The following is a 43,445-nucleotide window of genomic DNA, read 5'->3' on the forward strand; positions in this document are numbered from 1 at the left end:
AGAGATTGTTTAGGGCACAGCGGCTGTGTTTTTCTGAACTGAGTACCCGCGCGGGTTTAGCCGTTCAGGCCGCCTCGGCCTCGGGCGGCTCGCCGGCCGACATCAACACAAACCCCAGCAGCACCGACGCCGCCACGATGCCCGCGGCGACATAACCCACTCCGCCGATACCGATCGCGTCGATCACCCGGCCGCCGACCATCGCGCCCACCCCGATGCCGAGGTTGGCGCCGGAAATGTTCAGCGACGCGGCGAACGCCGGCGCCTGCGGGGCCGATTTCATCACCCGCACATGGCTGACCGGGAACAGCGCCGCCTGGGTGATGCCCCACAGCGCCAGGGTCAGCGCGAACAGCGGCAACGAATGAATCGACGGCACCACCAGCACCAGGCCCAACGCCATCGGCACGCTGAAGATCAGCGAGGCGGCCAGCGGGTTGCGGTCGACGATGCGGCCGCCGAGGGTGTTGCCGATCAGGCCGACCGCGCCGAACGCCATCAGCGCCCAGCCGACCACCGAGCCGTCGAACCCGGCCAGCCGTTCGAACAAGTCGGCCAGGTAGGTGTAAGCGGTGAACATGCCGGTGAACAGCAGGATCGACAGCAGCACGTGACCGCTCACACGCGGATCGCGCAGCACCTGAAACTGCTCGAGCAGCTTCATCTGCGGCTTGTCGGCGCGGCTGTCGGGCAGAAACACGAACAGCAAGGTGGCCTTGAGCAAGGACGCGATCGCCAGCGCGACGAAGGCCGCGCGCCAGCCGAACGCATCGGCGATCAAGGTACCGGTCGGCACGCCGATCACGGTCGCGCAGATCACGCCGAACGAGATCACCGAGATCGCGCGGCCGGCGCGTTCCTGGCCGACCAGATCGACCGCGGTTTCGCTGGCCAGCGCCCAGAACACCGGCACGCCGAGCGCCGGAATCACCCGCGCGAACGCCAGCACGCCCAGGTTCGGCGCGATCGCCGCGATCAGGTTGGACGCGGCGAACAACAGCAGCACCACAATGAACAAGCGCTTGCGTTCGAAGCGGGAAAAATACGCGGTCAGAAACGGGCCGCTGGCGGCGACCGCGAACGCGAACAAGGTCACCAGCAGACCGGCCTGCGACACGCTCACGTTCAGATCGCGCGCAAGCGAGGGCAGCAGGCCCACGAGGATGAATTCGGTCGTCAGCACGGTGAAACCGGCCGCCGACAGCAAGATGATGGGCAACAGCACGGGACACTCCGCAGATGGGATCGCCGCGGCCAGGCGAATGCCGGGCCGGAGCGGGGTTCGGGGGAAGGAAGAACGCAGAAGGTCGAAGGCGCGCCGCGTGCCGGCGCATGGACCCACTTTAGGAAACGGCGGCACGCCGATAAACCGCGCCGCGTTGTTCGCATTGTTCTGGACGAAGGACGATGCGCGCAAGCCTTGGCGATCGTGGGCTTGGCGAATTCATCGCGAATCGGGACTCTAAATCCCGAATGACGGGCTTATCGCCTGCGTCGTCGAGCCAATACAATCGGGAAAAAAATATCGGCCATGCTCATCGCCGCTATGGCTCGGTGATACATGAGCAGATGCCGATCGCCTGAAACCGCACCCACCCGATCGCCGGCGCGAAGAACGCAGCAAGCATCGCAGCCAGGGCATGCACCGCGGCCACTGCAAGAGGATACCCAAGACAAAGATTATCCGTGCATGCGATGAAAAATTGCGTCATAAGCATGTCGGCGGTCATTCGCAACACACAAGGAAGCATGAGCGTGCCCCAGCCAGACGAACCGCGCCCTCGGGTCAAACAGGAGCGCATCCCCTACTTTTTCCTGGCCGCGGTGTCGATGCTGTTTCTGCAAAGAATCGCGAAACTCTGGAACGGCCCGTTCTTCGGTCCGAATCTCTACGACGAATTGGCGATCGCGGGCGCTGTCCTCGCCGTCGTTTCATTGCTTTTGCGCGAGCGGCTGTGGCTCTTGTCGGCCATTATTCTGACGGCCAATCTCTTCATCTTGTCGCTGAAGTTCTGGTAACGCGGTAACGAGCACCGTTCGGGGCACGATCGCGCCATGGCGCTTGAATCGCGCGGCGTCCGGCGGGCCGTTCCCACGAACGACCGCCTCGCTTCCTCGCCTGTCGTCACATCATTTGCAAGCGCGCCGGCCTAGCCTTGGTGGTTGATCCCCAACCCGAGGCGACGATCATGGCGAAGGTCCTGGTGTTGTATTACTCCGCTTACGGTCACTGCGAAAAGATGGCCGAAGCGGTGGCCGAAGGCGCGCGCGGGGCCGGCGCGCAGGCCGATATCAAGCGCGTTCCCGAACTGGTGCCCGAGGACGTCGCGCGCAAGTCGCATTACAAGCTCGACCAGGCCGCGCCGATCGCGCAGATCGCCGACCTGGAGCAGTACGACGCGATCGTGATCGGCACCGGCACGCGCTTTGGTCGCATGAGTTCGCAGATGGCCAATTTCCTCGATCAGGCCGGCGGCCTGTGGGCCAAGGGCGCGCTGCACGGCAAGGTCGGCGCCGCGTTCACCTCGACCGCGACCCAGCACGGCGGCCAGGAAACCACCTTGTTCTCGATCATCACCAACCTGCTCCACTTCGGCATGGTGATCGTCGGGCTCAACTACGGCTATGCCGGGCAGATGCGTCTGGACGAAGTGACCGGCGGCTCGCCCTACGGCACGACCACGATCACCGGCGGCGACGGCTCGCGTCAACCTACGCAGAACGAGCTCGATGCGGCGCGTTACCAAGGCCGCGAGGTCGCCGAGACGGCGAAGAAACTGCACGGCTGAGCTCGGTCGCGAATCGGACGGGGCGATGTTCGCCCCGTTCCTCGCTCAACAGGCTCGCTAAACAGACTCGATCAGCTGGATTGCGTCGACTGACTCGCTTCAACCGAGTCGGTTCGACTCAATCGATTCAATCCCGCTTGGCTAAAATCAATCCACTCAAGCCGGTTCGACCGCATCGCGATACACGCCATCGAGCGCCAGCACCAGCAGCGCCATCCGCTCGGGCAAACGCGCCGGATCGACCGCGCCCGCCGCATCGACGGCATCGCCGAGCAGGCCGGCGATGCGGCGCAGGCCGGCGTGTTCCAGACCGGTCGCTAATGCGCGCATGCGTTCGCGCGCGGCTGCGTTCTGATGACGCAGTCCCTGCCGCAGCCACGCCGCCAATTGCTGACGGGTCTGCTCGACCTGATGCGCGAGCGCACTGCCGGTGTCATCGAGCACCTGCATCGGCAAGGCTTGCGCCGGCGCCGATTCGGCCTGCAGCACCAGCGCGCGTTGCTCGGTGATCAGCGCCAGCGGCAGCAATTGCAGATGCCCGGCCTGCAGGCGCGCGAGGCCGGCGACCGCGCGCGGCGCGCCCCATTCGCCGCTCAAGACGCGCGCCAGCACATCGACCGCGCCGACCGCGGCGGCCGAATGCGGCAAGGCCAATCGCAGGCAATCGGCCGGATCGATTTCGCTCGCGCCCTCTTCGCCGCCGCTGCGCAGATGCGCGCGAAAGGTCTGATCGGCCGCGTCCCAGCCCCAATCGAACACCGCGTCGACCGGCAGCACGTGCAGGTGTTCGATCGCCTGCGGCGGACGTACAAAATCCGGCAAGGCGCGGCGCAGATGCGCGCTCAAGGCGCGCGCGCCGGGTTGGCGCAACGGCGCGCGCAGTTGCTCCCAGGACTGCGGCGCGAGCGGCAGCACATTGGTCTGGCGCGCGCCGGCGGCGATATCGATCACGCCGTTGGCGCGGCGTTTCGCCCCGCGCGTGACCACCTGTCCGCTGGCGAACTGACGCAACGTCTGCCCGGCGATGCGCCGCGCCATCAGCGCGGTCGGCGCCGCGGCCGCACTCGCGTCGGCGCGCGGCCACTGCCGTTCCAGCACGGTCACGCTCTGGGTATCGGGATCGGCGAACAACACCCGCACGCCTTCCGCCTCCTGGTCTTGCCAGCATTGCGCACCCAGCGACACCAGGCGCAGATGATCCAGCGCGACTTCGCCCTTGACCCCGATCCCGAAAATCTGGCTCGCCGGCAGCGGCGCGATGCCGCCGTCGGCGCGCGCGCGTCCAGCCTGACGCGCGGCGTCGACGCGCGCGGTGCATTCGGCGACCGCGTCGAGCAATTGCAAGGGATCGAAGCGGGTCGAACGCGCGTGCTGCGCGATCAGCAGATCCTGTAGGCGCTGCAGCGACGCCAGCACCCAGCTCCAGCCCAGTTGCGCGCAGCGCTGGCGCAGGCTTTCGAACGGCGCCTCCAGCAGCAGCGGCGATTGGCTCGATCCGTCCATCCACAGGCGCAGGCACAGTCTGCCGAGTTCGTCGCGCAGCGCTTGCGCCTGCGCGTCGAAGCCGACGATGTCGCCGCGTTCGCCGTGCTGACGCGGTTGCAGTTCGATGGTCGCCTCGGCGCCCTCGTCCTGGCTCGTCTGCCATTGCCGGAACGCCCACACCGCCAGCACCACGTGTTCGCAACCGCTGCCCTGGCGGCAATCGCAACGCGCATGCAGCAGACTGCTGCGCGAAAAGAACCGCACCGAGCACATCGGCAGGCGCGCGTTCGGCGCGTCGTCGCCGAGCCCGGCCTGCAACGCGATCACCGGCCGCGCGGCGGCGAGGCGCGTGGCGATGTCCACGGTCGCGGCGGGGAAAGCGGCGGCGATGGCGGCATCGTCGAAGTCGGCCGGGGTCCAACGCTGCGGCGTCGCGGCGGCAGCGGGCGCGCTATCGCCCTGCGGATCGCCAACCGCATCGTTCGCGTCGGACACCGGCGCATCGGCCGCATCCGTACTCACCGCATCGCGCACCCAACGCTGATAAGCCAACACCAGCGTCACTCGATGCCGGCACAGTCCGCTGGCCGGACAACTGCACACCGCCTCGCGCAAGGACCGGCCCGCCGCCAAAGTCGCGTGCTGGCCATCGTCGTAATGCGCGCGCACCGCGCCGTCGTCGAGTTCCTCGACCCGCGGCATCCGGCCCTCGTCGAGTTCCTTCAATGCGCGCTTGACGAAACCGGCGTTGGCCAGCGCGATCAGCGCATCGGTGGACAGTTCGAGCAGATCCGGACGACGCGGGCTCATGCGCGCACCTTCTCGGCCAGCCACGCCGCCAGTTCGCCCGGCGTCATCGCGCCGACATGCGCGCCGGCGGCCACCAGGCGCGCGGCCATATCGCGATCGAACGCGGGCCGCGCCTGCGGATCGAGCGCGGCCAGGCCGAGCACCTTGACTCCGGATTCGACCAGCGCCTTGACCCGCCGCACCAGTTCGTACTTGCTGCCGCCTTCGAAGAAATCGCTGACGAGCACCACGATGGAGCGCGCCGGATTGGAAATCCGCGACTGCGCATACGCCACCGCCTTGGCGATATCGGTGCCGCCGCCGAGCTGCACCTTCATCAGCAGCTCGACCGGATCGGCCACGTCCGCGGTCAGATCGACCACGGCGGTGTCGAACGCGACCAAGCGCGTGCTCATGCCCGGCAGATTCCACAAACAGGCGGCCATCACCGCCGAATGAATCACCGAATCGACCATCGAACCGCTCTGGTCGATCAGCAGCACGATCTCCCAGCGTTCGCTGTGGCGACGACTGCGGCTGACGAACGCCGGTTTGTCCAGGAACAGGCGGCGGCGTTGCGGATCCCAGCGATGCAGGTTCTCGCGCACGGTGCGGCGGAAATCGAAATTGCGCGCGATCCGCTGCGAAGAGCGGCGACGGCGATCGCGGGTGCCGGAAAACGATTGCCGCACCTGGGTCTGCAGTTTCTCCATGATCCGCCGCACCACTTCGGCGACCAGCTTGCGCGCCGCCGCCAACACCTGCGGATTCATCAGATGCTTGGTGTGCAGGACCGCGCGCAGCAGCGATTCGGACGGTTCGATGCGTTCGAGCACATCCAGGCTGGTGACGATTTCGTCGATGCCGTAGCGCTCTACCGCGTCGCGCTCGAGGCGTTCGATCACCTCCTGCGGAAACAGCGAATGCACGGTGTTGATCCAGTCCGGCACGCTCAGCGCCGACGGCCCCAGCCCGCCGCGCTCGCCGCGTTCGCTGCGTTCGGGATCGCGGCCGTACAGCCATTCCAATGCGGCGTCGGCGGCGGCGAGTTCGCCTTGCGGCGCGCCCAGGCTCGGATCGGCGGCTTCGCCGAGCAGCAGGCGCCAACGTTGCAGCGGATCGGGCAAGTCCAGGCTCATTGCGCGGCCTCCTCGTCGGCGATCGCGTCCAGGCCCCACTCGCGCAGACGTTGCAGCACCTGCGCTTCGATCCGCGCGGCCGCGGCGACCTGGGCCGGATCGGCGGCGAGCGTGGCGGTCAGCGCGCGCTGCGACAGGTGATCGGCGCCATGCAGGCGCAGCACGCTGTGCGCCAGTTCGCCGCGTTCGCGCGGCGGCAGCCAGGCGAATGCGCCGCGCATCGCCGGCAGCGCCAAAACGAAGTCGGCGTCGTCGAGCGCACCGATCAGGCGGTCGAGCCCGCTGACGAATTCGCGCTCCTGGGTCAGCCGTTCGCGCGCCAGCGACACCAGCCCGGTCAACGCATCGCCGAGCCGTGCTGGCGCGAGCGCGCCGAGCAGATGCAGCGCCTGCGCGATATCGTCGGGTTCCTGCCCGCCGCGGCCGGCATGCAGATCGAACAAGGCGCCCAGCGCGGCGCCGCGTCCGAGCGGATCGGCCTGCGGGTCCAGCGCCTTGCGCCGCAGCACCGCCAGCGCGCGCGCCGGTTCGATCTGCAGCCGCGGTCCGCGCCGCGGCGTATCGGTATCAGTGTCGTTGTCGACATCGGCATCGGCCAGCGCGTCGCGCACGATGTCGCGCAGCACGGCGATGGTGCGCAGGTGCGGGCCGGCGTCGGCCGCGACGATGCTCGCGGCCGGTTCCAGCAACCACAACGCGCGATCGAAGCCGGCTTCGATCGTCGCCGCCAATACCGGCGCGCCGCTGATATCGAGCAGGTCGCCATGCCGCCACAGCGCATGGATCAACTCCAGGGCCGCGCCGATCGCCTCCAGCCGCGGCTCGGCGCCGATCGCCGCGCGCAGATCGCGCAGCAAGCCGTCGCTGACCTCGGCCAAGCCGGCGAATGCGGCCGCATCCAGTGCCTGCGCCAGCGGTTCGACCCGGCCCTGCGCCGCGCGCAGCCGTTCTTCCAGGCGCGCGCGCGCCGCATCGAGCAAGGTCGCGCCGTACGCGCCGGCTTCGATCAAGGCCGCCTGCTGCTCCAACGGCGCGCGCAACTGCCACAGCTCGCGGCGTTCGCCCGACATTGACAGCCGCGGGCCCTGGCGACGCTCGATTCCCGGAATCTGCAACAGCAAAAGACGGTGCAGCACCCGACTGCGCGCCCGATCGGCGCTGTCGAGCAGATCCAACCGACGTTCGCCGTCGAACGTCAGACCGTGCGCGGTCAGTTCAGCCTGCACCGAAGCCAGCAACGGCGGCTGCGGCGTGCCGGGCGCGAGCAAGCCGACCGCGTCGCCGGCGATCACGTCCATGACCTGCATCAGCACCGGATCGGTGCCGGCACGGATCGGCCCGCGATAACTCCACGGCAAGGGCGCGTCGAGCGCGTCCTTGACCAGCGCGCCGGCGATCGCGTCGAGCCAGTCCGAACGCAGCGGATCGGCATGCCCGCGCAGACGCGCCAGCGCCTGCGCGTGGGTATGCACGGCGACGAAATCCGCGGTCGAGGCCGGCAGGTGCTTGCCGCGCAAGCGCGCCAATACGCGTTGCAGCATGCGCAGGCCGGCCTGGGCCATGCCCGATTCCCACACCCATTGATAGAACGCCGGCGACGACATGCCCGACGCATATCCGGTGAACGCATCCAGGCGCTTGAAACCGTAGGGCACCAGGAACGAGCCGTAGCGCAACGGCGGCGCCTGCGCGGACGCGGATTGATCCTGCGCATCGTCAGCGAGATCGAGTTCGGGCACCGGCGTGGCCGGGCAACGCAACCCATCATCGTCGCGACCGAACGTTTCGACGTCGACCTCGCGCCACATCCGCGCCAGGGCCGGCGCGTGATAGCCGCCGCACACCACCAGCACCGGCCCGTCCTCGCGCGCCATCGCCCAGGCGATCCAGCGCGCCATCATCTCTTCGCGCGCGGCGTTGCCGGGCGAACCCGGATCGTCGTGGCGCAGATGTTCGAAGTACGTGTGCAGCCGCTGCGCCAAGGCTTCGTCGGGACCGTCGAGATCGTGCGGCGCATCCTCGAACAGGTGGTCCCACAACGCGTCGCGGCCGTCGATCGACAGCCGTCGCGACAGTTCGTCCTCATACGCCTCGGCGCGATCGTGCGCCTGCGCATCGGCTTCGTCGGCGTAGCGGTTGGGCAGCTCAGCGAAGGCCTCGTGCCAGGCCGGCAGATCAATGAAACGCGCCTGCGCGCCGACTTCGCGGGCGACGCTGAGCGCCTGCCATTCGGGCGAATGCTCGGCGAACGGCGACCACGAGCCGCGATGCAGCGGGCCATGCGACAGATAGCTGTAAATCGCCAGCGGCAGACGATGCGGCAGATGCAGTTCGTCGATGCGCGGGTTGAAGTCGGCCGGGCCTTCGATCAGCACATGACGCGGACGCAAGGCGCGGATGCACGCGGCCACCAGCCGGGCGCAGGCCGGGCTGTGGTGACGCACGCCGATCACCACCGGCGCGCGCGCGGTCGCCATCGCCGACGCGCTCACGGCAGGCGGTGCCGCGCCTCGTAATAGGCGCGCCAATGGCTGCCGCCTTTCTTGGCCACTTTCTGTTCGAAATAACGGCGCAGCTTGGCGCGATCGTCGGCATCGTCCTTGACCACGGTGCCGGCAATGCAGTCGACCAGATCGGCCGGCGAGCCTTCGCGCTGTTCCAGGAACCACGCGCGCACGCCGACTGCGTGGGCGACGTTGACCGCCTCGGCGGTGGACATCACCGCGTTGAGCCGGTCCATCGCGCCGTCGCTGCGGGCCGCGCCGCTGTCCTTGCCGCGCAGGTCGCGGAAGGTTTCCACCAGCAGTTCCAGCACCTGGGTCGGCACCGATTTCGGAATGCCGCTGCGCGCGAGCAACCGCGCCGAGGCCTGTTCGACCAGGGCGAGCTCGCGTTCGAAATCGAGGATCGGAAACACCGTCTCGAAATCGAAACGGCGCTTGAGCGCGGCGCTCATTTCGTTGACGCCGCGGTCGCGGGTGTTGGCGGTGGCGATGATGTTGAAGCCGTCGCGCGCGTACAGCATGCCGTCCTCGCCGGACAGTTCCGGCACCGCCATGACCCGGTCCGACAGCATGCCCAGCAGGCAGTCCTGCACTTCCTGCGGCGCGCGGGTGATTTCCTCGAAACGCACGATGCGGCCCTCGCGCATGCCCTGGTACAACGGCGCCGGCACCAGCGCGCGCGGGCTGGGGCCTTCGTTGATCAGCAAGGCGTAGTTCCACGAGTACTTGATCTGATCCTCGGTGATCGAGGCGCCGCCCTGGATGGTCAGGGTGGACACGCCGCTGATCGCGGTCGCCAGCAGTTCCGACAGCAGCGATTTCGCCGTGCCCGGCTCGCCGACCAGCATCAGCCCGCGGCCGGTGGCGAGCGTCACCAGCATGCGTTCGATCGACGCGACCGGCGCGACGATCTTGCGCTCGATACTCAGGCCGTCGTCGCCGAGCACGAACGCGCGCGCGGCTTTCAGGCTTAGCGCCCAGCCGGGCGGACGCGGGTCGCGGTCGCTCGCGGCCAAGCGCGCGAGTTCGTCGGCGTGCAGCAGTTCGGCCGGCGGGCGTTGCAGATGCGACGGCGTGGATGCGGGAGTAACGGTCGGAGTCTTGGCCATGTGGGCTAGTCGTGTTCCATGAAAGCGGCGAGGTCGATCAGCGCTGACGGGTTAGTTGAAAGCTCAGGCGCGCAGCGCTTCGAGGTCGCGGATCAACTCGCTGGCCGAGATAGGATCGAGCCCGGACAAGCGCTCGGCGGTCTGCATGTTGCCCCAGCTCGACGGTTTGCCGATCTGCACTTCCTGCAGGGTCTGCTCTGGGTACTCGTCGACCAGGCCGACGATGATGCCCGGGTCGAGGGTCAGCTCGATCACCCAGTCGCGGCCGAGCGGCTTGCTGAAGTACCAGATGCCGCCGCCGTCCTGCGCGGTGCCGCGGCGCCAGCCCTTGTTGACCAGGCCGAGCACGCGCCCGGTCGGCACCACCACGCCCTTCCAGCGCAGCAGCTTGTCCTGCTCGCGTTCGGCCGGATCCAGCGCATGCACGTCGCGGCCCATCTGCGCGAACGGCTGCAGCAGTTCGTAATCGGCGAACAGCTGGCCGAACGCTGCCGCGTCGGCGGCCGGCAATTCCAGCGCGTGCGGCAGGCCGATGCGCACGCTGTCGCCGCACGGCAACTCAAAGCCATCATCGCCGGCGGTGGTGTAACTGGCATCTTCGGCGACGCGGAAACAGGCCTGCAGTCGGCCGCCGTAACCGGCGTCGTCGGCATCGGCCTCGTACACGCCCCAGACCAGGCGCTGGACCAGATGGCGCAGCAACGGATGGCCGGCGAGAAATTGCTCGAACACCTCCACCGTCCAGCGGCGCCGGCTGCACATCGCCACTTCCAGCCGCAGCACCTGCTGGCTGGCGATGGTGCGCACGTCCTTCTTGAGCAGCTTGAAGCGCTCGGTGGCCTGTTTCGACAACTCCGCGTCGTCACTCTTCTTCGGCTTGGGCAGATCGGCCAGGCGCGCGCCGTCGCTGTCGCGCACGTACGGCTTGAGCGCCTCGTCGAAACCGACCCGGAACTGACGCGCGCCGAAATCCAGCAGCATCGTGCCGTGTTCGTCCAGGCCCAGGTCGGGCGCCAGCCGGTCCTCCAGTTCTTCCGCGCTCAGGCCGCGCGCCTGCGCGATCTCTTCGATCTTCTCGCGCGCCTTGTCCTGCAGGCCCTTGAACTTGACCTTCTGGGCGATGCCGTTGAGCAACATCAAGGCCACGTCGCTGCCGATCCCGGCGAGCACGTCGAGGCCGGCGACCGCGCGCGCATGCGCGGCCTCGCCGGGCCAGGCGCGGATATACGGCGTGAGCCGGCGCGCGGTGTCGTCGTTGCCGATCAGCGCCAGCACGTTCATCGCCCAGCTGTCCTTGGACGGCGCGCCGGCATAGAGCCAGGCACCGAACGCGTCCCAGCCGAAATCGGCCAGCGATTGGGCGATGCAGGCTTCGCGCAATTGCTCGATCCCCGGATACACGCCTTCGTTGCTCGGAAACGCGAACATCGTGCCGACGTGATCCAGCGCCTGATCCGGCAACGCCTTACCGTTGCGCAGCAGCGGCCGGCGCCAACCGCGCGGCTGCCAGAACGCCGGCAGCGGCGCGCGTTTGCTCGGATAACGGTCGAGCGGATTCTCGATCAGCATCGCCTCCAGCGCCGCGCTTACGTCTTCGCGCTGATAGCGCGCGGCGACCTCGCGCAGCAGCGCGCCGTGGCCTTGCTCGTCGAGCAGGCGCAAGCCGGCGGCGGCGCAATCGCGTGCTTCGCCGGCCTTGCCGATCGCCGGCGCGATCAGGCCGCATGCCGCGTATTCGGGATTGGCCAGCAGCCAACGACGGCCGATATCGCGCACGCTCTTGAGCTTGGCGAACGCGCGCGCCATCAGCGGCGCGAACTCGACCGTGCCCACGTGCAGCGCCACCTGCAGATGCTCGCTCGGGCGCCGCCGCACCGCCGCGCTCACGCCGGGCAATGCCGACAGGCCGAAGCGCGCGAGCATGTACTCCACGCCGTAGTCGCTGTCGCCTTCGCCAGCCAGCGCATTCCACACCGGCACCGCCAGTTCCTCGGGCAGTTGCCCCACTTCGGTGCCGTCGATCGGCATCCAGCTCCAGCCCGTGGTCTTGCGCACGGCCTTGTAGCGCTGCCACGCATCGACCAGGGTCTGACTGTCGCGCGCGCGGATCGCCTTCGCGGCGTCCTCGAGGATCGACTTGTCCTTGACGTCGCGACCGTTCAAACCGAGCAGCGCGGCCATCGCCAATGCGTCGTTGCCGAGCTTGCCGAAACGCTCGCGCTTCCACTGCCCCACATCCTGCGCGGCCTCGCGTTCGGCCGGCGTCCAATGTTCGACCGCGGTCAGCGGCAGCGGCTCCAGACCGGCCACCGTCAACACCTTCGGCCGCGTGCCGAGCCATGGCGGCGCCGCCAGCACCGGGGGCAATTCGCCGGGTTCGGCGGTTTCGGCCGGGCCGCTGAGTTGGGCCAGCAGTTTGTCGATGGTCTGCGCCGCGGCCGGACTCAGCCACGGCCGCAACGCCGGCACCTGATCGGCGCGCGCGCGCAGCAGCGCGGTCAGGCTCGGGCCGAGCAGCACCGCGTCCTTGCCGCCGTTGGCGATGACCCGCGCCAGCCCGACCATCGCCGCGCTCGGCCAACGATTCACCGCGCGGGTCAGACGCGCCAGCGTGTTCTTGCTCAGACTGGCCGCGGCCGCCAGCGCTTCGATCGCGTCGGGCGTGCCGATCGCGACCAGCGCCTCGCCGGCGGCATCGTAGCCGGCACCTGGGGCGAGCCGGTCCAGCGCCTCCACCCCGTGCTCGATCAGCACCGTGGCGATCATGTCCGTGTGGCCGAAGAACGGCGTATAGCCGTCGGCCTTGACCTTGCGCGCGATCGCGATCGCGGCCGGATCGGTCGCGCTGAGCTGCAGCCAATGCAACTGCGCCGGCGCGTTGGCGCCGCCGTAGCGATGGGCCAGCTCGTTGGACAGTTCCGGCCGGTCGGGCAACAGCAGCGCCATGCTGATCTGGCGCGAGGGATGCAATTGCGGCAGCACTTCGACGATCCGCTGCACGCACTCGTCGTACAGCGCCAGAGGCGCGGCGGCCAGATGCTCGCGGAACGCGAGTTCGCCTTCACTGAGCGGGCCGCGCCAGCTCTCGCCGATCGGTCGCTCGGGATCGGCGGTGAGGAAACGTTGATGCGTCTGCGTCGCGCGGTCCCAATCGGTGCCGACGACCAGCGAGCGCTGCACCTCCAACAAATGTTCAACCGCCTTGAGCAAGCCATGACGCGCGACGAGGAAACCCACGAACGGCACGCCGGCGTCGTGATCGCCGTAGTACATGGCCAGCGCGAGCAACGCGGCGGTGGACGCGTCCGAGCCGTCGGGCCGGCGCGATTGCAGGCGTTCGCCGGCCTCGGCCAACGCCGCCTGCCAGGCCGGATCGGTCTTGCTCAGTTCGATCCGGTTGCCGTTGAGCAGGATCTCGCGCGCGGCCAGCCACAGCTTGAGCGGATCGGTGTCGGCGATCGGCTTGGGATGACGCCGGGTGGGCAGGGCCAGTTTGATCAGGTCCGGGCCGATGTCGAGCGGTACGCCATCGTTGAGCCACGGCGGTGTGTCGGATGCGGCGGCGACGGGCGCGGTGGTCGCTTCGGCAACGAGGTTCGTTGCGATGGCGTTCGGCGCGGCGACAGGTGCGGGCTCGGGTGCTGCGACTTGCGCGGCTGCGTTCGTCGATTCGGGCGATGGCGCGGATGTCGCGACCGTCTCGGCCGCCGGTTCGGGCTTAGGTTTATCGGGCTTGGGTTTTTCGGCGGTCTTGCCGATGCTCGCGCCCGCGGCGGCGACGGACTCCACATACCCCTTGCCGGTCTTCTCGTCGATCAACTTGATCAGCGCCGCGGCGGCCTTGTTCGCATCGGCGAAGGCCTTGGTCTGGCTCTGTCCGGCGGTGCCGATGCGGCCCCAGCGGATATTGAGATCGCTACCGTCCTGCTCGGCTTCCCAAAACTTGCTCGAACTGCCTTCCACATACTCGAAACGACGCATCTCCACTCCTTGTCGGCCACGCCCTTGGCGCCGATCGCCCGCGTGGATCGGACCAGTTTAGCCGTTGCGCATGTCGTTTCGTGACGCTGTACGCGAAACAAGATCGAGTGGCGGGATCCGAACAAGAGGATCGGGCGACGGCATCAGCGGTATCTATCGGCGCCGCGGATCACAGCCACCACAACGCCGCAAGCGCGGCCAACGCCGGAACCGCCTGCACATAGAAAATCCGGCGGCTGACCGTGGCCGCGCCGTATGCGCCGGCGACCACCACGCAGGCCAGGAAGAAGGTCGCCACATCGATTCGCGCGCAGACCAAACCCCACACCAGGCCGGCGACCAGGAAGCCGTTGTACAGGCCTTGGTTGGCCGCGAGCACGCGGGTGATTTCGGCTTTTTCCGGCGTGTTGCGGAACACCTTCATGCCCAGCGGCTTGGTCCACAGGAACATTTCCAGGACCAGGAAGTACAGGTGCAGCAACGCGACCAGTGCGATCAGGACAATGGTGAGCCAATGCATCGGTCGGGTTCCTTGCGCGGGTGGATTCGCGCAAGCATACGGCTTTGTATGGCGGTGGTGGCGTGGGGTTTTGGGGTGCTGCCGGGCGATGTGTGAGGTGAGGCCGATATCGGAGCGATGTCGGCCTCTTGGTGGTGGCGCCGGGTTGTGCGGTGGCGTCGTCGCGGCTCATGCCGCTCCTACAGTGGGATACGCGGCTTTCGATCAGGTTTTGGCTTTCAAACTTTCGTGCCACGCCTTCAAGACTTCGGCTTCGCGCGTTGCGGCGATGCCGGCCTTCGGCTTGGCGCGACGTTCTTCGGGCAGGCCGCGCCACCAGTCCAGGGTGGCGCTCACGGTCTCGCGCAACGGACGTTGTTGCAGGCCCGCGGCGCGCGCCTTGGCCACCGAGGTGCGGCCGAATCCGGCGTATTCGCCGCGCGCGGGAATCCACGCCGGCATGTCCTGCCACGCCGATACTTTCTGCGCTTCGAGGAAATCCGCCGGCACCCAGGTCACGCTCGACTTGGCCTTGGCGGCGCGCTGGCATTCGCTCAACAGCGCGCCCAAGGTCAGCGAACCGGGCGCGCCGTCGGCGTTGTAGATGCCGTAGCGGCCGCCCTCGATCGTCGCCAGCAGGAACGCGGCCAGATCGCGCACGTCGATGAACTGGGTCGGGTCGGCGGCGCTGCCGGGGGCGAGGATCTCGCCGCCGCGATCGGCGCGCGCGGGCCAATAAGTGAAACGATCGCTGTTGTCACCGGGGCCGACAATCAGGCCGGGGCGCACCACGGTCGTACGCCCCGGCAATTCGCGTTCGGCCGCCTGTTCGCACAGCGCCTTGAGGCCACCGTAGGTTTCGCCGGTCACTTCGGTGACGTTCGGATCGGCGAGCACCGCCAGCGGCGAGGTCTCATCGTTCGGCGCATCGTTCTTGGCGTAGACCGAGATCGTCGACACGATCAGATACTGCTTGACCCGCGAGGCCAGCAGCTTGGCCGAACGGGTCACGTCCGCGGGCAGGTACGCCGAGGTGTCCAGCACCGCATCCCACTGTCGATCGCCTTCCAGCGCCTTCATGTCGCTCTTGCGATCGCCATGCAGTTGCTCGATGTCGTTGAACTGCTCGCCGGAGAACTTGTCCGGATTGGTCTTGCCGCGATTGAACAAGGTCAGCGTGTGGCCGTGCTTGCGCGCGATCTCGACGAAGTGCGGGCCGAGAAAACCGGTGCCGCCGAGCACCAGCAGCTTGCGCGGCTTGGGTTGCAGGATCGTGCGCGCGGACGACGGCAGCGCGAGCAGGCCCGCGCCGGCGGCGCCGGCGGCGAGGAAGTCGCGGCGACTGATGCTCATGATTCACCTCGTGCAGGTTGTTGTTCGGAAGAAGGGTCGGAAGACGGAAATTCGGAAGACGGCCGCGCGCCCGGCAGCCGGCGCTGCGCGCGCACGATGCTCCACGCGCCCGCGGTCATACCGAGCGCGGCGAGCAGGCCGGCGGCGAATACCGCCTGGGTGCCGAACAGGGCCACGCCCTTGTGCACCCAGGCGAAGGCAAGATCGGTACCGCGGAACACCGCGGTGTCGATCACCGCCTTGCCCTTGTAGCGCGACGGCCGGTCCATGCGCGTGTACAAGGTTTCGCGCGCGGGCTTGGCCAGGGCGAATTCGCTGCCGCGCTGCAGGACCTGCACGATCGCGACCATCACCGGCACCGGCGAGGCCAGCAGCACGCCGAAGCCGAGCAGCAAGGTCAAACCGGGCATCAGCAAGGCCGGCGCGACGCCGTGACGGTTCAACAGCCAGCGCGTGAGCAGCAACTGGGTCACGATCGCCAGCACGTTGACCGCGCTGTCGATGCGGGCGAAGTACGCGGTCGCCGCCACCGCGCTGGGATAGAACTCGCGCGCGATCGCCGCCTGCTGGTTGTAGAGCAAGGTCGCCGCGCCGACGCTGAAGAACAAGGTCACCGCCATCGCGCGCAACACCGGCCGCTGCCATACCAGCTTGAGCCCGGCCCAGACCGAACCGCCCATCGCGGCTTCGCCGCTGGTCAGCCCCTGCCGACGTTCGCGCGCCATCGCCCACGGCCGCAGTTGCACGATGCACAGCACGCATACCGCCAGGAACGCGATCGAGACCAGCAACAGATTCGCAACGCCCAACGGCTGCACCAGCTTCTGGGTGAGCACCGGCCCGATCACCGCGCCGGCGGTGCCGCCCGCGCCGATATAGCCGTATACCCGCCGCGCCTGCGCGTCGTCGAACACGTCGGCCATGTAACTCCAGAACACCGTCACCGCGAACAGATTGAACAGCGCGATCCAGACGAAAAACACCATGCCGCGTCCCGGCACCGCAGCGTCGAAGGCCCAGTGGAAGCCGAACAGGCAGGCGATGAACACGACGTACACCACCGGCAGGAACACCCGCCGCGGAAACCGCGCGACCAGCGCGCCGTACACCGGTTGCAGCAGCAACATGCTGACGAAGGTGGCGGTGAACAGCACCTGCAGCACGAAGTCCTTGAGCTGCCAGCCGTGCGACTGCGCCCAGTCGATCATCGCGTGCGGAAACACCGTCGCGGCATCGTTGGAAGCGCCCATCGCATCGCGGACCGGGCGCAGCACGTAGTAGCCGCACAGCAAGCAGAAGAAGTACAGCAGCGACCACCACAGCGGCGCGCTGGATGCGGGCGCGGCGTCGATATCGCGCGCTGTCTTCGCGCGGCTCATGCGGCGTCCCGGCCGCGTGCGCGCGAGGTTCGCCGCGCATCGCCCGCGACCTCAGTGTCCACCTCCCCGCCCTGCCCGCGTGGCTCGCGCATCATGCCGCTCCCGTTCCCCCGCCCAAACTAGCGCCGTCGCCCGGCGCCGACCTCTGCGGATGGTCATCCCAACCTTCGGCATGGGTGGTGACGGTTGACACGCTTGAGCGATGAGGGGCTGCCGCGACGTACCGCTACTCCTCGGCGTTGCGCCAACGCTCCTCGTTGCGTTTACTCTCACTGTATTCCTGCATACGCCCGGGCCGTTGCGCGATGGGCTCGGCGGGATCAATCCTGATGTACTGCGCTCCCGTCCGTGCCATCGCCCGCTGCACCTGCGGGTGATGCGCGGCGTCGGCGACCACGTAGACGCGCCTGCGATCGAGCCGGCCCGCGGGCACCGAGGCCGCGATTCGCCTCAGGTGCTGCACCAGCACATCCTGCGACGGACTGGCCAGCAGGATGGTGGAGGAATCGGCGTTCTCGTTCGTCAGATAGCCGGCGAGGCGCTCGAGCGTATCGGGCTGATCCGGATCGCCGGGCAGTCGGATCACCAGAGAGCGCGCATCGTAGGGCTTCGCGTGACTGTCCAGGCGCAGCGCCGCCTCACCCAGGTATCGGTACCAATCCGACACATCGTCTCCGCGCGGAGCCAGCAGCGGCGCGCGCAACCACGCTTCATACGCGGCGGCCTCGGCGCGTCGATCGGCTTCGTAGCGCTCCACCGCCTTGAGCGCGCCGGCCCAGGCCCGCGTGTCGCCCGGCAGAGGCTGGCCGGTGCTCAGATCGAACTGACGCTCGACGTAATCAGGTTCGGCCGACATGCGTTGACCGAAGCGCGGCACTACTACCTGTAGCAGCAGACGTCGGCCATCGGCGGAAATGCGGTGGTCACCGCCCCATCGGATCGAGCTGACGCTGCGTTCGAGCGTGGCGATGTACGGCTTGGGCAGGAAGTCCTTGAGCGCCAACGAGCGCAGCGCCTTTCCGCCGGCATCGTAGATCACCACCACGCGTGGGCCGAAGCCCACGCCGTGCCAATCGTCGATCGTGACCGCCTGCCCCGACGGCGACACCAGCGCATCGACCGGCGCCACCTCGTTGAGCAAAGGCCCGTCCCACACCGTGCGCCACTGACCGGCGTGCAGGCGCTGCATGGTCGCCAGCGCGGTTTTCTGCGTTTCGCCCGCGCGGCCGCCGGCGTTGTCGCGGTCGTCGACCTTGTCCTGGAAATAGTCCAGTTGACTCGCGATCGGCCGCGGCCGCACCTCCAGCCGCCAGTTACGGTCGGCGGAAAAATAACTTTTGACCACCGGCATCTCCCACGAATCAGCGCGCGCGGGCGGCGTCCACAACACGCCGATCAGCGCAGACAGCGCAGCGGCGCGCAACAGATTTTCGATCGTGTGCATGCAATCCCCTACATTCGCGCGCGCGTGGTGACCGCAGTGTTCCGTGACCGCCCTGCCCAGGCAAGGCCCAAAAATTCCGTTTTTTGGCGTAGGCCGACACGTTCCGCGGCCGAAGCGGATCGGCCACGCTTGACCGCGTCGGTTCGCGAGACTGGCTGCTTGCGCAACGCAGTCGTCCACCTCATCGGCTCGAGTCAGCCGGTACTCAGGGTTTCTGTACCGGCCGGCCCGCCGCCTTCAACCTCAACCGCGAAATCTCCGGCGGCACCCCGAACCGCACCGGCAGGATGCTGGTGCCGATGCCGGTGGAGACGAACAGGTGCTTGCCGTGTTCGATCAGATAGCCGCCGGCGTAGCGTTGGTCGGCCGGCAGCACCGGCGTGCCGATCCACGGCAGTTTCACCTGGCCGCCGTGGGTGTGGCCGGCGATCGTCAGCGACGCGCGCGCCGGAATGTCCGGGAACAGGTCCGGGTTGTGGGTCAGCGCGATCACCGGTGCGTCGTCGTTGACGCCGGCGAAGGCCTTGCCGATGTCGTGCGGGCTTTCCCACTTGTCGCCGATGCCGACCATCCACACGCGGCAGTTGCCCAGACGGGTCTGCACGGCCTGGTCTTCGAGCACGATCACCCCGGCCGCTTCCAGCGCCGCGCGCACCTTGTGTCCGTCCTTCCACCAATCGTGATTGCCGAGCACCGCATACACCGGCTTGCGCGCGGTCAGCGGGCGCAGGTGCGGCGCCATCTGGTCGGCGGAGATATAGGTACCGCCCAATACGCTCAAAATCACGTAGTCGCCGGCCATCAGCACCGCCTGGGCATCACTCTTGACCAGTCTGGCGACGATCTCGTCGAGCTTGTCCAGGCCGTTGTGCGGCGAACCGGTATGCAGGTCGGCGACCACGTCCACGCGCAGGCCTTCGCATTCGCGCGACCAATGGGGCAAGGCGAATTCGTAGTCGCGCTCGATCAGTTGCCGCGGTTCCCAGAAGAATCCCCAGGCCAGGCACGCGACCGTACACAGCACCAGGGTGACCAGCACCCGTTGCAGCCATTGCTGGCGCGGCCACGGCCGCCAATCGCGCCTCATGCCCGGGTGGTCTCGCAACGCTCCGCCGCATTGTTGCGCTGGACCCAGCGCGCGACCCGCCAGCCGATCACGCCCGCGCCCGCCGCCGCCGCCGCGCTGATGCCGGCCAGCCCGGCCACGCCGACACCGACGCTGCGCAACGCGACCACGGTGGTCGCCACGGTCACGTCGCCGAACCGCCAGAACGCGGTATCGACCGCGTTCTTGCCCTTGTAGCGCAGGGTGCGCGCGGCGCTGGTGAACAGGCTTTCGCGCGCTGGATTGACCATGCCGTAGGCCAGCCCGCGGCTGATCACCAAGGTGATCGCCACCGCCGGCATCGGCGCGATCGTCGCCGCCATCCCGGCCGGCAGCATCGCGATCAAGGCGCCATAGGCGGGAAACAGTTCGGTCAGCGGCGCATGCGCGTCGGCCACGATCGCGGTCAAGGTCAGGAACGCCACCGTCACCACCGACCACACCCCGATCACCGACGCCGCGCCGCGTCGCGACAACAGCCACGGCGTGATCAGCACCTGCATGGTCAGGGCGACGAGGTTGGTCATCAGGTCCAGGTCGGCGGCGAAGCGCGTGCGCGCCACCGCGTCGGTGAAGGTCGCCTTGGAATAATCCACGACCAGGCCGTAATTGACCGTGCCGATCCAGTCGCCGAGCAACAGCAGCAGCGCCATCGAGGCCATGAATGGATTGGAGAAGATCTGCTTGAGCCCGTCGAGCATGCCACCGCCGATCGCCGCCTCGTGCGAGGCCTCGTGCCGGCGCGTGCCGTGGACGCGCGACCACTGCCCAAGCAAGGTCACGAACACCAGCGCCAGGCCGAGCAGCCCCGCCGACACCATCAGCAGCGGCGCCACTCCGATCCGGTCGACCAGCACCCGGGTCAGCACCGGACCGGCGAGCGAACCGACCGTGCCGCCGACCGCGATCACCGGGAACAACCGCCGCGCCTGGCCCTCGCTCCAGATGTCGGTCATGAAGCTCCAGAACACCGACACCACGAACAGGTTGAACACGCTGATCCAGACGAAGAACACCGTGCCCAATGCGCGCGCGCTCAGCGGCCCGTGTTCGCCGAACAAGGGCATGAACGCGAGCAGGCAGACGATGAAGAAGCCGTACACCAGCGGCACCACCACCCGCCGCGGATAGCGCGAGACCAGGCCGGAGAACACCGGCGTCAGCGCCAGGGTGGCGATGAAGGTGGCCAGGTAGAACCACGGCAACTGGGTCGAACCGACCGCGCCGCTGAGTTGGTCGCGCAACGGCCGGATCACGTAGTACGCGGTCAGCACGCAGAAGAAATACCCCACCGAGAACGCGACCGCGCGCCACTCACCGCTATGCACTCGCCCGGAGGGCAGGCTGGCGCCTTGAACTGCCGACATTCCGTCGCTCCGTGAGTACAGCGCCGGCGGGCCGCCGGCTTTGCGGGGGTCGTGCTGTGCGTGTGGTGCTGGGTGGGGCAGGTCGTGCGGGTCGTGCGGTTTGAACGCGGCGCGGCGCGATGCACGGCATGACCGCATCGAACCGCTCGCCGCCCGCGGCGCCAACGTCGCGGCCATGCGGGTTGCCGGCACGGTAGCCCAAGGCGTCGCATATCGCCACCACGGCATCGGGCGGGATTCCTATCGGCCAGGATGTTGGGAGCATTTGCTCTAGTTTTGGCGCTTACGGTCGCCCCGTCAGCGCGACGACACACGCCGCGCGCCTGCGGGAATCGCCAGTGCCCACCGAGTTCGACTACATCATCATCGGCGCCGGTTCGGCCGGCTGCGTGCTCGCCAACCGCCTGAGCGAAGATCCCGACGCGCGCGTGCTGCTGATCGAAGCCGGCCCGCGCGACCTGCACCCGTTCATCCACATGCCCGCCGGCCTGGCCAAGCTGGTCAACAAGAAAGGCGTGAACTGGGACTACGACACCGCGCCGGAACCGCAGCTCGACAACCGCACCCTGTGGTGGCCGCGCGGCCGCGTGCTCGGCGGTTCGAGTTCGATCAATGCGATGTGCTACATCCGCGGCGTGCCCGGCGACTACGACGACTGGGCCGCGGCCGGCGCCAGCGGCTGGGACTGGAACGGCGTGCTGCCCTATTTCCGCCGCAGCGAGCGCAACAGCCGCGGCGACGACGCGTTGCACGGCAGCATGGGCCCGCTGTATGTGTCCGACCTGCGTTATACCAACCCGCTGTCGGGCGTGTTCATCGAGGCCGGGCAACAAGCCGGTTTCGCTCGCAACACCGACTTCAACGGACCGCAGCAACAAGGCTTCGGTTTCTACCAGGTCACCCAGAAGAACGGCGCGCGCTGCTCCAGCGCGGTCGCTTATCTCGACCCGGCGCGCGAGCGGCATAATCTGCACGTGGTCACCGGCGCGCTGGTCACCCGCATCAGCATCGAGAACGGCCGCGCCACCGGCGTGATCTACAGCAGCGGCGGGCGTTCGTATCACCAGCGCGCGGTGCGCGAGGTGCTGCTCAGCGGCGGCGCGCTCAATTCGCCGCAGTTGCTGATGCTGTCGGGCGTCGGCCCGGCCGATGAATTGCGCAAGCACGACATCGAGGTGCTGCACGACGCGCCGCAGGTCGGCCGCAACCTGCAGGATCATCTCGACGTGTGCACCCTGCAGCACTCGACCCAGCGCGTCACCTACGACCGCACCGGCGACCTGCGCGTCGCCTTCGACTACTACCTGCGCGGCCACAGCGGCCCCGGCAGCAGCAATCTCGCCGAGGCCGGCGGCTTCGTGCGTTCGGCGCTCGCGCCGGACGATCGCGCCGACATCCAACTGCATTTCGTGCCGGCGATGCTCGACGACCATGGCCGCCACCGCCTGGCCGGCGACGGCTACACCGCGCATGCCTGCTTCCTGCGTCCGCGCAGCCGCGGCCACCTCGATCTGGCCAGCGCCAGCGCCGGCGACAAGGTGCGCATCCACGCCAACTATCTCAGCGATCCGGAAGGCTTCGATCTGAAGATGATGCTCGAGTGCGCCAAGCTCTCGCGCACGCTGTTCGCGCAGAAAGCCTTCGACCCGTACCGCGGCGCGCCGATCTTCCCGGCCCGCACCGACCTCAGCGACGCCGAGCTGATCGAATTCGTGCGCGCCAAGGCCGAGTCGGTGTATCACCCGGTCGGCACCTGCCGGATGGGCGACGACGAGGCGGCGGTGGTCGACTCGCAACTGCGCGTGCGCGGCATCCAGGGCCTGCGCGTGATCGACGCCTCTGTGATGCCGAGCCTGATCGGCGGCAACACCAATGCGCCGACCATCATGATCGCCGAGCGGGCTTCGGATCTGATTCGCGGGCGGTGAGGCCGGGAATCGGGAATGGGGAGTCGGGAATCGGAAGGGCAAGAGCCGCGGCGTGCGCGTGGCGCTGCTCTTCCGATTCCCGATTCCCGATTCCCCATTCCCGCCCAAGAGCTGAAATGACGCGCCAACGGTGTGGCTTTTACGACTCCCGACTCCCCATTCCCGATTCCCGCCCCACCCATTAATCCCTGCAAAATCAGAATCCTGAATGCGATTGTTGCACAACTCCCTGAGATCGGCGCTAGAATCGGATCGACCCCGGCTAACCAGGCGCTGCGAGCGATGAAACTCACCTCTTCCCGACGCTCACTCAACCCCTGGCGCCTGGGCACGCTCGCGGCCCTGCTGACCATGACCCTGGGCTCGACCGCGCAGACCTCGCTGCGCTGGCGCACGCCGGAACCCTCGCAGCCGGTCGCGCGCGCGCAAGGCTACGACGGCACCGCGCTGCCGGGCCTGAGCGCCGCGCCGCAGGACCTCAATCCGCGCGTGCAGCCGCTGTCGACCGATTTCGACGTGCGTCAGTTCGAAGCCATGGCGCAAGCGCTGGTCGCCGAGCAACGCATTCCGGGCATGGCGATGGCCATCGTCCACAACGGCCAGGTGCTCAGCGCGCGCGGCTACGGCATCACCGACGTACGTAACGCCGAGCCGATCGACGCCCACACCGTGTTCCGCCTGGCCTCGCTGTCGAAGAGCTTCGCCGGCACCCTGACCGGCCTGCTGGTCAACGACGGCACCCTGCGTTGGGACAGCAAGGTCGTCGACTACATGCCCGGCTTCCAGTTGGTCGACCCCACCGCCGCGCGCAGCCTCACCGTCGCCGACGTGCTCAGCCATCGGGTCGGCCTGACCCACAACACCTACGACCGCGACCTGGAAAACTACGCCGACTATCGCGTGCTGACCCAGAAACTCGCGTACGCGCCGATGGCCTGCCAGCCCGGCACCTGCTACGGCTACCAGAACATCGCCTTCAGCCTTATCGGCGACGTGGTGTTCGCCGCCACCGGCGATTTCTACAGCCAAGAGGTGCAGCGCCGTTTGTTCAAGCCGCTCGGCATGAACGATGCGAGCCTGGGACTTGAAGGCATCACCGCCAGCGCGCGCTGGGCCAAGCCGCACGTGCGCGCGCGCGGCGGCTGGGCCTCGGTGACGCCGAAGCCGACCTATTACCAATTGCCGCCGGCCGCCGGCGTCAATGCCAGCGCCAGCGACATGGCGCAGTGGCTGATCGCCCAGACCGGCCATCGCACCGACGTGCTGCCGCTGCCGCTGCTCGCGACCTTGCATCAACCGCTGGTCGATACGCCGACCGAAATCCGCGGCTCGAGCTGGCGCCGCCAGCGTCTGAGCACGGCCGGTTATGCGCTGGGTTGGCGCGTGTTCGATTACGCCGGCCACCGCGTGGTGTTCCATGCCGGCGCGGTGCAGGGCTATCGCGGCATGGTCGCGATGCTGCCCGATCGCGACCTGGGCATCGCGGTGTTGTGGAACAGCGAAAGCGGCCTGCCGACCGGCATGCTGCCGACCCTGCTCGACCGCGCGATCGGCCTGCCGACCGAGCGCTGGCTCGACGTCGACGGCTTCGACGACCCGGGCCTGTACGCCTCCGAAGGCGTGACGCCGAGCCGCGAGGTCAGTGGCAGTAATGCGCAGAAGGCGACTGCGGCACCGCGGTGAAGCCGGGATTCGAGAGTCGGGATTCGAGATTGGCAAAGCAGAAGCAGGCGTCTCGATTCCTGATCTAACAACAAAGGCCCGCTGATCGCGGGCCTTTGCTTTTTTGCGGTTTCGAATCCCGAATCCCCAATCACGAATCCCCGCTCTCAGCCACCTGCTTGAGCTTCGCCAAGCCCTTGTCGTAATCCTTGCCGACCATGCTGTCGAGCAGCAGGCCGAACCAGCGCGAGACAAGGTTGTTGCCGTGCTCGCTGTCCAGCGCCCAGGTCACGCGGGTACCGTCGCCTTCGCCTTTCAGGGTAAAGGTACCGGTGGCCTGAGTGCCGTCGAAGTCGAGCGCGTTGACGATCTTCTGCTGCGGCACCGATTCGGTGATGCGCTGCGCGCCTTTGCCGACCTTGTCGCCCTCCCAGGCCATCGCCGCGCCGACGCCCGACTCCGGACCGCTGTAGCTGTACTTCGCGCTCGGCTCCAGTTCGTACCACGGCGACCACTCGTTGAAGCGCTTGTAGGAACCGAGCAAGGCATGCACCTCGCCCGGCGGCCGCGCGATCGAGATCGACCGCTCGACATGCGTACTCGCCGGCAACAGGAAGCCGCCGACCACGAACACCACCGCGAGCAGCACGACCAGATAAAGCAGTCCCTTGAACAAACCTTTCATGGTGTTCCCCCGATGGCAGGTGCGAGTTGGATGCGATTGGATGATCGGCTGCGGCCAGCTTTGCGCCGATCCTACCGCCGGCCACCGCGACGCGAGCGTGCACGGCCCGACTTGCCGACGAGAGGCATGCGACCGAAGTCACGCGTCGGTGAGTTTGGGTGAACGAGGCGTCGAGCCCGCTCCCCACAACGAAGCGCCGACTCATCAACCACCACGTCCTCTCCCAACCATCATCCCCGCGAACGCGGGGATCCAGCGACTTCGACAACCCGCAATGAAGCGCCGACAAGCCAACCACGAACCCCTCTACCACTCGTCATCCCCGCGAACGCGGGGATCCGGTGACTTTGGGAAACCCGCGACGAAGCGCCGACAAGCCAACCACGAAACCCTCTCCCACCCGTCATCCCCGCGAACGCGGGGATCCAGTGACTTTGGGAAACCCGCGACGAAGCGCCGACACGTCAGCAACGAAGCCTTTCCCATCCCGTCATCCCCGCGCAGGCGGGGATCCAGAGACTTCAGCGTCATCCAACAAGGACTGGCGGCAACAACGAGGCCGCCAACGCGACAGACCCGGCCACCGGACGGAATCCGGCATTACGAAGGCAGCCGACTACGCGGCATCGCCGACACGTGCGGCAGGACTTTGACACTGCGCGCTCAAGACGTGGACGGACGACCCCGGCCCGGCTGGTCGCCCGGACGCTCATCGCGGCGCGAGCCGCCAGCTCGCGAGCGCTAAGGCCCGCCACAAATAAAAAACTCTCCCCCCGCCTGGGCTGCGGGAGGAGAGCTGGATTACGGCAATCGGGTGTTTCTTATTAGATCAGCGGAGCCGGGGTCGCCGGGAGCGCTGCAGCAGCCTTCGGCTTGCGAGCCTTTTTGGCGGCCTTCTTCGGGGCCTTCTTGGCGGCCTTCTTCGCGGTCTTCTTGGCAGTCTTCTTGGCTGCCTTCTTCACGGTCTTCTTGGCAGCCTTCTTGGCGGTCTTCTTAGTCGCCTTCTTGGCAGCCTTCTTGGCGGTCTTCTTGGTCGCCTTCTTAGCAGCCTTCTTGGCGGTCTTCTTGGTCGCCTTCTTAGCAGTCTTCTTGGCGGTCTTCTTGGTCGCCTTCTTCGCGGCCTTCTTGGCGGTCTTGCGGACGGCCTTCTTGGCAGCCTTCTTCACGGTCTTCTTGGCAGCCTTCTTGGTGGCCTTCTTGGCGACCTTCTTAGCGCCGGCCTTCTTGGCGACCTTCTTGGTCGCTTTCTTGGCGGAGGACTTCTTAGCAGCTTTCTTAACGGCCATGTGATGGCTCCTCGTCAGTGATGATCAGGAATGATCAGTGGTAGTGCGGTAAGCCCAGTTCAAAGGAACTCTGTGTTGGCAGAGCCGCGGGAGTCGGACCCGCGTGCAACCGCCGACGCGCTGGGCGCGCCGGAACGGATCGGGGATCGCGTCCGGCCGCAAGCGCGGCGGGACCGATGGCGCATCCGCCGGAAAGGCGGACGGAGCAGGCCGCCCAAAGGGGCGGCCAAACAAAAACCCGGGGCGCCGAACGCGAACCGGGTTGCAAGAAGCAGGTCGTCAGCGATGTCATCAAGGTTTTGGATGTCATCGGCGGAGAGAGCGTGGCCAACATTTCTGCAGAGGAAGCGAACCCAACGTCCACCGTTTTGACTGTCCAGGCGGAGGTCCGTTTTGTGCTGCGTGTTGTCGCGCTTGGTTTTCTCACTCTCGTCTGCAGGAAACGTCTGCTGGGCGAAACCTAATCACGCTTTTTATGACTGTCAACAACCCGGCCTATTTTTTTTTACGGCCGCTCGCCCGGAACGCCGCGCCGATGCCGCGGCGCGCGCGTTCCAAAAACGCGCGCGCGCATCGACGCGTTCGACACGCGTTTCGTTCGACGTCGCTGAAACCCAAGCGTGGCGCGGCTTTCAGCGCACTCGCGTTTTTTCATTCCGGCTTTTCGAACGCATGCGCGTCGCGCGCGAAGCGTGTCGCGAACGATTCCGACGACCTGTACCGGAAGAAAAAATTCCTGTCCGCGATGGGCGCCGATTTCGCGTCGCACAAGCCCGACTGCGCGAAAGTGCGCGAACTTTTTTCGGCCGCGAGCGGCGTTCGCGACCGCCGCGACGGTGGTCGACGCGGGCGAACGCAACGTTCGCGACGCGACCGAGGCGCGCGAACGCGCCGACCGCGACGCGCCGATGCGCGAGCGCTCGCGGCGTTGCCGACACGACCGTTCGTCGGTCTCGAACGCCGACGCATGCCTCCTGTGCACATCGCGTTCGTACTCGGACGGGCGCGCGCTGGAAACGTTTTTACCTGTCGGCGAAAACTCCGGCGAGGGAGGACAAAGGCGACGCGCGTTCGCCGAGCCGGCCGCCGCGAACCGAGCCGCGCGCTCGCGTGGTCGTGCCGAGTCGTCGCGCCGACAGCGTTCGCGTCGCGGCAAGCGCCACGCGAAAGTGGCGCCGCGATAAATCGCGCGGCGGTGCGTCGGCTCGGCACGCCGCGTCGTCCTTCACCAGACCTGCACGCCTGAAGGCGGCGATCGTGCACTGCCGGATCGATGCTCGTCGCGATCGCGCCGTCGGGATCGGCTGGACTGCGTCGGCCGTTCGCGGCATGCGCGACGAGGTCGCGTGCAATGCGGCAGCGATCGTGCGACGACCGCCACAGGCCAAACCATCGCGATGAAAATCACCGGAGTTTTTCGCGATTCGCGCGAGCGCGCATGCATCGTCGAGTGCATGGGCGATGCGTTGTCGATGGGTTGCGCCGACCGGTGTGCGATGAGAACGCCCGACCGGATCCTCGTCGAGACGATCGCAACCGCGCGCCGTCGGCATATCGCGGACGTCGGTTCGACCGCCGCTCGCCGCGCTCATCGGCGGACCGGCGCGGCGCCCGATCGTTCATCGTCGCCGTCGCGTCGGTCCGCGGCGCGCGGCGATGCCACTTCGGATTCGCACTTCGCAATCACGCCTCGTGTCGACCCGCGCGGCGCGATCGAGACCGCCTCAGCGCCGTCGGCAAGCGCATCACCACAAACGAAACGGGGAGCGAGTCCCGGGCGCCGCGATCGCGGGCCGGTCCTGCGCTCCCCGTGGACCGCGGCCGTTGCCGGCCGCGGCGGGTGGATCAGTGGTCGTCTTCTTCGAGCAGCTCGGCGTAGTCGTCGGGCGCGAGCAGTTCGTTGAGCTGGTCGGGTTCGTCGATCTCGACGGTGTAGATCCAGCCTTCGCCGTAGGCGTCTTCGTTGATCGTTTCCGGCTTGTCCGCCAGCGCGGCGTTGACCGCGGTCACGGTGCCGGAGACCGGCGCGTACACGTCGGAGGCGGCCTTGACCGACTCGACCACGGCGCTGGCGTTGCCCGCTTCGACGCGGTCGCCGACGTTGGGCAGTTCGACGTAGACCAGGTCGCCGAGCAAGCCCTGGGCGTGGTCGGAGATGCCGACGGTGACTTTGCCGTCGCCTTCGACGCGGGCCCACTCGTGGGATTTCATGAACTTCAGATCGCCGGGGATTTCACTCATGGCTGGCCTCGAACGTTGCGGGAGCGGCGGGTAATGGCGCGTAGTTTAACGATGCCGGGCCGCTGTGGGAGGGGTAAACGCAAAAGCGGGGATCACAAAGCGCGAATCGGGTTGCGGGATTTGAGGAACGGCCGCAAGTACGCGGCGCAAGACGGCGTCGCGCCGGAACTTTACCTCACGCCGCAACACGTCCGGGAGCGACCAGCGAAACGTTCAACCGGCATCGGCCGTGAACGGTTCGCGGCCGGTGAGCAGCGCCTCGCGCAGCGCTTCGACCCGGTCCTGACCCCAGAACGGTTCGCCGTCGAGCACATAACCGGGCAGGCCCGGCAGGTCGGCGGCGATCGCGGCGCGGGTGTTGCCGCGATAGATCGCGGCGACCTCCTCGCCTTCGGCGGTGGCGAGCGTCGCATCGGCATCGTGACCGGCATCGCGCAACAGGCCGGCGACGGTGTCGCGGTCGGCGAGGTCGCGGTCGTGCGCCCAGATCGCGCGGAACGCGGCGTCCATATAAGCGGACGGATCGCGGCCCTGCCGATCGAGCGCGATCGCGCAGCGGTCGGCCAGGCTCGGGTCGACCGGAAAGAACTTCGGCGCGAGGTTCAACGGCACGCCGCGTTGCTGGCGCGCGCGCTGCAACTCGATCAGGCGATAGCGCTGGCGCGCCGGCGCGCGCTGGCCCAGCGGCAGGCCGCCGTTGGCCTCGAACAGTTCGAAGATCCGCACCGGCTTGTAGACCAGGGTCGCGCCGGCCTCGCGCGCGGCCGCGAGCAGCGGCGCGTGCCCGAGGTAGGCGTACGGCGAGATCAGACTGAAGTAGTAATCGATGCGGGGCATGCGCGCGACCTCAGGCGAGTACGCCGTCCTGCGCCTGGCCGTCGCGCACGAACGGGAACTTGACCACCCGCACCGGCACTTCCTTGCCGCGAATGTCGACCCGCACGTTGCCGGCGGCGCCCAGCGCGATCTCGCCGGCCGGCACGCGCGCGAACGCGATCGACTTGTTCAGCGTCGGCGAGAACGTGCCCGACAGGATCTCGCCTTCGCCGTGCGCGGTCAGCACCTTCTGGCCGTGACGCAGCACGCCCTTGTCGTCCATCACCAGCGCGATCATCTGGCGCGCGGCGCCGGTGGCCTTGAGTTGTTCCAGCGGGCCACGGCCGATGAAGTCGCGCGGCGCACCGTCGGCGCCGCTGTCGAGGGCGATGGTCCAGGCCAACGCGGCTTCGTACGGCGAGACGCTGTCGTCCATGTCCTGGCCGTACAGATTCATGCCCGCTTCCAGGCGCAGGGTGTCGCGCGCGCCCAGCCCGGCCGGCTTGACGCCCGCGGCGAGCAGCGCGTCCCACAGCGCGACCGCGCGGTCTTCGGGCACCACCACTTCGAAACCGTCTTCGCCGGTGTAACCGGTGCGGGCGATGAACAGCGCGATGCCGTCACTGGTCTGCGCGTCGCCGGCGACGAACTTGCCGAGCTTGCCGATCCGCGCGCGATCTTCCTCGCGCAGCAGGCCGACCACCTTGTCGCGCGCGTTCGGGCCCTGCACCGCGATCATCGCCAGCTCCGGACGCTCGGTCACCGACACGTCGAACGCCTTGGCCTGCTCGCCGATCCACGCCAGATCCTTCTCGCGGGTGGCCGCGTTGACCACCAGGCGGAAATAGCTTTCGTCGAGGAAGTACACGATCAGGTCGTCGATCACCCCGCCCTGCGGGTTGAGCATGCAGGTGTACAGTGCCTTGCCCGATTTCTGCAGCTTGTCGACCGAGTTGGCGACCAGACGGCGCAGGAACTCGCGCACGCGCGCGCCGCGCAGGTCGACCACGGTCATGTGGCTGACGTCGAACATGCCGGCGTCGCGGCGCACCTGATGGTGCTCTTCGATCTGCGAGCCGTAGTTGATCGGCATGTCCCAGCCGCCGAAATCCACCATCTTGGCGCCGAGTGCGCGGTGGGCGTCGTTGAGGATGGTCTTCTGGCTCATGGGGCGCTGCCTGCTCGTGGGGGTTTGAGCCGGTGATTATTCCAGAAGCGCGCTGCGTGCGTATTTATGGGGGTTCGGTACGCGGGCGAATGGTGGTTGGCGGCGGAGGCGGCGTGGCTGTGTGGGACGAGGTTGCGTGGCCTGAGTGGAGCGCGGCGACGAGGTCTTTTGTGGGAGAGGCTTCAGCCCCGATGCTTTTCGCTCGGGTCGCGGTGCTGCTTCGGAGGGCGTGCTCTTCTGAAAGAAAAGCGTCGCGGCTAGCGCCACTCTCACAAAGGTCGGCAGGTGCGGCCGGGCTTCGGGCATTCGCGGTCGGCGGTTTGGCGCGGCCGACTCTATTCTTCTTCGGCGCCTTCGTTGTAACAACTTACTTCGGTTGGCTTGACCTCGACGAAACGGCCCTTGCGCCGGTCCAGCCGCACCGCCCAGCGCGAGGCGTCGAAGCGTTCGCGCGCGGCCGCGCCTTCGACCAGGGTGTCGATGATCGCGATCACGCCCGGGTCGCTGATACCGTCGATCATGCAAGTCGAGATCGACACACGCTCGCCGCGCAGCAGCTTGGGGTACGGCACCACGTCGGTGATCTTCCAGCGTGCTTCGTTGCCGATCCGGCCGACCAGCTCGGCGGCGTAGAACTTCAGCGAGCGGTCCTCGTTGTCGTCGATCGTGCCGATGCTGCGCGCGCAGATCTGCTCGGCGCTGCGGCCGGTGCCGACGCAGCCGCCGGTGTTGGATTTGAAACCGTCCGGAAACGGCGGCACGACCTTGCCGATCCAGTCGTCGGCGCGTTGCGGCCCACCGGCCGAAGCCGGCGCGACAGCCAGCACCATGGCGAACGCCATCGCCGATGCGCGCAAGCTCGTTGTCGCGGCGCGCACGGTCGTCATGGGTCAGCCGGCCAGTTCGACCTGCAGGGTCATGCCGTCGGTGCCGATCACCCGCACCGCGGTGCCGGTGGCCAGCTCCGGCCCGCTCACGTCCCAGAACGCATCGGCGATCTGGACCCGGCCGCGGCCCTGCACGATGCCGCGTTCAAGCACCACCACGCGGCCGATCAACTGTTCGGCGCGACGGTTCAACAAGGGCTGGTCGCTCTTGCGCTCGCGGCCGCGGAACCAGGTGCGGTAGACCTGGATCGAGGCGAAGCTCAACACGATGAAGGCCGCGACCTGCGCCAGCACGGTCAGGCCCGGGAACACCATCGCCAGCGCGAACACCGCGGCCGCGGCGAAGCCGAGCCACAGCATGAACGCGCCGGGCGCCAGCGCCTCGGCCGCGAACAGCAGCATCGCGATCGCGGCCCAGCTTACGGTCTGCCAGGTCCAGGCCATGGCTCAGCCTCCGCTGCGCAACGGCGGCGGGCCGCCGGCCGCGCGACTGGGCTGGCGTTCGAGCGCTTCCTTGGCCAGTTCGCCGATGCCGGCGAGCGAGCCGATGATGCCGGCCGATTCCATCGGCATCATCACGAACTTCTGGTTCGGCGCTTCGGCCAGCGACTTGAACGCCTCGATGTATTTCTGCGCGATGAAGTAGTTGATCGCCTGCACGTTGCCGGCCGAGATCGCGTTGGACACCATCTCGGTGGCCTTGGCTTCGGCCTGGGCCAGACGCTCGCGCGCCTCGGCCTGACGGAACGCGGCTTCCTTCTCGCCTTCGGCTTCCAGGATCACCGACTGCTTCTCGCCCTCGGCCTTGAGGATCGCGGCCTGACGGAAACCCTCGGCTTCCAGAATATTCGCGCGCTTCTCGCGCTCGGCCTTCATCTGCCGCGCCATCGAGTCGACCAGATCGCGCGGCGGCTGGATGTCCTTCAATTCGATGCGGTTGACCTTCAGGCCCCATGGATGGGTCGCCTGATCGACCGCGTTGAGCACCTTGGTGTTGATCTCGTCGCGCTTGGACAGCGACTCGTCCAGGTCCATCGAACCGATCGCGGTGCGGATGTTGGTCATGACCAAATTAAGAATCGCGATTTCCAGGGTGGCGACTTCATACGCCGCCTTGGCCGCGTCCTGCACCTGGAAGAACACGATGCCGTCGACCTTGACCACCGCGTTGTCCTTGGTGATCACGTCCTGGCTGGGGACTTCCAGCACCTGCTCCATCATGTTGATCTTGCGGCCGACGCCGTAGATCACCGGCATCAGGAAATGCAGGCCCGGGTCCATGGTGTGGGTGTAGCGGCCGAAGCGCTCGACGGTCCACTGATAACCCTGCGGCACCATGCGCACCGTCTTGAACAGCAGGATCACGCCCGCGAATACCACCACCATCGCCAGAAACGTTCCCATGAACTCCCCCTCCATGCCTCGTCCGAGGCCGCCAGTATAGGCCGTGCGGGTGCCTGCGACCCTTCACGCCCTTGCTGCATCCTTGTATTCGAATGCCAGCCGAACCCACCCCATCGCCCTCGCCCGGCCCGCTGCCCGCCCCCTCATCGGAGCGGCCGCTGTCGAGCTTCGCCATCGACGTCCCGGAGACGTTGCTGACGCGCGCGCGCAACGGCGAGGGCGCGGCGTTCGAGCAGATCTACCGCTGGTTCGAACGACCGGTGTTCACCCTGGCGATGCGGATCGCCGGCGATCGCGACGAGGCCACCGACGTGCTGCAGGAGACCATGTTGAAAGTGCTCACGCGGATCGGCGACTTCCGCGGCCACCTCGACGGCAGCGGCACGCCGTTCTGGGGCTGGTTGCGCCAGATCGCGGTCAACGAGGCGCTGATGCGGCTGCGCAGCCAGCGCCGCCACGAGCACGCGGTCGAACCCAACGACGAACACCTGGCCGACGACCGTCTGCCGCCACCACCGGCCGCCGCCGATGCCGCCGCGCTCGGCCGCGCCCTGGCCCAGTTGCCGGCGCCGACCCGCAGCGTGCTGTGGCTGTACCACGCCGAGGGCTATACCCATGAGGAGATCGCGACGTTGATGCAACGCACGCCGAGCTTCTCCAAATCGCAACTCGCGCGCGGCTCGCGCCGCCTGCGCCTGTTGCTGGAACCGGAGCAGGCCCATGCCTGATCGAAACCTTCCCGACCCGCGCGGCGCCGCGCCGCAGGACTGGCCGACCGCGTTCGCGCAGTTGCCGGCGGAAACGCCGCCGGCCGACGGCTGGGCGCAGGTCGCCGCGCGTCTGGCGTCCGCGGCGAACGCCGCGCCGCCGGCCGGCGACATGGCTTCGTCCGCGTTGCCCGCGACCGGCCGGATGACGGCCACGCGTCGCCATGTACCGCACCGCCGCCGCTGGGCGATGGCGGCGATGCTCGCCGCGGCGCTGCCGCTGGCGTGGTGGCTGAGCCAGCGCGGCGCCGATCCGATCATGCCGGCGACGCAACCGGCGCAGGTCGTGCACACCCAGAATCCGTCGCCCGATCGCGTGATTGCGAACCCGCCGCTGTCACCCTCGACGCAACCGCAGCCCGACCCGGGCAAGTTGGCCGACACCGGCGAGCGCAGCACCGATCACGCGGCCGACCATGCAACCGACCGCGCGACGGATCGTGCGATCGCCACCGCGCCGAACCCATCGAACGACGCCAACAAGCCCGCACCGCGTACCGCCAAACCGCAACGCGACGCATCGCCCGGAACCCGTGAACGCCGAGCGCCGACGCGCCTGGCCGCAAACGAAACCGCGCCGACGCCGCAAGCGCTCGCGAACAACGACAGCGATGCGATCGTCCAACGCATCGGCGAACTGCAGGCGCAGTCGGCGCAGTTGGAAGCGCTGATCGCCGCCAGTCGCGACGACCGCGTCGCCAGCGCCACCGCGGCGGTCATGAGTTCCGAACTCGACCAGCGCCTGGGCCTGATCGACGCCACCCTGATTGCCGCGCCGCTGCCGGCGTCGCAGCGCCTGTCGCTGTGGCAACAGCGCGTCGGCACGCTGCGCGCGCTGGCCGGGGTAGAAAGCACGCAACGCTGGTTCGCCGCGCAAGGCGAACGCTACGACGACGCACTGGTGCGCGTCGACTGATTCCTCTTCACCGCCGTACCGGAGAACGACATGGCCCGCGCCATCACCCACTTGCGCCGTACGCTTCCGCTGCTGCTGGCCGCGGCAATCGGCAGCGCGCTCGCGCACGACAATCCCAAGGACGCCGGCGCCATCGACGCCGCGCCGCCGACCGCCGCCGCCGCCCCGACCCGGGTGCACAGCTACTACTTCGTGAGCCGCGGCGACGCGGCCACCTCGCGCCAGTTCGCCCAGACCCGACAGTTCGCTCAGGCCTATTCGCGCAACCGCACCGAACTGGGCGCGCTGCCCGATCCGGTGACCAAGCCGACCTTGATCCGCGACGACCTGCGTGGCCCGCAACTCGGCGTGATCCTAGCGCCGGACGCGAAAGCCGGTGTGCGCATCGTCGCGGTCACCCCCGACAGCGCCGCGGCCAAGGCCGGATTGCGCAGCGGCGATTCGCTGCTTGGCGTGGGCGACAAGAGCATCGCCGGCGCCGACGGCTCGGCCCGTCTGGCGAATGCCCGCGCGTTGCTCGGGGTGCTCGAACCGGGCAAGCCGGTGCGCATCCGCTATCAGCGCGACGGCAAGCCGGCCAGCCTGACCGCAACGCCGCAGCTTGGCGAGCGGGTGATGGTGTTCGAGAACGACGACGGCTCGCAGTTCGTGACCAACGGCGAACTCGTGGTCCGGCGTTTGCGCAGTGGCGAATCGGAAGTCTCCGCCGACAGCATCGAATACATCGCGGCCGAGCCGATGATGGCGCCGCGCATGCACAGCGAGATCATTCGTCTGAATGCGGATTGCAAGAACAAGCCCTGCCCGCTGCCGTCGATCAGCGAGGCTCTGCGCTGGAACGGGCTCAATCTGGCCTCGGTCGATGCCAAGCTCGGCCGCTACTTCGGCGCCGACCGCGGCGTGCTGGTGCTCAGCGCCGGTCCCGAGCTCAAGGGCCTGGAAGCCGGCGACGTGATCCAGAGCATCGACGGACGCCAGGTCGACAGCCCGCGCGAAGCGATGGCGGCCCTGCGCGGCAAACCCGATGGCGGTCAGGTCGAAGTGGCGTATCTGCGCGACCGTGCCAAGGCCAAGAGCACGATCAAGGTGCCCAAGGCGATCGCCTGGGCCCCACCGCCGCCGCCACCGCCGGCTCCTCCCGCTCCGCCGAGGCCGCCGAGGTCGCCAGTGCCACCCGCGCCGCCCGCGCCGGTGGCTGCGCCTGGCGCGCCGGTTCCGCCGGCTCCACCGCCGCCGCCGCCCCCGCCGCCGCCGGCACCTCCGCACGGCCTGCTGCTGCCCGCGCCGGGCGCGGCACCGGTCGCACCCGCGGCGCCGGTGTGGGCGTCGACCGGACAGGCCGGGGCGACTCGCGTCGATTGAAGCCGACGCTGTCGGAGCGAATGATTGGCGAGCGAATGATTGCCAAACGCGTCGTTAGAGTTGCGTCGTAAGCGGGTGTCGCGGTCGCGGCTTGCGCCGCTCCTACATTCGGCCTGCGGCGCAACTCCGCTCCAGACTGCAGGAGCGGCGCGGGCCGCGACCGCAAATCCGCCCGCGCCGGCGAAACTGGATCGCGCACGTTACCGCACACCACTCGTCTGTAAGAACGCCAACACAATAAACGTCAACGCAATTAAAAGGCCGGGCATCGCTGCCCGGCCTTTTTTATCAGCTCGAATACAACCTCAGGCGCTATGCGTCGACACACGCACAACACCAGAGTCGCAATAGGTCAGCGACGTAATCGCAGCCTCGATCGCTACGCGGACCACGGCAACCACGACGGCTCACTTAGCCGGCGGCGACTGCTCAGGACCGGCGGTATCGGCCGGCGCCTTGACCACCCACTTGGCGAACACCGCGTCGATTTCCTTGTCGGCCACCGGCTTGCCTTCTTCCAGCTTGCCGGCCTGTTCGAACAACGGAATGATCATCGCCATGCCGTCGACCTTGGTCTTGAGCTGCACACCCGGCGCCTGGTCCAGGTACACGTTCCAGTGCGCGCGCACCTTGGCCCAGTAGTCCTTGGTCGCGTCCCAGTACTTGTAGGCCGGCTTGAAGTCGACGTCCTTGGTCTTGACGTAATCGTTGAAGCCGAACTCGCGCGCCAGTTCTTCCTGGGTGCCGTCGGGCTTGCGCAGCACCTTGGTGTTGTATTGCTCGTGGGTCCAACCGTTCGGGGTCAGGGTGTGGCGGTTGATCGCCGCGACTGCGTTGTAGTCGCTGCGCTTGGTGTACTCGCGCCGCGGCAGCGGACGCCAGCTCGGATCACTGGTCCAGGTGGCGACGTTGTTGCGGTAATCCCAGCGGCCGGTGCCGCAGTAGCGCGGCGCGTCGCTGACTTCATACACGCACTGGGTCCAGGCGCCGCGATTGAGCTCGGCCGGGATCGTGCGCACGTGCCAGGTCTGGTCGGCGCTGAATTCGAAACGCTGCGGCGCCTCGAACACCCAGTCCTGACGCCAGTGCTTGGTGACGTGGCCGCTTTTGCCGTCGACCAGGATGTGCTGCAGGACGATCCGGCGCGGGCTGTCCTCGACCACGATCACGGTCTCGTTGCCGCCGCTGCGCATCGCCGGCGCGCGTTCGTAGTTCGGCTTGAGCAGCACGGTTTCGTCGAAAGCGAAATCGACGATGTACTCGCCCTGCATGGCCAGGATCGAAGCGCGGTCGCGCTCGGTCGACACGGCGGCGTTGACGGGAGACAGGGCCAGCGCGATCGGGCTGGCGCACAGACAAACGGCCAGCACGCTGGCGCGGATTACGGGTTGGGTCATGGCTGAACTCGATGCTTCTCGGTTGGCTATATAAAAGGAAAGGATTGGATCGGGGATCAGGCGAATTGCGCCGGTCGCGCTTCGTCGCTCAGGCGCGAGGCCATGCAGCAGCACACGTGGGCCTGGGTCTGCAGGCGCGCGCCTTCGCCGCTGGCGATACGGCGCGCATGCGCTTGTCCCAGCGGCGACAGTTCGGCGGTGTCGGCGACGAGGATGCAATGCCCGGCGTCGTCGCGCAGCACGTGCAGGCGCAGCACTTCGGCCTGCCAGCGCCCGCGCAGGCGACGCAGCCAGCGCCGACGCAATCCGGCCCAGGCGCCGCCGCGGGCATCCGCGCCCTGGACCATCGGCAACTTCGCCGCGGCGTCGTCCCAGGCCAGGAAATCGCTGTCGGGCAGCAGATACAACCGCCAGCACACGCGACCGGCGGCGTTACGGAACACCAGCGCTTCGCACGAGGACTCGCCGTCGAGGCGGGTCATGCGCTCGGCGCTGGCCGCCTGCAGCCAGCCATCGAGCGCGTCGCGATGGCGGCGCGGGTACACGCACAACACCGTCGCGACCGCGGCCAGCCGTTCCGGCGCCGGCAGGCCGGCGCGTTCGGGCAGGTTCGCGATCGACGACGGCGCGCGCATGCTTACCAGCTCACCGACACGCTGGCGCCGACATTGCGGCCCGGCGCGCTGTAGCGGTCGATCACCGTGCTGGTCGCGGCGATGCCCGGCAGGTCGCCGGCGTCCCAATAGGTCTTGTCCCCGAGATTGAATACGCCGACGTTGACCTTGGCACCCGGCGCGAAATTCCAGTGCGCGAGCAGATCGAGCACGCCGTAACCCGGCGCGGCGAAGCGGTTCGGCGCCGGCAGATCGTCCTTGCGCTTGGCGAAGCGGCCGGCCAGTTCCACGCCCCACACGTCGCGGTCGTAGGCCAGGCCCAGGGTCGCGGTCAACGGCGCGATCGATTCCAGCGGACGATCGGCGGCCTTGTCCTCACCCTTGCTGTACGCCGCCGCGCCGCGCAGCGACCAACCGGCCCAGGCCGGCGAGAACTCGCCGAAGTCGACACCGCCGCGCAGTTCCACGCCGCGGATGCGCGCCTTGGCCACGTTCTGCGACTGGAACACGATCAACGGCGTCCGCGGCGGCGCGCTGACCTGACGGTTGGATTCGATGAAGTCCTTATAGTCGTTGTAGTACGCCGACAGCTGCGCATACACGGCCTTGCCGCTGAAGCGCAGGCCCAGTTCGTAGCCGTCGCTGGTCTCGGGCTTAAGGTTCGGGTTCGGAATCGCGGTGTAGCCGAACTGCAGATTGGTGAAGCCCAGATTGACGTCGCTGTAGGGCGGCGCGCGGAAACCGCGCTGGTAGCCGCCGTACACCGACCAGTCCTGCGAGAAGTGCCAGACCGCGCCGAGCTTGGGCGACACGCTGGTCTTGCTCAGGTCGCTGACGACCACGCCGGGATTGTCGGCGGTGAAGATCGCATCGCGTTGCGGACGCAGTTCGTAACGATCCACGCGCACCGCCGGCACCAGCCGGAACGCGCCGTCGGCGAACTGGATTTCGTCCTGCACGAACACGCCGGCGCTCTGGGTCTTGCTGACCGGGAAATCGCGCACCGGGAAGGTATCGGGCGAGATCACGTTGGTGCTCACGCCGGTGGTCAGATTGATCCCGCGGCCGTCGCGCTTCTGGCGGAACTCGGTGTTTTCGTATTCGAAGCCGTAGGTCAGGGTGTGCTCGACCGAACCGGTGGCGAAGCCCTTGTGCGCGGTGGCTTCGGCGCCGTACACGCGCTGGTCGAAGTTGAATTCGCGCAGGCGCAGGGTCGGGCTGATCTCGCGGCCGCCGACCACGCTCACTCGCTGCTCGCGGGTGCGTTGGGTGGTCTCGCTGTCCTGGCGGTAGATCTGCCAGCGCAGCGAATCGGCGAAGGCGCTATCGAGCGAATCGATTTCGTGGGCGAACGCGACCCGCGCGCGGGTCTGGTGATCGTTGCCGGTCTGCGACAACACCCGCACCGCCGGCGCGCCCGGCGCCGACAGCGCAGTGCCGCGCGCAGTGAACACCTCGGTGTCGGTCTGGTCTTCGCTGCCTTCCAAGGTCAGGCGGAAACGCTGGTTGTCGCTGGGCGCGTACACCAGCTTGGTCAGCAGGCTGCGGCCGTCGTTGTCCTGCGGGTTGGGCGTGGTGCGGCTGGCGTCGAGGGTGTTGCGCTTGCCTTGGTTCTCGGTTTCCTGGCCCTGATGGTGATTGACCACGACCAAGCCCGACCAGCGCTCGCCGCCGAACGCCGCGGTGGCGCCGCCGTACAGGCCGTCGTTCTGGCTTTCGACGCCTAGCTTGAGGCCGAAGTACGCGTTGGCGCCGTCCTTGAGGTAGTCCTCCGGGTCCTTGGTCACGAACGAAACCACGCCGCCGAGCGCATCGGAGCCGTGCAGCGCGCTGCTGGGGCCGCGCACGATCTCGACTTCCTTGACCGTGTCCAGATCGACGAAATTGCGTCCGGCGTTGGAGAAGCTGCCGATACTGAAGCTGTCGGAGACCGAGATGCCGTCGACCAGCACGCGCACGCGATTGCCGCCGAGGCCGCGGATGCGGATGTCGCCCAGGCCGAAGCGTTCGCGATTGGAACCCACGACGATGCCGGGTTCGTAGCGGAACAGGTCCTTGATGTTGCGGGTGAGTTCGTTGTCCATGCGCTCGCGGTCGATGGCGCTGACCGTGGCCGGCACGTCCTGCACCGCGCGCTCGGTGCGGGTGGCGCTGACCACCACGCGCTGGAGTTCGTTGACGTCGGCGCCGTCGGGCGCGGGCGCATCGGCGGCGAGCGCGGCGGCCGGCAGCGCGAGCAACAACGCCAGGGCCAGCGCGGAACGCGCGGGGACGACAACGGGGAAAACGCGCGGACGCGCGGCAACACTAAGGACGCGGGACATGCAGTCGGACTCGGTTGTATGGGTTTTGGACCGAGGCGGGCTGGCGTCCGATGCAAAGACTTCGTTGCAGGACAGGGCTGGCAGCCTGGGAGAGAGAGGGTGCTGGCGAGTCGGCGTACCGACGCGCCGCGCCGCGTCGATCCCGGGACGGGAATGAGGACGCGGTGCGGCGGTGACGCGGGCGATGGGGCGGGCTTGCAGCGTTGGGCTCAGCGGGCTCGGGGTCGGGTGGCTGCGTTGTGCTTTGGACGTTTTAGTCCGGGGCCTTTGGCGGTCGGGTCGAACTCGGGCTTGTGGGTTGGATGTTGCTGAGGGGTGCTTGGCTGGGTGCGCGCCGTTCGCGGGGTTACTTGGTCAGGATCAGCTTGTCGTTACGGGTATGGCGCAGGCGATAGACCTCGCCGCCGTGACGGATCAGCACTTCGCGCGCGCCGCGCAGCAGCGCGGTGCTTTCGACCAGGACGCCCTGGGCGGCGGCGACCACGGCCGAGGCCATGGCGGTCGGCGCGGTGGCATCGACGGCGGGGGTCGCGACGGCGGACAGGGGACGATCGGTACGGGGTTTCAGCTGAAGCACCGGGTTGCGCAGAGACATGGCGGTGGCTCGTTCGGGGGTGGGCTCCCGAATGATGATAATGATTCTCATTTGCCAGTCAACACGCAAACACACAAATCTGCGACTGCAGTCATGCAGAAGACGTCCAGGCCCCTGTTCAGGCAAAGGCGTTCTCGACCCGCTGCCAGCCGGCCTCGTCGATTTTCTCGAGCAATTCCAGCGCCTGCAGGTTCTGCAGCAGTTGCTCGCTGCGGCTGGCGCCGAGGATCACGCTCGACACATGCGGGTTACGCAGGCACCAAGCGATCGCCAGCGGCGCCTGCTCGACCCCGAGCTCGCGCGCGACCGCGCCGAACGCGGCCACTCGCTCGATCCGGCGCTGATCGGAACTGCCGACCGCGATCCGGCGCAGCCAGTCCTTGTCGGCATGCTCCAGCCGGCCGCGCTCGGCGCCGTCCTTGCCGTCGCCTTGCTTGCCGTCGCCCTGTTTGTCGTCGGCGTGCGCCGACAGCGCGCCGTACTTGCCGGTCAGCAACCCCGAGGCCAGCGGCGACCAGATCGTGGTGCCCAGTCCCAGCTCGGCGTACAGCGGCGCGTATTCGAGCTCGACCCGATCGCGATGCAGCAGGTTGTATTGCGGCTGCTCCATGCTCGGCGCATGCAGATGATGGGCGCGCGCGATCTTGTGCGCTTCGCGGATCAACCCGGCCGGCCACTCCGAGGTACCCCAGTACAGCACCTTGCCCTGACGGATCAGCGCATCCATCGCCCACACGGTTTCCTCGATCGGCGTGTCCGGATCGGGACGATGGCAGTAGTACAGATCGAGATGCTCGACACGCAGCCGACGCAGCGCATCATGGCAGGCTTCGGTGATGTGCTTGCGCGACAAACCCTTCTGGGTCGGAGCCGGCTCCTCGACCGAGCCGAAGAAGACCTTGCTGGACACGCAATAACCGTCGCGCGGCAGGCGCAGCTCGGCGATGACCTCGCCCATCACCCGCTCGGCCTCGCCGTTGGCATACCCTTCGGCGTTGTCGAAAAAGTTGATGCCGTGATCCCACGCCGCGGCGATCAGTTCGCGCGCGGTGTCGCGGCCGATCTGCGCACCGAAGGTAACCCAGGCGCCGAACGACAGCGCCGACAGTTGGAGGCCGGATGAACCCAGGCGACGGTATTGCATGGACACACTCCCATCGGAACGTTGATTGCACACATGCTACGCCGATGATTACTCAGACCAAGGGCGGAATACGCGGATGCCGGTGAAGACCCGAGGCCTGATCGTGAGCCTGATCGCGATCGCCGTGGCCTTGCTGGGCTGGCAGTTGTGGCGTTCGCGCGCGCCGATCGCGGCCGCGCCCACCGCGGTCGGCCAAAGCGACGCGGCAGCGCAAGAACCACCGGCCGCGCCGGCGAAACCCGCCGACACACCGAGCAAGATAGAACCGATCCGCTCCAACTATCGCAATCCGCAGTTGGCCGAACTCAAGAACCGCGCCGACGCCGGCGACAGCCGCGCCTCGTGCCAACTCGGCATGGAACTGCTGCGCTGCACCGACGTATCCCCGGCCGAGCAGGTGCTGGCCTCGGCCGAAGAGAATTCGCGTCCGGATCTGCCGCCGGAGCAGCGCGCCTACATGACCAAGCTGGAGGACCGCGCGCGTCAGATGATCAACGAATGCCGCAACGCGCCGGCCGATTCGTGGAAACAGGGCAACCACTACCTGCGTCAGGCCGCGCTCGCCGGCGAACCCGAAGCCATGTACCGCTACGCGCGCGGCGATTCGGTCCTGGTCGACTACACCCACCTGAACTCGCCCGAGTTCGACCGCTGGCGCGCCGAGGCCGGCAACATGCTGCAGCTGTCGTTCGAGGCCGGCTATCTGCCGTCGGTGTTCGATCTGATGGTCGGCTACAGCGACAACTCATCGCCGCTGACGGGTTTGATCGCGAACGACCCGACCAAGGCGCGGGCGATGCGTCTATTGATTTCGCGCCTGGCCGGCAAACCAGCGGATCGGCCCGAGTCGCGCTACGCGAGCCTGGAACCGGCCGCGACGGCGTTGGCGTCGCAGTGGCAGCGCGATTATTTTCCGACGGTGAAGCCGCCGTTGCAGAAGATGCCGCGGCTGATGCCGGCGGGGTTCGCTTCGTTGTATGCCGATGAAAACAATGAGCCGGCGTGTACGCAGTGAGTTGAGGTTCGTTTGTGGCGAAGGCTCCGATCGCGTGGCTGGCATAAGCGGCAACGATTGTCGCGGCTATGGCAGAGGTTGCGACGTTGTCGTGGTGGCGCAGTCGCGGCTTGCGCCGCTCCTACAGGGTGGCCATGCGGCCATGGCTTGGCTTTGGCTTTGGCTTTGGCTTTGGCTTTGGCTTTGGATCGAGTCTGAAGCCTTGCAGTTCATCCAGCGCTGCGAAGCCACGCACTCGCGTTAGCAACAGCACACCCGAAGGGCGGCGTGCAGGATGCACGCCGTGCGCCA

At 67.7% G+C, this 43,445-nt stretch carries 35 protein-coding genes; 9 read left to right on the forward strand and 26 right to left on the reverse strand.

Annotation, left to right across the window (positions count from 1 at the left end):
- Nucleotides 1-64: 64 nt before the first annotated feature.
- Complete coding sequence (locus tag ASD86_RS25465; protein ID WP_056117265.1) at nt 65-1,225, reverse strand: MFS transporter; 1,161 nt, start codon at nt 1,223-1,225, stop codon at nt 65-67.
- A gap of 524 nt (nt 1,226-1,749) precedes the next feature.
- Here ASD86_RS25465 and ASD86_RS25475 point away from each other — a divergent pair.
- Both ASD86_RS25475 and wrbA read left to right on the forward strand, forming a co-directional pair.
- Nucleotides 1,750-2,019: a hypothetical protein gene (locus ASD86_RS25475; protein WP_056117267.1), complete on the forward strand. Its 270-nt coding sequence runs from the start codon at nt 1,750-1,752 to the stop codon at nt 2,017-2,019.
- Nucleotides 2,020-2,189: 170 nt separating this feature from the next.
- A complete protein-coding gene (wrbA, locus tag ASD86_RS25480) occupies nt 2,190-2,789 on the forward strand; it encodes an NAD(P)H:quinone oxidoreductase (protein WP_056117269.1) in 600 nt (199 codons plus the stop codon).
- A gap of 156 nt (nt 2,790-2,945) precedes the next feature.
- Here the strand turns inward: wrbA and ASD86_RS25485 are convergent, their stop codons facing one another.
- From ASD86_RS25485 to ASD86_RS25535, 11 genes are all read right to left on the reverse strand, one after another.
- Nucleotides 2,946-5,084 (reverse strand): SWIM zinc finger family protein, encoded by a 2,139-nt coding sequence (locus ASD86_RS25485; protein ID WP_082578715.1) that lies wholly within the window; start codon nt 5,082-5,084, stop codon nt 2,946-2,948.
- Nucleotides 5,081-6,202 (reverse strand): VWA domain-containing protein, encoded by a 1,122-nt coding sequence (locus tag ASD86_RS25490; protein WP_056117273.1) that lies wholly within the window; start codon nt 6,200-6,202, stop codon nt 5,081-5,083. Before ASD86_RS25490 ends, ASD86_RS25485 begins: the two co-directional genes overlap by 4 nt.
- A complete protein-coding gene (locus tag ASD86_RS25495; protein WP_200957310.1) occupies nt 6,199-8,694 on the reverse strand; it encodes a DUF5682 family protein in 2,496 nt (831 codons plus the stop codon). Before ASD86_RS25495 ends, ASD86_RS25490 begins: the two co-directional genes overlap by 4 nt.
- Nucleotides 8,691-9,815 carry an AAA family ATPase gene (locus tag ASD86_RS25500; protein ID WP_056117274.1) on the reverse strand — a complete coding sequence of 375 codons (1,125 nt, stop codon included), beginning with the start codon at nt 9,813-9,815 and terminating at the stop codon, nt 8,691-8,693. Before ASD86_RS25500 ends, ASD86_RS25495 begins: the two co-directional genes overlap by 4 nt.
- A gap of 63 nt (nt 9,816-9,878) precedes the next feature.
- Nucleotides 9,879-13,796, reverse strand: a complete 3,918-nt coding sequence (locus ASD86_RS25505; RefSeq protein WP_056117276.1) for a DUF4132 domain-containing protein — start codon at nt 13,794-13,796, stop codon at nt 9,879-9,881.
- Nucleotides 13,797-13,965: 169 nt separating this feature from the next.
- Nucleotides 13,966-14,316, reverse strand: coding sequence for a DUF1304 domain-containing protein (locus tag ASD86_RS25510; protein ID WP_056117278.1), 351 nt, complete (start codon nt 14,314-14,316; stop codon nt 13,966-13,968).
- Nucleotides 14,317-14,520: 204 nt separating this feature from the next.
- The gene (locus tag ASD86_RS25515) at nt 14,521-15,648 is read right to left on the reverse strand and encodes an NAD-dependent epimerase/dehydratase family protein (protein WP_056117280.1); all 1,128 of its coding nucleotides are present in this window, start codon (nt 15,646-15,648) and stop codon (nt 14,521-14,523) included.
- Nucleotides 15,645-17,027, reverse strand: coding sequence for an MFS transporter (locus ASD86_RS25520; protein ID WP_082578716.1), 1,383 nt, complete (start codon nt 17,025-17,027; stop codon nt 15,645-15,647). Before ASD86_RS25520 ends, ASD86_RS25515 begins: the two co-directional genes overlap by 4 nt.
- Before the next feature lie 226 nt (nt 17,028-17,253).
- On the reverse strand, nt 17,254-18,651 hold the full coding sequence (locus ASD86_RS25525) for a hypothetical protein (RefSeq protein ID WP_157477131.1): 1,398 nt from the start codon (nt 18,649-18,651) through the stop codon (nt 17,254-17,256).
- Nucleotides 18,652-18,676: 25 nt separating this feature from the next.
- Nucleotides 18,677-19,558 carry a metallophosphoesterase gene (locus ASD86_RS25530; RefSeq protein ID WP_056117284.1) on the reverse strand — a complete coding sequence of 294 codons (882 nt, stop codon included), beginning with the start codon at nt 19,556-19,558 and terminating at the stop codon, nt 18,677-18,679.
- Entirely contained in the window at nt 19,555-20,943 is a 1,389-nt protein-coding gene (locus tag ASD86_RS25535; protein ID WP_056117286.1) for a hypothetical protein, read from the reverse strand. The genes ASD86_RS25530 and ASD86_RS25535 overlap by 4 nt, the downstream gene beginning before the upstream one ends.
- A 338-nt stretch (nt 20,944-21,281) precedes the next feature.
- On the opposite strand from ASD86_RS25535, the gene ASD86_RS25540 reads away from it, so the two are divergent.
- A complete protein-coding gene (locus ASD86_RS25540) occupies nt 21,282-22,871 on the forward strand; it encodes a choline dehydrogenase (RefSeq protein ID WP_056117288.1) in 1,590 nt (529 codons plus the stop codon).
- Nucleotides 22,872-23,153: 282 nt separating this feature from the next.
- Nucleotides 23,154-24,554, forward strand: coding sequence for a serine hydrolase domain-containing protein (locus ASD86_RS25545; protein ID WP_056117290.1), 1,401 nt, complete (start codon nt 23,154-23,156; stop codon nt 24,552-24,554).
- A 130-nt stretch (nt 24,555-24,684) separates the two neighbouring features.
- On the opposite strand, the gene ASD86_RS25550 is transcribed toward ASD86_RS25545, so the two are convergent.
- Entirely contained in the window at nt 24,685-25,218 is a 534-nt protein-coding gene (locus ASD86_RS25550) for an SRPBCC family protein (protein ID WP_056117292.1), read from the reverse strand.
- An 824-nt stretch (nt 25,219-26,042) separates the two neighbouring features.
- Nucleotides 26,043-26,504, reverse strand: coding sequence for a hypothetical protein (locus tag ASD86_RS26280; protein WP_082578717.1), 462 nt, complete (start codon nt 26,502-26,504; stop codon nt 26,043-26,045).
- 176 nt (nt 26,505-26,680) lie between these two features.
- Here ASD86_RS26280 and ASD86_RS25560 point away from each other — a divergent pair, with 176 nt between their 5' ends.
- Nucleotides 26,681-26,968, forward strand: coding sequence for a hypothetical protein (locus ASD86_RS25560; RefSeq protein WP_056117298.1), 288 nt, complete (start codon nt 26,681-26,683; stop codon nt 26,966-26,968).
- A 558-nt stretch (nt 26,969-27,526) separates the two neighbouring features.
- Here the strand turns inward: ASD86_RS25560 and ASD86_RS27155 are convergent.
- The 7 genes from ASD86_RS27155 to ASD86_RS25595 all read right to left on the reverse strand — a co-directional run bounded on the left by ASD86_RS27155 (nt 27,527) and on the right by ASD86_RS25595 (nt 33,020).
- Nucleotides 27,527-28,096, reverse strand: coding sequence for a hypothetical protein (locus ASD86_RS27155; protein WP_157477133.1), 570 nt, complete (start codon nt 28,094-28,096; stop codon nt 27,527-27,529).
- Nucleotides 28,097-28,349: 253 nt separating this feature from the next.
- Nucleotides 28,350-28,745 (reverse strand): glycine cleavage system protein GcvH, encoded by a 396-nt coding sequence (gene gcvH / locus ASD86_RS25570; protein ID WP_036114531.1) that lies wholly within the window; start codon nt 28,743-28,745, stop codon nt 28,350-28,352.
- Nucleotides 28,746-28,958: 213 nt separating this feature from the next.
- On the reverse strand, nt 28,959-29,582 hold the full coding sequence (locus ASD86_RS25575; RefSeq protein ID WP_056117302.1) for a 2-hydroxychromene-2-carboxylate isomerase: 624 nt from the start codon (nt 29,580-29,582) through the stop codon (nt 28,959-28,961).
- A gap of 10 nt (nt 29,583-29,592) precedes the next feature.
- Nucleotides 29,593-30,729: a glycine cleavage system aminomethyltransferase GcvT gene (gcvT, locus tag ASD86_RS25580; protein ID WP_056117305.1), complete on the reverse strand. Its 1,137-nt coding sequence runs from the start codon at nt 30,727-30,729 to the stop codon at nt 29,593-29,595.
- A gap of 335 nt (nt 30,730-31,064) precedes the next feature.
- Nucleotides 31,065-31,616, reverse strand: coding sequence for a hypothetical protein (locus ASD86_RS25585; RefSeq protein WP_056117307.1), 552 nt, complete (start codon nt 31,614-31,616; stop codon nt 31,065-31,067).
- A 3-nt stretch (nt 31,617-31,619) separates the two neighbouring features.
- Nucleotides 31,620-32,060, reverse strand: a complete 441-nt coding sequence (locus tag ASD86_RS25590) for an NfeD family protein (protein ID WP_056117309.1) — start codon at nt 32,058-32,060, stop codon at nt 31,620-31,622.
- Nucleotides 32,061-32,063: 3 nt separating this feature from the next.
- Nucleotides 32,064-33,020: an SPFH domain-containing protein gene (locus ASD86_RS25595; protein ID WP_157477135.1), complete on the reverse strand. Its 957-nt coding sequence runs from the start codon at nt 33,018-33,020 to the stop codon at nt 32,064-32,066.
- A 92-nt stretch (nt 33,021-33,112) separates the two neighbouring features.
- Between ASD86_RS25595 and ASD86_RS25600 the strand changes: the two genes are divergently transcribed.
- From ASD86_RS25600 to ASD86_RS25610, 3 genes are read left to right on the forward strand one after another with little or no spacing between them, the layout of a single operon-like run.
- Nucleotides 33,113-33,748 carry a sigma-70 family RNA polymerase sigma factor gene (locus ASD86_RS25600; RefSeq protein ID WP_056117313.1) on the forward strand — a complete coding sequence of 212 codons (636 nt, stop codon included), beginning with the start codon at nt 33,113-33,115 and terminating at the stop codon, nt 33,746-33,748.
- The gene (locus ASD86_RS25605) at nt 33,741-34,703 is read left to right on the forward strand and encodes a hypothetical protein (RefSeq protein WP_056117315.1); all 963 of its coding nucleotides are present in this window, start codon (nt 33,741-33,743) and stop codon (nt 34,701-34,703) included. The genes ASD86_RS25600 and ASD86_RS25605 overlap by 8 nt, the downstream gene beginning before the upstream one ends.
- A 30-nt stretch (nt 34,704-34,733) precedes the next feature.
- Nucleotides 34,734-36,065, forward strand: a complete 1,332-nt coding sequence (locus tag ASD86_RS25610; RefSeq protein WP_056117317.1) for a PDZ domain-containing protein — start codon at nt 34,734-34,736, stop codon at nt 36,063-36,065.
- A 407-nt stretch (nt 36,066-36,472) separates the two neighbouring features.
- On the opposite strand, the gene ASD86_RS25615 is transcribed toward ASD86_RS25610, so the two are convergent.
- The 5 genes from ASD86_RS25615 to ASD86_RS25635 all read right to left on the reverse strand — a co-directional run bounded on the left by ASD86_RS25615 (nt 36,473) and on the right by ASD86_RS25635 (nt 42,139).
- Nucleotides 36,473-37,462: a DUF6607 family protein gene (locus tag ASD86_RS25615; RefSeq protein WP_157477137.1), complete on the reverse strand. Its 990-nt coding sequence runs from the start codon at nt 37,460-37,462 to the stop codon at nt 36,473-36,475.
- A gap of 56 nt (nt 37,463-37,518) precedes the next feature.
- Nucleotides 37,519-38,097 carry a hypothetical protein gene (locus ASD86_RS25620; protein ID WP_056117319.1) on the reverse strand — a complete coding sequence of 193 codons (579 nt, stop codon included), beginning with the start codon at nt 38,095-38,097 and terminating at the stop codon, nt 37,519-37,521.
- Nucleotides 38,098-38,099: 2 nt separating this feature from the next.
- Nucleotides 38,100-40,400, reverse strand: coding sequence for a TonB-dependent hemoglobin/transferrin/lactoferrin family receptor (locus ASD86_RS25625; RefSeq protein ID WP_082578718.1), 2,301 nt, complete (start codon nt 40,398-40,400; stop codon nt 38,100-38,102).
- Between the two features lie 346 nt (nt 40,401-40,746).
- Nucleotides 40,747-40,896 (reverse strand): hemin uptake protein HemP, encoded by a 150-nt coding sequence (locus ASD86_RS26285; RefSeq protein WP_082124672.1) that lies wholly within the window; start codon nt 40,894-40,896, stop codon nt 40,747-40,749.
- Nucleotides 40,897-41,113: 217 nt separating this feature from the next.
- Nucleotides 41,114-42,139: an aldo/keto reductase gene (locus ASD86_RS25635; protein WP_056117326.1), complete on the reverse strand. Its 1,026-nt coding sequence runs from the start codon at nt 42,137-42,139 to the stop codon at nt 41,114-41,116.
- Between the two features lie 76 nt (nt 42,140-42,215).
- On the opposite strand from ASD86_RS25635, the gene ASD86_RS25640 reads away from it, so the two are divergent.
- Nucleotides 42,216-43,154, forward strand: coding sequence for a hypothetical protein (locus ASD86_RS25640; RefSeq protein ID WP_056117330.1), 939 nt, complete (start codon nt 42,216-42,218; stop codon nt 43,152-43,154).
- Nucleotides 43,155-43,445: the final 291 nt, after the last annotated feature.

Origin of the sequence: Lysobacter sp. Root690 (genome assembly GCF_001427785.1) — a bacterium.
Lineage (GTDB): Bacteria > Pseudomonadota > Gammaproteobacteria > Xanthomonadales > Xanthomonadaceae > Lysobacter.

Coding starts and splice junctions, on each gene's coding strand:
- ASD86_RS25500 (WP_056117274.1), bottom strand. CDS start 9,815: ATGGCCAAGACTCCGACCGTTACTCCCGCATCCACGCCGTCGCATCTG.
- ASD86_RS25625 (WP_082578718.1), bottom strand. CDS start 40,400: ATGTCCCGCGTCCTTAGTGTTGCCGCGCGTCCGCGCGTTTTCCCCGTT.
- ASD86_RS25600 (WP_056117313.1), top strand. CDS start 33,113: ATGCCAGCCGAACCCACCCCATCGCCCTCGCCCGGCCCGCTGCCCGCC.
- ASD86_RS26285 (WP_082124672.1), bottom strand. CDS start 40,896: ATGGCCTCGGCCGTGGTCGCCGCCGCCCAGGGCGTCCTGGTCGAAAGC.
- ASD86_RS25590 (WP_056117309.1), bottom strand. CDS start 32,060: ATGGCCTGGACCTGGCAGACCGTAAGCTGGGCCGCGATCGCGATGCTG.
- ASD86_RS25490 (WP_056117273.1), bottom strand. CDS start 6,202: ATGAGCCTGGACTTGCCCGATCCGCTGCAACGTTGGCGCCTGCTGCTC.
- ASD86_RS25595 (WP_157477135.1), bottom strand. CDS start 33,020: ATGGGAACGTTTCTGGCGATGGTGGTGGTATTCGCGGGCGTGATCCTG.
- ASD86_RS25520 (WP_082578716.1), bottom strand. CDS start 17,027: ATGAGCCGCGCGAAGACAGCGCGCGATATCGACGCCGCGCCCGCATCC.
- ASD86_RS25475 (WP_056117267.1), top strand. CDS start 1,750: ATGAGCGTGCCCCAGCCAGACGAACCGCGCCCTCGGGTCAAACAGGAG.
- ASD86_RS25610 (WP_056117317.1), top strand. CDS start 34,734: ATGGCCCGCGCCATCACCCACTTGCGCCGTACGCTTCCGCTGCTGCTG.
- ASD86_RS25615 (WP_157477137.1), bottom strand. CDS start 37,462: ATGACCCAACCCGTAATCCGCGCCAGCGTGCTGGCCGTTTGTCTGTGC.
- ASD86_RS25605 (WP_056117315.1), top strand. CDS start 33,741: ATGCCTGATCGAAACCTTCCCGACCCGCGCGGCGCCGCGCCGCAGGAC.
- ASD86_RS25560 (WP_056117298.1), top strand. CDS start 26,681: ATGGCGCATCCGCCGGAAAGGCGGACGGAGCAGGCCGCCCAAAGGGGC.
- ASD86_RS25640 (WP_056117330.1), top strand. CDS start 42,216: ATGCCGGTGAAGACCCGAGGCCTGATCGTGAGCCTGATCGCGATCGCC.
- ASD86_RS25620 (WP_056117319.1), bottom strand. CDS start 38,097: ATGCGCGCGCCGTCGTCGATCGCGAACCTGCCCGAACGCGCCGGCCTG.
- ASD86_RS25515 (WP_056117280.1), bottom strand. CDS start 15,648: ATGAGCATCAGTCGCCGCGACTTCCTCGCCGCCGGCGCCGCCGGCGCG.
- ASD86_RS25585 (WP_056117307.1), bottom strand. CDS start 31,616: ATGACGACCGTGCGCGCCGCGACAACGAGCTTGCGCGCATCGGCGATG.
- ASD86_RS25505 (WP_056117276.1), bottom strand. CDS start 13,796: ATGCGTCGTTTCGAGTATGTGGAAGGCAGTTCGAGCAAGTTTTGGGAA.
- gcvT (WP_056117305.1), bottom strand. CDS start 30,729: ATGAGCCAGAAGACCATCCTCAACGACGCCCACCGCGCACTCGGCGCC.
- gcvH (WP_036114531.1), bottom strand. CDS start 28,745: ATGAGTGAAATCCCCGGCGATCTGAAGTTCATGAAATCCCACGAGTGG.
- wrbA (WP_056117269.1), top strand. CDS start 2,190: ATGGCGAAGGTCCTGGTGTTGTATTACTCCGCTTACGGTCACTGCGAA.
- ASD86_RS25635 (WP_056117326.1), bottom strand. CDS start 42,139: ATGCAATACCGTCGCCTGGGTTCATCCGGCCTCCAACTGTCGGCGCTG.
- ASD86_RS25535 (WP_056117286.1), bottom strand. CDS start 20,943: ATGTCGGCAGTTCAAGGCGCCAGCCTGCCCTCCGGGCGAGTGCATAGC.
- ASD86_RS25510 (WP_056117278.1), bottom strand. CDS start 14,316: ATGCATTGGCTCACCATTGTCCTGATCGCACTGGTCGCGTTGCTGCAC.
- ASD86_RS27155 (WP_157477133.1), bottom strand. CDS start 28,096: ATGAGCGCGGCGAGCGGCGGTCGAACCGACGTCCGCGATATGCCGACG.
- ASD86_RS25545 (WP_056117290.1), top strand. CDS start 23,154: ATGAAACTCACCTCTTCCCGACGCTCACTCAACCCCTGGCGCCTGGGC.
- ASD86_RS25485 (WP_082578715.1), bottom strand. CDS start 5,084: ATGAGCCCGCGTCGTCCGGATCTGCTCGAACTGTCCACCGATGCGCTG.
- ASD86_RS25550 (WP_056117292.1), bottom strand. CDS start 25,218: ATGAAAGGTTTGTTCAAGGGACTGCTTTATCTGGTCGTGCTGCTCGCG.
- ASD86_RS26280 (WP_082578717.1), bottom strand. CDS start 26,504: ATGGCCGTTAAGAAAGCTGCTAAGAAGTCCTCCGCCAAGAAAGCGACC.
- ASD86_RS25575 (WP_056117302.1), bottom strand. CDS start 29,582: ATGCCCCGCATCGATTACTACTTCAGTCTGATCTCGCCGTACGCCTAC.
- ASD86_RS25530 (WP_056117284.1), bottom strand. CDS start 19,558: ATGAGGCGCGATTGGCGGCCGTGGCCGCGCCAGCAATGGCTGCAACGG.